General features: G+C 40.5%; 54 protein-coding genes and 1 pseudogene (2 of these 55 only partly in view). 40 read left to right on the top strand and 15 right to left on the bottom strand.

All coding sequences use genetic code 11. From position 1 onward, the window contains the following. Nucleotides 1-420, bottom strand: the 5' portion of a protein-coding gene (locus tag CXF88_RS06710) for a hypothetical protein (RefSeq protein ID WP_101086125.1). Its footprint begins 45 nt before the window's first position; the window shows 420 of its 465 coding nt (coding positions 1-420); its start codon is at nucleotides 418-420; its stop codon lies off the left edge, out of view. Between the two features lie 518 nt (nucleotides 421-938). On the opposite strand from CXF88_RS06710, the gene CXF88_RS06705 reads away from it, so the two are divergent. The 8 genes from CXF88_RS06705 (at nucleotide 939) to CXF88_RS06665 (ending at nucleotide 8,183) form a co-directional block, all read left to right on the top strand. After that, complete coding sequence (locus CXF88_RS06705) at nucleotides 939-1,898, top strand: LysR family transcriptional regulator (RefSeq protein ID WP_101086124.1); 960 nt, start codon at nucleotides 939-941, stop codon at nucleotides 1,896-1,898. A gap of 612 nt (nucleotides 1,899-2,510) precedes the next feature. Then, on the top strand, nucleotides 2,511-3,296 hold the full coding sequence (locus CXF88_RS06695) for an AzlC family ABC transporter permease (RefSeq protein ID WP_101086122.1): 786 nt from the start codon (nucleotides 2,511-2,513) through the stop codon (nucleotides 3,294-3,296). Next, entirely contained in the window at nucleotides 3,293-3,595 is a 303-nt protein-coding gene (locus CXF88_RS06690; RefSeq protein WP_059746143.1) for an AzlD domain-containing protein, read from the top strand. The genes CXF88_RS06695 and CXF88_RS06690 overlap by 4 nt, the downstream gene beginning before the upstream one ends. Nucleotides 3,596-3,692: 97 nt before the next feature. After that, nucleotides 3,693-5,108 carry a UDP-N-acetylmuramate:L-alanyl-gamma-D-glutamyl-meso-diaminopimelate ligase gene (mpl, locus tag CXF88_RS06685; protein ID WP_101086121.1) on the top strand — a complete coding sequence of 472 codons (1,416 nt, stop codon included), beginning with the start codon at nucleotides 3,693-3,695 and terminating at the stop codon, nucleotides 5,106-5,108. Between the two features lie 25 nt (nucleotides 5,109-5,133). Continuing rightward, a complete protein-coding gene (locus CXF88_RS06680) occupies nucleotides 5,134-5,793 on the top strand; it encodes a flavin prenyltransferase UbiX (protein ID WP_101086120.1) in 660 nt (219 codons plus the stop codon). A 7-nt stretch (nucleotides 5,794-5,800) separates the two neighbouring features. Further along, a complete protein-coding gene (gene hpt, locus CXF88_RS06675) occupies nucleotides 5,801-6,331 on the top strand; it encodes a hypoxanthine phosphoribosyltransferase (RefSeq protein ID WP_011638672.1) in 531 nt (176 codons plus the stop codon). Nucleotides 6,332-6,477: 146 nt separating this feature from the next. Beyond that, nucleotides 6,478-7,413, top strand: coding sequence for an ABC transporter ATP-binding protein (locus CXF88_RS06670; protein WP_101086323.1), 936 nt, complete (start codon nucleotides 6,478-6,480; stop codon nucleotides 7,411-7,413). Beyond that, the gene (locus tag CXF88_RS06665; protein ID WP_101086119.1) at nucleotides 7,413-8,183 is read left to right on the top strand and encodes an ABC transporter permease; all 771 of its coding nucleotides are present in this window, start codon (nucleotides 7,413-7,415) and stop codon (nucleotides 8,181-8,183) included. The genes CXF88_RS06670 and CXF88_RS06665 overlap by 1 nt, the downstream gene beginning before the upstream one ends. 154 nt (nucleotides 8,184-8,337) lie before the next feature. Here the strand turns inward: CXF88_RS06665 and CXF88_RS06660 are convergent. After that, nucleotides 8,338-8,610 (bottom strand): annotated as a pseudogene (locus tag CXF88_RS06660) (tyrosine-type recombinase/integrase); the annotation flags it as partial. Nucleotides 8,611-8,937: 327 nt separating this feature from the next. Between CXF88_RS06660 and CXF88_RS06655 the strand changes: the two are divergent. From CXF88_RS06655 to CXF88_RS06620, 8 genes are all read left to right on the top strand, one after another. Beyond that, nucleotides 8,938-9,948 (top strand): substrate-binding domain-containing protein, encoded by a 1,011-nt coding sequence (locus CXF88_RS06655; RefSeq protein ID WP_101086117.1) that lies wholly within the window; start codon nucleotides 8,938-8,940, stop codon nucleotides 9,946-9,948. A 451-nt stretch (nucleotides 9,949-10,399) separates the two neighbouring features. Next, nucleotides 10,400-11,101, top strand: coding sequence for a CPBP family glutamic-type intramembrane protease (locus tag CXF88_RS06645; RefSeq protein WP_157822779.1), 702 nt, complete (start codon nucleotides 10,400-10,402; stop codon nucleotides 11,099-11,101). A 544-nt stretch (nucleotides 11,102-11,645) separates the two neighbouring features. After that, nucleotides 11,646-11,810 carry a hypothetical protein gene (locus CXF88_RS21905; protein ID WP_157822778.1) on the top strand — a complete coding sequence of 55 codons (165 nt, stop codon included), beginning with the start codon at nucleotides 11,646-11,648 and terminating at the stop codon, nucleotides 11,808-11,810. Between the two features lie 87 nt (nucleotides 11,811-11,897). Continuing rightward, nucleotides 11,898-12,542, top strand: coding sequence for a DUF2306 domain-containing protein (locus CXF88_RS06640; RefSeq protein WP_101086115.1), 645 nt, complete (start codon nucleotides 11,898-11,900; stop codon nucleotides 12,540-12,542). A gap of 127 nt (nucleotides 12,543-12,669) precedes the next feature. Then, nucleotides 12,670-13,068 (top strand): hypothetical protein, encoded by a 399-nt coding sequence (locus CXF88_RS06635; RefSeq protein WP_101086114.1) that lies wholly within the window; start codon nucleotides 12,670-12,672, stop codon nucleotides 13,066-13,068. A 127-nt stretch (nucleotides 13,069-13,195) separates the two neighbouring features. Further along, nucleotides 13,196-14,515, top strand: a complete 1,320-nt coding sequence (locus tag CXF88_RS06630; protein ID WP_242445121.1) for a M24 family metallopeptidase — start codon at nucleotides 13,196-13,198, stop codon at nucleotides 14,513-14,515. A 200-nt stretch (nucleotides 14,516-14,715) separates the two neighbouring features. Continuing rightward, nucleotides 14,716-15,132, top strand: a complete 417-nt coding sequence (locus CXF88_RS06625; protein WP_101086113.1) for a hypothetical protein — start codon at nucleotides 14,716-14,718, stop codon at nucleotides 15,130-15,132. A gap of 179 nt (nucleotides 15,133-15,311) precedes the next feature. Further along, complete coding sequence (locus tag CXF88_RS06620) at nucleotides 15,312-16,076, top strand: lysozyme inhibitor LprI family protein (RefSeq protein WP_101086112.1); 765 nt, start codon at nucleotides 15,312-15,314, stop codon at nucleotides 16,074-16,076. Between the two features lie 93 nt (nucleotides 16,077-16,169). Here CXF88_RS06620 and CXF88_RS06615 read toward each other — a convergent pair whose 3' ends face one another. Continuing rightward, nucleotides 16,170-16,421 carry a hypothetical protein gene (locus tag CXF88_RS06615; protein WP_101086111.1) on the bottom strand — a complete coding sequence of 84 codons (252 nt, stop codon included), beginning with the start codon at nucleotides 16,419-16,421 and terminating at the stop codon, nucleotides 16,170-16,172. 413 nt (nucleotides 16,422-16,834) lie between these two features. Between CXF88_RS06615 and CXF88_RS06610 the strand changes: the two genes are divergently transcribed. Further along, complete coding sequence (locus tag CXF88_RS06610) at nucleotides 16,835-17,485, top strand: class I SAM-dependent methyltransferase (protein WP_242445107.1); 651 nt, start codon at nucleotides 16,835-16,837, stop codon at nucleotides 17,483-17,485. A gap of 163 nt (nucleotides 17,486-17,648) precedes the next feature. Here the strand turns inward: CXF88_RS06610 and CXF88_RS06605 are convergent, their stop codons facing one another. Next, nucleotides 17,649-18,026 carry a hypothetical protein gene (locus CXF88_RS06605; protein WP_101086110.1) on the bottom strand — a complete coding sequence of 126 codons (378 nt, stop codon included), beginning with the start codon at nucleotides 18,024-18,026 and terminating at the stop codon, nucleotides 17,649-17,651. Nucleotides 18,027-18,763: 737 nt separating this feature from the next. On the opposite strand from CXF88_RS06605, the gene CXF88_RS06600 reads away from it, so the two are divergent. The 6 genes from CXF88_RS06600 to CXF88_RS06570 all read left to right on the top strand — a co-directional run bounded on the left by CXF88_RS06600 (nucleotide 18,764) and on the right by CXF88_RS06570 (nucleotide 25,082). After that, nucleotides 18,764-19,312: a hypothetical protein gene (locus CXF88_RS06600; protein ID WP_174839625.1), complete on the top strand. Its 549-nt coding sequence runs from the start codon at nucleotides 18,764-18,766 to the stop codon at nucleotides 19,310-19,312. A gap of 574 nt (nucleotides 19,313-19,886) precedes the next feature. Continuing rightward, nucleotides 19,887-20,135 carry a hypothetical protein gene (locus CXF88_RS06595; RefSeq protein WP_101086109.1) on the top strand — a complete coding sequence of 83 codons (249 nt, stop codon included), beginning with the start codon at nucleotides 19,887-19,889 and terminating at the stop codon, nucleotides 20,133-20,135. 24 nt (nucleotides 20,136-20,159) lie between these two features. After that, a complete protein-coding gene (locus CXF88_RS06590; protein ID WP_101086108.1) occupies nucleotides 20,160-20,657 on the top strand; it encodes a hypothetical protein in 498 nt (165 codons plus the stop codon). Between the two features lie 457 nt (nucleotides 20,658-21,114). Next, nucleotides 21,115-22,665: a PAS domain-containing methyl-accepting chemotaxis protein gene (locus tag CXF88_RS06580; RefSeq protein ID WP_101086106.1), complete on the top strand. Its 1,551-nt coding sequence runs from the start codon at nucleotides 21,115-21,117 to the stop codon at nucleotides 22,663-22,665. Between the two features lie 836 nt (nucleotides 22,666-23,501). Further along, nucleotides 23,502-23,753, top strand: coding sequence for a superinfection immunity protein (locus CXF88_RS06575; RefSeq protein WP_101086105.1), 252 nt, complete (start codon nucleotides 23,502-23,504; stop codon nucleotides 23,751-23,753). Nucleotides 23,754-24,284: 531 nt separating this feature from the next. Then, on the top strand, nucleotides 24,285-25,082 hold the full coding sequence (locus CXF88_RS06570) for a hypothetical protein (RefSeq protein WP_101086104.1): 798 nt from the start codon (nucleotides 24,285-24,287) through the stop codon (nucleotides 25,080-25,082). A 196-nt stretch (nucleotides 25,083-25,278) separates the two neighbouring features. Here CXF88_RS06570 and CXF88_RS06565 read toward each other — a convergent pair whose 3' ends face one another. After that, nucleotides 25,279-26,175, bottom strand: coding sequence for a hypothetical protein (locus tag CXF88_RS06565; protein WP_101086103.1), 897 nt, complete (start codon nucleotides 26,173-26,175; stop codon nucleotides 25,279-25,281). A 221-nt stretch (nucleotides 26,176-26,396) separates the two neighbouring features. On the opposite strand from CXF88_RS06565, the gene CXF88_RS06560 reads away from it, so the two are divergent. Further along, on the top strand, nucleotides 26,397-27,263 hold the full coding sequence (locus CXF88_RS06560; RefSeq protein WP_101086102.1) for a pirin family protein: 867 nt from the start codon (nucleotides 26,397-26,399) through the stop codon (nucleotides 27,261-27,263). Nucleotides 27,264-27,588: 325 nt separating this feature from the next. Next, nucleotides 27,589-28,992 (top strand): ATP-dependent RNA helicase DbpA, encoded by a 1,404-nt coding sequence (gene dbpA, locus CXF88_RS06555; RefSeq protein WP_101086101.1) that lies wholly within the window; start codon nucleotides 27,589-27,591, stop codon nucleotides 28,990-28,992. Nucleotides 28,993-29,126: 134 nt separating this feature from the next. Here the strand turns inward: dbpA and CXF88_RS06550 are convergent, their stop codons facing one another. Continuing rightward, entirely contained in the window at nucleotides 29,127-30,560 is a 1,434-nt protein-coding gene (locus tag CXF88_RS06550; RefSeq protein ID WP_101086100.1) for a DEAD/DEAH box helicase, read from the bottom strand. Between the two features lie 336 nt (nucleotides 30,561-30,896). Between CXF88_RS06550 and CXF88_RS06545 the strand changes: the two genes are divergently transcribed. The 9 genes from CXF88_RS06545 to nqrF all read left to right on the top strand — a co-directional run bounded on the left by CXF88_RS06545 (nucleotide 30,897) and on the right by nqrF (nucleotide 42,010). Then, on the top strand, nucleotides 30,897-31,955 hold the full coding sequence (locus CXF88_RS06545; RefSeq protein ID WP_101086099.1) for a DUF3626 domain-containing protein: 1,059 nt from the start codon (nucleotides 30,897-30,899) through the stop codon (nucleotides 31,953-31,955). A gap of 321 nt (nucleotides 31,956-32,276) precedes the next feature. After that, on the top strand, nucleotides 32,277-34,067 hold the full coding sequence (gene cydD, locus CXF88_RS06540) for a cysteine/glutathione ABC transporter permease/ATP-binding protein CydD (protein WP_101086098.1): 1,791 nt from the start codon (nucleotides 32,277-32,279) through the stop codon (nucleotides 34,065-34,067). Nucleotides 34,068-34,102: 35 nt separating this feature from the next. Continuing rightward, a complete protein-coding gene (cydC, locus tag CXF88_RS06535) occupies nucleotides 34,103-35,800 on the top strand; it encodes a cysteine/glutathione ABC transporter ATP-binding protein/permease CydC (RefSeq protein WP_197708422.1) in 1,698 nt (565 codons plus the stop codon). Nucleotides 35,801-36,178: 378 nt separating this feature from the next. Then, nucleotides 36,179-37,558 (top strand): Na(+)-translocating NADH-quinone reductase subunit A, encoded by a 1,380-nt coding sequence (locus tag CXF88_RS06530; RefSeq protein ID WP_101086097.1) that lies wholly within the window; start codon nucleotides 36,179-36,181, stop codon nucleotides 37,556-37,558. Further along, nucleotides 37,558-38,772 carry an NADH:ubiquinone reductase (Na(+)-transporting) subunit B gene (locus CXF88_RS06525; protein ID WP_101086096.1) on the top strand — a complete coding sequence of 405 codons (1,215 nt, stop codon included), beginning with the start codon at nucleotides 37,558-37,560 and terminating at the stop codon, nucleotides 38,770-38,772. The genes CXF88_RS06530 and CXF88_RS06525 overlap by 1 nt, the downstream gene beginning before the upstream one ends. Then, nucleotides 38,762-39,529 carry a Na(+)-translocating NADH-quinone reductase subunit C gene (locus CXF88_RS06520; RefSeq protein WP_101086095.1) on the top strand — a complete coding sequence of 256 codons (768 nt, stop codon included), beginning with the start codon at nucleotides 38,762-38,764 and terminating at the stop codon, nucleotides 39,527-39,529. Before CXF88_RS06525 ends, CXF88_RS06520 begins: the two co-directional genes overlap by 11 nt. Continuing rightward, a complete protein-coding gene (locus tag CXF88_RS06515) occupies nucleotides 39,530-40,150 on the top strand; it encodes an NADH:ubiquinone reductase (Na(+)-transporting) subunit D (RefSeq protein WP_101086094.1) in 621 nt (206 codons plus the stop codon). A gap of 9 nt (nucleotides 40,151-40,159) precedes the next feature. Further along, nucleotides 40,160-40,768 (top strand): NADH:ubiquinone reductase (Na(+)-transporting) subunit E, encoded by a 609-nt coding sequence (nqrE, locus tag CXF88_RS06510; protein WP_101086093.1) that lies wholly within the window; start codon nucleotides 40,160-40,162, stop codon nucleotides 40,766-40,768. Between the two features lie 24 nt (nucleotides 40,769-40,792). Beyond that, a complete protein-coding gene (nqrF, locus tag CXF88_RS06505; protein WP_101086092.1) occupies nucleotides 40,793-42,010 on the top strand; it encodes an NADH:ubiquinone reductase (Na(+)-transporting) subunit F in 1,218 nt (405 codons plus the stop codon). 196 nt (nucleotides 42,011-42,206) lie between these two features. Here the strand turns inward: nqrF and CXF88_RS06500 are convergent, their stop codons facing one another. Further along, nucleotides 42,207-42,380: a helix-turn-helix domain-containing protein gene (locus CXF88_RS06500; protein WP_101086091.1), complete on the bottom strand. Its 174-nt coding sequence runs from the start codon at nucleotides 42,378-42,380 to the stop codon at nucleotides 42,207-42,209. 233 nt (nucleotides 42,381-42,613) lie between these two features. Further along, nucleotides 42,614-43,294: a hypothetical protein gene (locus tag CXF88_RS06495; protein WP_101086090.1), complete on the bottom strand. Its 681-nt coding sequence runs from the start codon at nucleotides 43,292-43,294 to the stop codon at nucleotides 42,614-42,616. A 223-nt stretch (nucleotides 43,295-43,517) separates the two neighbouring features. Between CXF88_RS06495 and CXF88_RS06490 the strand changes: the two genes are divergently transcribed. Continuing rightward, entirely contained in the window at nucleotides 43,518-44,189 is a 672-nt protein-coding gene (locus CXF88_RS06490; RefSeq protein WP_174839626.1) for a nitroreductase family protein, read from the top strand. A gap of 146 nt (nucleotides 44,190-44,335) precedes the next feature. Then, nucleotides 44,336-44,710, top strand: coding sequence for a hypothetical protein (locus CXF88_RS06485; protein WP_101086088.1), 375 nt, complete (start codon nucleotides 44,336-44,338; stop codon nucleotides 44,708-44,710). Between the two features lie 161 nt (nucleotides 44,711-44,871). Here CXF88_RS06485 and lpxL read toward each other — a convergent pair whose 3' ends face one another. Further along, on the bottom strand, nucleotides 44,872-45,798 hold the full coding sequence (gene lpxL, locus CXF88_RS06480) for an LpxL/LpxP family Kdo(2)-lipid IV(A) lauroyl/palmitoleoyl acyltransferase (RefSeq protein WP_101086087.1): 927 nt from the start codon (nucleotides 45,796-45,798) through the stop codon (nucleotides 44,872-44,874). Between the two features lie 105 nt (nucleotides 45,799-45,903). Here lpxL and hldE point away from each other — a divergent pair, with 105 nt between their 5' ends. From hldE to CXF88_RS06465, 3 genes are all read left to right on the top strand, one after another. Continuing rightward, nucleotides 45,904-47,334: a bifunctional D-glycero-beta-D-manno-heptose-7-phosphate kinase/D-glycero-beta-D-manno-heptose 1-phosphate adenylyltransferase HldE gene (hldE, locus tag CXF88_RS06475; RefSeq protein ID WP_101086086.1), complete on the top strand. Its 1,431-nt coding sequence runs from the start codon at nucleotides 45,904-45,906 to the stop codon at nucleotides 47,332-47,334. A 3-nt stretch (nucleotides 47,335-47,337) separates the two neighbouring features. Further along, nucleotides 47,338-48,324: a hypothetical protein gene (locus tag CXF88_RS06470; protein ID WP_242445106.1), complete on the top strand. Its 987-nt coding sequence runs from the start codon at nucleotides 47,338-47,340 to the stop codon at nucleotides 48,322-48,324. A gap of 227 nt (nucleotides 48,325-48,551) precedes the next feature. After that, the gene (locus CXF88_RS06465; RefSeq protein ID WP_101086085.1) at nucleotides 48,552-49,019 is read left to right on the top strand and encodes a TetR family transcriptional regulator; all 468 of its coding nucleotides are present in this window, start codon (nucleotides 48,552-48,554) and stop codon (nucleotides 49,017-49,019) included. 236 nt (nucleotides 49,020-49,255) lie between these two features. On the opposite strand, the gene CXF88_RS06460 is transcribed toward CXF88_RS06465, so the two are convergent. Then, the gene (locus CXF88_RS06460) at nucleotides 49,256-49,954 is read right to left on the bottom strand and encodes a DUF3581 domain-containing protein (protein WP_101086084.1); all 699 of its coding nucleotides are present in this window, start codon (nucleotides 49,952-49,954) and stop codon (nucleotides 49,256-49,258) included. Nucleotides 49,955-50,197: 243 nt separating this feature from the next. Beyond that, nucleotides 50,198-50,695: an Lrp/AsnC family transcriptional regulator gene (locus CXF88_RS06455; protein ID WP_182744229.1), complete on the bottom strand. Its 498-nt coding sequence runs from the start codon at nucleotides 50,693-50,695 to the stop codon at nucleotides 50,198-50,200. Between the two features lie 147 nt (nucleotides 50,696-50,842). On the opposite strand from CXF88_RS06455, the gene CXF88_RS06450 reads away from it, so the two are divergent. Beyond that, the gene (locus CXF88_RS06450) at nucleotides 50,843-51,370 is read left to right on the top strand and encodes a peptidylprolyl isomerase (protein ID WP_101086083.1); all 528 of its coding nucleotides are present in this window, start codon (nucleotides 50,843-50,845) and stop codon (nucleotides 51,368-51,370) included. Nucleotides 51,371-51,400: 30 nt separating this feature from the next. On the opposite strand, the gene CXF88_RS06445 is transcribed toward CXF88_RS06450, so the two are convergent. The 4 genes in view from CXF88_RS06445 to CXF88_RS06430 are tightly spaced (at most 57 nt apart) and all read right to left on the bottom strand, a layout consistent with a single transcriptional unit that may run on beyond the window. Continuing rightward, nucleotides 51,401-52,552, bottom strand: coding sequence for an MFS transporter (locus tag CXF88_RS06445; protein ID WP_101086082.1), 1,152 nt, complete (start codon nucleotides 52,550-52,552; stop codon nucleotides 51,401-51,403). Between the two features lie 40 nt (nucleotides 52,553-52,592). Then, complete coding sequence (locus CXF88_RS06440; RefSeq protein ID WP_101086081.1) at nucleotides 52,593-54,305, bottom strand: hydantoinase B/oxoprolinase family protein; 1,713 nt, start codon at nucleotides 54,303-54,305, stop codon at nucleotides 52,593-52,595. 17 nt (nucleotides 54,306-54,322) lie between these two features. After that, a complete protein-coding gene (locus CXF88_RS06435) occupies nucleotides 54,323-56,380 on the bottom strand; it encodes a hydantoinase/oxoprolinase family protein (RefSeq protein WP_101086316.1) in 2,058 nt (685 codons plus the stop codon). A 57-nt stretch (nucleotides 56,381-56,437) separates the two neighbouring features. Beyond that, nucleotides 56,438-57,671, bottom strand: the 3' portion of a protein-coding gene (locus CXF88_RS06430; protein ID WP_101086080.1) for a TonB-dependent receptor. The gene runs 926 nt beyond the window's last position; the window shows 1,234 of its 2,160 coding nt (coding positions 927-2,160); its start codon lies off the right edge, out of view — the gene reads right to left on this strand; the stop codon is at nucleotides 56,438-56,440.

The raw sequence follows: 57,671 nt of genomic DNA, 5'->3' as shown, positions 1-57,671 counted from the left end.
GCCTCGAACGATTTCAACTAATTTAACGTTGAATTTTTCAAACAAACTTTTTGCGTTAGCATCATCTTGTTGACTGAAATCAGAGATAACCAATTTCACTTCCGACGAGTCATGATCTATCACGACATAATCGAATCGTGTATGGTTTTCGGCTGCGGTTTGGGCATCCATTTCGAACACGGTATCGATTGGAACGTTGCAACAAACATCATATTTTCCGCCCACCATTGTTTTTAGTGATTTTAAAAAGTTAAAGCTCTGAGTATCAAAAAGCATTTTTTTGAACTTAATTGAGTGCTCTTCAGTGTCAGTTTTGAAGAACTTTATACAAGTCATAATGAAAATTACTAATATAAAGGGAACCACAATAAACAGCACAGAGTACACAAATGCATAACTTAAAAAGACTGAAGTAATCATATTATCCTCCAAGAAATCGTTTTTAATTTATTGTTTTATGAATTAAACATACGTCATTGACGTACGATTAATATTATCCTTATATTTTGGTTTTTAATTGATCGTAATCAATTAAATGATGTGCTTTTAATTTATTCGATCGTAGTTATGATTTAGGTCTTATTGTTTTTTTCTGCATTTTAAGCTGATATATATTTGAAATAAACAAAGTTGATTTGAAAGTTATTAAGTTTAAATTTGAATTTTTAAAATATTGATATGTTGAAATTTAATAAATCAATATGTGAATATCTGTTTTCTCGAAATTCTAATTGTTTAATTGGATATTACAGTACATGAAATTAGCTTTTACTAAACATTGCTCCAATCGATGGAAGCATTCTATGTGAAATATGTAGTGTTAGAAAATCATTTTTATGATCTGGAATAAGTAATCATTGAATACTTAAAATAACATTATGAACTCTTTTGAAAAGCGTTAGAATGCTAGGTTATATACCTAAAATGGAGTATCTAAGATGAAGCCAATTGACTTAGATAAATTAGATTTATTAACACTATCTATATTAGTGAGTCTTTATGAAAATAAATCAGCGACGCATGTTTCTAGAATATTAGATGTGCCAGCTTCGAAGATAAGTCGTTGTTTACACACAGCAAGACTAATATTTGGTGATGAGCTGTTTATTAGACGGAAATACGGATTAGTCCCAAATGATTATGCGGGAAAAATTTATCCCATTGCTAAAGAAATAGTGGACTGTGCTAAAAATTTCAATCGAGTTAATAGTGCTGAACAATCGCATAATCGATACTTTGAATTAGTCATTCCTGGAATGATTGCTTATGCCTATCCGCGAGCATTGATGAAATCCATTAAAGAACATAATAAAAATATCCATATTAATGTGAGTAGCTGGAATAGTCATTCTCTGGAAAGCGTGATTAGCGATCCACACAGTATTGTGATGTGTTGCTGCAAAGGCCCTGAAGAGATCCTCTGTTTTGACCAAAAATTACAGGTTGAAGTGCTTGCGACAATGAACCGACAATACTTACTCAGCTGCAGAAAGCACCCGATATTAAAGCAAGACATCTCTCTAGAAACCATTGCTAAATACCCATATATCAATACGCTTATTGGTATCCAGGCCCCCATACTCAACCCATTCCAGGAGTATTGTCAGGCTAAGGATTTATCTCTGAATACCGAAATGACCATTACCAGCGTGTCTTCTTTATTTGATTACCTCTCAGACTGTCAGTCATTGGCAATAACGCCCTACAAAGCAGTGTATGACATGTTAGATGATGACTCTGGTTTACATGCTTGCCAGTTATCTGAGTACGAATGCAATCGTCTATTTGAGGTTGTAGAGCCATTAAAATTGGTTTTAGTCACTCATCCTAGTGTTGACAATGAAGATGCAGCATGGTTAAAAAAGCAAATTCGTGAATTAACCCATGAGCTAATTTAATATAAAACGAGTTAATATGAAGGTTCGCATTATTGCCTAATGAGTGAAATTATAATGATTCCTGTATATTTAATAGAAATAGAAATAGAAATAGAAATAGAAAATAGGGGTAAGGGATAGGGAGTTTAGCTTACTGGTATTTATTTATTAACATTTAGTTATTAACATTTAGTTATTAACATTTAGTTATTAACATTTAGTTATTAACATTTAGTTATTAACATTTAGTTATTAACATTTAGTTATTAACATTTAGTTCTTAATATTTAGTTATTGCTTATTTTTAAAGATGTAAAATATCATTTTTGCATCTTGAAAGAGGGGTTTTGATATCTAATTTATTAAATTAGAATGTTGATTATACAATTTACAAGGTTAACGTTATCATTGTTTGTGCCTATTGATATTAAGTTAATGTATCATTTTGTTTTTTATATTTCACTAATAGATTTTATACATAATAATGAAGCCCCTCAAGATCTCAACCCACAGCATAGTTTGAAAATTCTCCATAATGATCAGTTTTCAGGGGCTTTATTCATTTATTCACGTTAAGCTAATCTTCTTGTCACTTAGCGCGTTAGCGTAATCAGTGCAGCATAAGGAGATGATGTGAGCGCAACCGAATCTATCAGTATCACTACCACTAAAACCAAATCATTTTTAGCTGGCGCGCTTGCCGTTATGCCGCTAACGATAGCGGTGATCCCTTGGGGGATTTTAGCGGGCTCGTTTGCCCTTGAAGTTGGCCTTACAGCCGTTGAAAGCCAAGCAATGTCGGCCATTATCTTTGCTGGCAGCGCCCAGTTAGTTGCGCTTGGCATGATAAAAGCCGGTATTGGTATCGGCAGTATTCTGATAACCACCTTACTAATTACTTCAAGGCATTTATTGTATGCCATGGCCATGCGTACTCATATTAGCCCGTTGCCGCTTAAATGGCGTTTAGGGCTAGGGTTTTTACTCACCGACGAACTCTTTGCTATCGCTAATCAAACTCAAAGTGGTGATAAACCAGGCCAACATCAGTTTGATCGCTGGTACGCTTTGGGCGGCGGGTTAACTTTTTATGTCGGCTGGAATATTGCTACCTTGCTCGGCATTGTCGCAGGGCAGTCTATCGACAACCTAGGCGAACTCGGGCTCGACTTTGCCATTGCAGCCACCTTTATTGCCATAGTGGTACCGACAGTAAAGAAGCCGTCAATATTAGTGTGCGTTTTAGTGTCGCTTACGTTAGCTGTGGTGTGCGCAGTATTCGCGATCCAAGCAGGGCTGTTAATTGCCGCTATATCGGGTATGGCTGCAGGCATGACCTACGCCAAACTGACTAATGAAGGAAGTGCAGTGGCAACCGATGTCGATTCAACTCCTAACGCTAAGGAAGATAACGCATGACCTGGCTGATTATTTTATCAATGGCAGCAGTGGTATTTGTTAGTCGGCACTTACTGCTAGAACCTAAATTGCCTATTCGGTTAAGTAAAAATACCTTAACGTTTTTAAGCTATTCAGCACCTGCGGTATTAACCGCCATATTAGCCCCTATCGTATTTGTGCCCGAAGGCCAGCTGGCTATTAGTGTGCATAATCCTTATTTAACCTGTGCGCTAGTGGCCACTGTGCTGGCTTACGTCACCCGTAATACCTTGCTCACAACCGTGCTCAGTATGGGGCTGTTTTTTATTTTGTATTAACAACATACCCTAGATTAATTTCAATCATTGTTAACTGACATTCTGTGGCGCAATAGATTAGAATAACCGCCATATTACGGACCAATTAGAGTTGAGTATGCACGTACACATTTTAGGTATTTGTGGCACTTTTATGGGCGGTTTAGCCCTACTTGCCCGCGCAATGGGCCACAAAGTTACCGGCAGCGATGCCAACGTTTACCCGCCGATGAGCACCCAGCTTGAGCAACAAGGTATTGAGCTAATCCAGGGGTTTGATCCGGCTCAATTAGGCAAAGAAGGCGACAACCAACCAGACTTAGTGGTTATTGGTAACGCCATGAGCCGCGGTAATCCGTGTGTAGAAGCAGTATTAAATCGCGGCATAAAATACACTTCTGGGCCGCAGTTTTTGGCTGAATATATTTTGCAAGACCGTTGGGTATTGGCGGTAGCGGGTACACACGGTAAAACTTCTACTTCAAGCATGCTTGCGTGGGTTTTAGAGTACTGCGGCTACGAGCCGGGTTTTTTAATTGGCGGCGTACCGCAAAATTTCGGTGTGTCAGCACGTTTAGGTAACTCAGTGTTTTTTGTTGTCGAAGCCGACGAATACGACAGTGCCTTTTTTGATAAACGCTCTAAGTTTGTTCATTACCATCCTCGCACTTTAGTGATCAATAACCTTGAATTTGATCATGCCGATATTTTTGCCGATTTAGCGGCGATCCAACGCCAGTTTAATCATGTTATTCGTACAGTGCCGGGCGAGGGTAAAGTGATTTGGCCTAGCGACGTTGAAGCCGTACAACAAGTGATTGATATGGGCTGTTGGAGCGAGCAAGAAATTTATTCTAAAGCCACAAGCTTAGCCAGCGATTCAGCTCAACAAGGTGAACCAAGTGCTTGGCAGTCGCGTACTATTGCCGACGATGGCCATGAATTTGAAGTGCTGTTTAAGGGCGAGTCGCAAGGAGTATTAAACTGGGCATTAATAGGTCAGCATAATATTGAAAATGCCATAATGGCAATAGCGGCTGCTCGTCATGTGGGCGTAGCGCCAGGTCATGCTATTGAGGCGTTGGCACAATTTAGTCCACCAAAGCGTCGTTTAGAGCTATTAGCCACAGTAAACGGTGTGGCGGTGTATGACGATTTTGCTCATCATCCAACCGCTATAGCCACTACATTACAAGGGTTACGGGCTAAAGTTGCATCTAGTGACAATCCTAATGGCAACATTATTGTGGTGCTAGAGCCGCGCTCAAACACCATGAAAAGTGGAGTACATAAAGATACTCTCGCCAACTCGATGGCATTAGCCGATGTAGGTTATCTATATCAAGCGGATAATATTGGTTGGGACATTCATGCCAGTATGGCTAACGCGCCAATTCCTGTGACTGTGTTTAACAACATTGAAGATATTATTAGCACTGTCGTCGCCACAGCAAACCAAGGTGATACCGTGGTCATCATGAGTAATGGTGGCTTTAATGGGATTCACCAGAAAATTATTAAGGCTTTAGCGTAAGGCTTTCGCCGACAGAGGGTACAACATGGCCTACGCCAAAAAAGCTAAAGCAATTAGTCTTGCCTGGACGGGGGCATCTGGCGCTCCTTATGGCATTAAGCTGCTGGAATGTTTGTTAGCGGCCGATTTCCAAGTTTTTTTAATGATATCCAGTGCAGCGCGGGTGGTATTAGCCACCGAACATGGCTTGCAACTGAGCGCAAATCCACAAAAAGCCAAAGAGCAATTAATTGAACAGCTGCATAATTCCGATGAGCCATTAAAAGGTGAGCTAGTCGTATTAGGCAAAGATGAATGGTTTTCGCCGCCAGCATCAGGCAGTGCTGCGCCTAAGCAAATGGTGGTTTGTCCGTGCTCAACTGGCACATTAGCCGCTATCGCGACAGGCATGAGTAATAATTTGCTCGAAAGAGCAGCAGACGTAGTATTAAAAGAGCGCGGGCAGTTAATCCTTGTTCCGCGTGAAACTCCGTTTAGTGCCATACACTTAGAACATATGTTAAGCCTTACGCGCAACGGTGCGACCATCATGCCAGCAGCCCCAGGCTTTTATCATAATCCCAAATCGGTTGAAGATCTGGTAAACTTCATGGTTTCCCGAATACTTGATCATTTGGGCATTGAACACGACTTAACGAGTCGCTGGGGATACGGACGTACTCAGTCACACGACATCGACAATTGAGAGATTTATGAAGCACACCATTGAAATGATGATTTCAGAACAAGAAATCAATAAAACCCTAGACCAGCTAGCAGAACGTATTAATGCTCATTACGCCGACAGTGAACGCTTATTAATGGTTGGCTTATTAAAAGGTTCTGTCGTGTTTATGGCCGATTTGTGTCGCCGTATCAAAGGCCATGTTGAAATCGATTTTATGTCAGTATCAAGCTATGGTAATACCATGAACAGCTCGCGTGATGTGAAAGTGCTTAAAGATGTACAGTCTGACATCGCCGGCCGTGACGTATTAATCGTTGAAGACTTAATCGACTCAGGTAACACCTTAAACAAAGTGCGCGAGATGTTATTACTCCGTGAGCCAAAAAGCTTAGCGCTTTGTACATTATTAGATAAACCAGAGCGCCGTGAAGTCGATGTTTATGTCGACTTTATTGGTATTACCATCCCAGACGAGTTTATTGTGGGTTACGGTATCGACTACGCAGAGCAGTATCGCAACTTGCCTTACATCGCTAAAGTGGTTCCATTAGATTAATGAGATTTGTATACACTCCCGCTACACAGGCGGGAGTTTTGTTTTGGGCGTCAGAATATTTCAGCGTCTTTCTCATCTACATTACGTCATAAGCAGCACGTAATAAAAAGTGTTTAATTCGCAATTCATGGATTAGAGGTATGACAATGAGTAACACCAACAATGCATTGGTGATCGAAAACCTTAAAAAAACCTATAAAGGTGGCGTAGAAGCCGTTAAGTCGATCAGTTTGACGGTAAAGCAAGGTGACTTTTTTGCCCTGCTTGGCCCTAATGGTGCGGGTAAATCTACCACCATCGGCATTATCAGCTCATTGGTACAGAAAACCGCAGGTACAGTGTCGGTATTTGGTTTTGATATTGATAAGCAGCTCGAACATGCCAAGTTATGCATCGGGTTAGTGCCGCAAGAATTTAACTTTAACCAGTTTGAAACCGTGCAACAAATAGTGGTTAACCAAGCAGGTTACTATGGGGTACCAAAAGCGGTTGCATTAGAGCGTGCTGAAAAGTACCTCACCCAACTTGATTTATGGCAAAAGCGTCACGCCCAAGCCCGCGAACTGTCTGGCGGTATGAAACGCCGTTTAATGATTGCCCGTGCGTTAATGCACGAACCTAAATTATTGATTTTAGATGAGCCAACAGCTGGGGTCGACATTGAACTGCGCCGTTCAATGTGGGAATTTTTAAAGCAAATCAACAAGCAAGGTGTGACCATTATTTTAACCACCCACTACCTTGAAGAAGCTGAGATGTTGTGTCGCACCATTGGTATTATCGATACCGGTTTGCTGGTGGAATGCACCACCATGAAGGCATTATTGAGTAAGCTAGATGTTGAAACCTTTATTTTCGATTTACGACACGATCTCGACGTAGCACCAATGCTCACCAATATGAATTGCCGCTTAACTGACGCACATACCTTAGAAGTCGATGTGGCCAAATCGAACAATATCAATGAATTATTTACTCAGTTAACAGCAGCCAATATCGAAGTATTGTCGATGCGCAACAAAGCTAACCGCTTAGAAGAATTATTTGTAGAGCTGGTAGAAAAAGCCAAGGAGTCAAAATAATGAACAGTCTGTATTTTGTGGCTTTTAAAAGTATTTTAACCAAAGAAATTAATCGCTTCACCCGTATTTGGATCCAAACACTGGTGCCGCCAGCCATTACCATGACGTTATACTTTTTAATTTTTGGTAATTTAGTTGGTAGCCGTATCGGAGAAATGGGCGGCGTTACCTACATGGAGTTTATCGCGCCAGGTTTAATCATGATGTCGGTGATAACCAGCTCATATTCTAATGTAGCCTCATCGTTTTACAGCGCCAAGTTTCAACGCAACATTGAAGAAATCATGGTGGCCCCAGTGCCACATTACGTGATGATAGCCGGTTACGTCGGTGGCGGCGTCGCCCGTGGTCTAAGTGTTGGTTTAATTGTTACCACAGTGGCGATGTTGTTTGTTGATATCTCGTTACATCATGTTGGCTTGGTCGTGCTAACCATGTTTTTAACCTCTGTGTTATTTTCACTTGGCGGGTTAATTAATGCGGTATTTGCCAAAAGCTTTGACGACATCAGTATTATTCCAACATTCATTCTCACACCATTAACCTACTTAGGTGGGGTATTTTACTCGTTATCGTTATTGCCACCTTTTTGGCAAGGTGTATCGGGCTTAAACCCAGTTGTGTATATGATCAACGTATTCCGCTATGGCTTTTTAGGTTTTGCTGACTTAAGTGTACCGTTATCGATTGCCATAATGGTTGGTTTTTGTGTCAGCTTATGGACACTGGCTTACTATTTAATATCGCGTGGAATTGGTTTGCGTAGCTAAGTCTTGCATAGCCTAGTCTTGCAATAGATAAACCGCTCACAAACCAGTTGTCACAATCTAAGTATAAAAGGGCTCGCAAGAGTCCTTTTTTGTGGGCGATATTTAACAGGGGTTTACTCAATAGGCTTGACCTCGGACTAAGTAATTATTACTGCTAATTATAATCCATTGGGCTTTGTACACCGGTTTGGTGTAAACCAGCTACATGAGTATAAATTTGGGTCGTTTTTACATCGGTATGGCCTAATAGCTCCTGTACCGTTCTAATGTCGTGCCCACGCCTAAGTAAGTTTGTCGCAAAAGAATGCCTAAAAGTATGGGCGGTAATGCGTTTAGTGATAGTCGCTTTCTGAACTGCTTTTTTTAATGCCTTTCTAAATGTTGTTGGATCAATGTGGTGTCGACACAGATACCCATTAATTGGATGTGACACACAGTGAATCGAAGGAAAAAGAACTCTCTCCAAAGCAATGAAAACGAGATATGTTACTTATTTAAATGATGGGTGGAATTTTTTTATGATGGGAGGGAAGTCATCGCTTCATTATTAAGACAGGCATTCAAAAATTAGAACCAATTGGTTACTGATATGGTGTTGCTATCCTGACGCATGGGGGAGTTCAAAACACAACAATATCGATTAGCCTACACTGATATGTTCGGTAATACCGTTTCAGCTCGTATCTTTAAATGAATTCCTTTGCTATATTTTATTGTAAGTAAAGTAGCGCTTTGATTTATTTCTGGAGGGGGTATGGCGAGATCACTTGTACTGTTTATTGTCTTTAGTCTAATACCCATATTTTCAGTCTATGGAAAAGAATTGAAACTTGCTGTGGTACCTAAATTTAATAGTGTTTTTTTTGAGCAAAGTAAAGCTGGTTGTATAGATGCCGCCGCTCAAATAAAAGGCGTGAAATGCATATGTCGAGGACCAGATATAAGTAATGTTAGGATGCAAAATCAGGTAATAAATCAATTGATTGATGAAGGTGTCGATGGTATCGCGGTAGCCGTTACACAGTCTAAATATCTCGTTAACAATAGCCTGAAGAGAGCTAAAGAAGCAGGCATACCGATTATTACCTATGACTCTGATTTTGATGCTTCAATCAACGAAGACCCTAATAATATACGTCTAGCCTATATAGGCACTGATAATTTTGAATTGGGTAAATCATTAGGTGAAGAGTTAAAAAAACTTCGGCCTAATGGGGGGACGCTAATAATGCAATCTGGGCGACCAGATTCTCCCAATCTGAATTTAAGACTTATGGGTGTTCGTTCCGCATTATCGGGGAAAAAATACGATACGCCTCCTGGCGAATTGCTTAATAACGACTCGGGCTGGACTGAAGTTAGAGAACCTTTTTTTAATTTTGATCAGCTGGATCAATCTGTTAATCAAATGGAGTCTGTAATGAAAGGTAAACCTGTAAAAGCAGACTCCTTTATTACTGTTGGTGGTTGGGCACAAAATGATCAAGCACTTTACCGTAAAATGATTGCCCCGTACCAGGCAAAAATTAATAACAACAAGGTCATCATTATTATTACTGATACATCCTCTGAACAATTAACTATGCTGGAAGATCAACTTGCTCATATCAATATTGGTCAAAACCCATATGAAATGGGAAGACAAGCCATTTTGACACTTTATAAGATTGTAACAGAACAAAAATATGAGAAAACAATTTACACTCCTATCACAGTTTGCACACCAGAGAATGTTGATACCTGTAACAAGAGTGCGGGATTGTAATCATATTTGATTTCGCCCGAATTAACATAACCAGCCAAAGTTGTCGGCTAAACAATTAGCAATTAACAATGAAAAAACGCTTTAATTACCCTTTTAAAAGGGTAATTAAAGATGGCCAGATCAGGCCAAAACAAACCATTGTTAGCTTAAATGACACGCCTTTTCCCTGTATATAGAAAGTTGCCACTGTTGCTCGCGTTTAGTACGTAATGCTTTTCTTTGCGGGATTGATAATTCGACAGGTGAGAGCGTTGAGCATCGCCGAGAATGGGGTTATTCACATATTTTTATACTGATTTTCTGCTTATTAAGCACGCTATTTGTTAGACCAAAATTTTGATAGCAAGATTAGTTGTAAATAATGTGTGTTGCTGATAATAATCGATCTCACATATGAAAGGTGGTTCAATTACACTCCAATCTTATAAAAAGCCTGAATGGAAGAATGAGTATGCCACACCAAGATCAGAGCCTTACCATTAAAATGGCGGCTCCTTTTTGTATATTATTAATAGTGATATTACTGACACAGGTTGTTGGTGTGTATGTCAGCAATAACTTTTTAGCTTCTGGAGGGGTTAAAGGTTATTGGATTATAAGTCGATTAATCTTTCCATTTGTTCTTATTTTATTGCTGGCCATACCGTTAAAACAATTGTACTTCTCTAAACCAACAATTAATCGTGAAAACCTGCTACTTATGGCTGTGTTTTTGGGTCTTTTGCTTTGTTTATTCGTTTATCTACAATTTTTTGCCGCAGATTATTTATCTCATTATCGTCATGGCAGTTCTTTAGAGGGGCTAAGAGAGGCAGGGAAGTTTCAACGTTTTTTAATTTTTACCGTATCGACTATCATTGGCTGGGAGGTGCTTCACCGAGGATTTTTATTGGGTGGTGGCCAATATTGTTTAACTCAGCATTACAAAATCAACCCGACGGCGGCGGCTGTGATAATGACCGTTATTGTCTGCATCTTTGAAGTATTATTCCACATAAAAAAACCGATTTACGAAGCTATAGGTATGATTTTTGCCTCGCCATTATTGTCTTATTTAACCATTAAGACGCGCAGTTTATGGCCTGCATTAACGTTTCATTTATTGATTGAGTTAGCATTTGGCTTTTCCGCTTTCTATTATTCGGTCTATTAATTAGTGCATTTATAAACTTGGCCAAAATCAATAGGCCACCCAAGAGTGTTGATGGACACTAGCTTACTATTTGATATCGGACAGAATTGGTTTGTGTAGCGAAGCTGTTTTTAGCTCGTAGCAAGTCAGTGATAGCAAGTGATAGTGAATAAAATGAATCTTTTGCGGCATTACCAAATTCTGTAGTGATTAATCACTATGCAAAAACACATCTTCTAAATATAACCTAGAAAAGTAAGCTTACATGCCATATACGCGCATCTAATTTGTTTTATATTATTGGTGAAGTTGATGGCGATTAATAATAAGGTCTGAATGAGTAATAAATCATAGCAATATTTATCTAAACTCCTGATTGTATCTTTTCTCACACCCCCAAATCGTGTTCAATAAATAATCAACAAAAACAGCAGTTTCATTTAAATCCCTCTCCAAAGTCGGTTGGTGTTATGGTATTGTTAAATTTTAGCGGTGGCATTCTACAGGCTCATCAGCATGCATATAAAATATATCTACACAATTCATAATATGGAGAATTTAAAACATGGAAAAAAGTATTAAAAGTAACACTTATGCCAACACAAGCCTTGTGCTAACGACGATAGGGACTGTGCTTTCTACCCAAAAGCCTGTTTACTACATAGATATTATTATACTTGTTGCCGCTATTGGATTTGGCATTATGGGAGCTTATAAGCACAAGTCATAGCGTTCGATGCTAGCGTATATGGGTCCTAGCCAGCACAGGGTTCACTTATGAGTGTCGCGTTAGATTTTTAAAAAGGATTCGTTTTATATGGAAGTATTTAAAAAATGTGGATACGGTATTTTCTATTTTTTAGCGCTTGGTGTTAGCATTTATGCCATTCTGTTTGTAACTGTTGATTGGGTTGGCTCAGAATATTTAAAAGAAAAATTTTCATTAACACCTTTGGCAATGTATCTGCACATGGTCGGAGGCTCAATAGCGTTAACTATTGGTGCATTCCAGTTAAACAGTCGCTTAAGAGCTAAAAGCATCAAACTTCACCGAGCTCTTGGTAAGGTCTATGTTACCGCTGTATTACTCTCCGGTTCTGCTGGTTTATACTTAGCTACCAATTCTATGGGGGGGATTGTTGCTCATTTCGGTTTTGGTACTATGGCTGTTTTATGGCTTTTTACTGTAAGTATGGCATTTGTGCAAATCAAGAAAGGTAACGTGAATGCACATCGCTATTGGATGATAATAAACTACTCTTTAACTTGTTCAGCCATTACCCTTAGATTGTATCTACCATCATTCCCGTGGTTATTTAATGTAGACTTTATAACGTCTTACATTGCAATCTCTTGGGTTGCCTGGGTTCCAAATGTATTAGTAGCACAATTATATTTACTAAAAACCAAACGTGTTAATTATGCCGTTCAACGTCCTATTGATAATACATTAAGTACATAGAGCAAAGTGTAAACAGCTCTTAAACGCCACCAATAAGCGAGAAATGGATTGATTAATTTGGTTAATCCGCTTGGTTAACCACTCGCGCCCCTTGGGGCACTTATTGCAAGTCGGACGTTAGAAACTTATGACGCAAAATAGTGCTATTAAAATTGCCTTTTGGCGAGGCGTGCTAATTGCTCCGCTTGCGGTACTGCCTGCAACACTTATTTGGGCTTTAATTGCCTTGGTTAATCAATTTACTGTTCAAAACTTAATTGATGCGATTTTTAATGTAATATTTATCAGTTTGTGGGGCATTTGCGTTGCTTATGTTATTACCGCGACATATGGCAGCTTAGTTTGGTATGCGCTTTGGCGTTATAACGTGCTGTCGTTGGGCTCATTATTATTAGCTGTTGTTATTCCTTGTGCGATAACGGCGATCATTACGACCGATATTTTGTTTTCGTTAATGGTCACATATTATTCATTAGCCGTGGTATTTTCGTTTTGGTTTGTTGGTATTCGAAATATTAAAGAGTGATAACGGCATCGTATTTTTTCAGTTGTGGGACGATGTGAAATTAATATCAAAATCGTACATCTGTTTTACGCCTTATGGCAGATAAAAGGAGTTTATTTTGCGCTTGATTCATTGGATTTACTTAACAATTGTTATAGTTGCAACTTTTTCGGCAAGTTCATCTGCCACAGTTGCAGTTGAGATATTGCCTATGCGCGACAGAGCTGAGTTTATTGACAGCATACTGGCTAAGCGGGTCGAGCTATTATTACCCAAGTTGATGAATGAACATAAGCTCGATATGTGGGTAATCATTAGTCGTGAATACAATGAAGACCCTGTTATTAAAACGCTATTACCTGCTACATGGATATCTGCTCGCCGCACAACAATACTGGTATTTGCTCGTAAAGGTGACGGCAGTGTTGATGCTTATGCAATCGCGCCTTATAACGTTGGTAATGTTTTCGAAAAAGCGTGGGATAAATCAAAACAACCCAATCAATGGTTGGCTCTTAATGAGTTAATTGAAAGCTATCAACCCAATACCATAGGTGTTAATCAATCGAAACATTGGGCTCACGCCGATGGACTAGTCGCAACAGATAAAGAAAATCTGTTAGCGCATTTACCCGAAAAATATAAAACAAAAATAGTTTCAGCTGAACCCGTCGCCGTAGGATGGTTGGAGCAACGAATACCTGAAGAAATTGCCGTTTATAAAGATATCGTAAAATTGGCTCATGCAATCATTGCTGAAGCATTCTCTAACCAAGTCATTATCCCTGGGGAAACAACGACTGATGATGTGGTTTGGTGGCTACGAGAGCGTATCGTTGAGCTCAAGTTACAAACTTGGTTTCATCCAAGTGTATCAATTCAGCGTAGTGATGATGTTGCCTTAGCGCGCGAGTCGAGTGTTACCCATGACAATGATAAGCAAATTATTTTACCGGGCGATCTACTGCATGTTGATTTTGGCATAACCTATTTACGTTTAAATACGGATACGCAGCAGCATGCTTATGTACTCAAGCCAGGCGAAAGCGAAGCACCACAATATTTACAACAGGCGCTGTTATCAGGCAATAAACTACAAGATGTATTTACCGGACAATTTGCTGAAGGTCTTACTGGTAACCAAGTATTAAAACGCTCTCGTGAACGTGCAATTTCACAAGGATTAACGCCCACAATTTATACTCACCCGCTGGGTTATCATGGCCATGCCGCAGGTACGACACTGGGAATGTGGGATTCGCAAGACGGGGTTCCTGGTGATGGTGACTACCCATTACACCTCAATACGGCCTATTCAATTGAGCTTAACAATGCCGTTTATATTGAGCCGTGGAAAAAAGAAATCAGAATTATGCTAGAAGAAGATGCCATTTTTGACGGACCGGGAGTGTGGTATTTAAATGGCAGACAAACAGCTTTTTTACTGATTAAATCTCAGTCTCGCTAAGCTTTATAGATTAAAACTTGTTTGGGAAAAATAGTTATTCTTTTATACCACAATGGTGCGCGAGTGTTGGGGGGCAAAGCCTCCTGTTAGGTGTATTCAACGAACCAAGTTACTCATTCTTTAGGTTCTATTTCGTTCCACATTTTAGTACGTTATGATTCATCGCTTAAAACAGCGTAAAGCAAACAAGGAAGTTGTATATGTCAGGAAGCAAAGTCTACTCACCCGTTCAAGCTAGTCTAGGCGCATTTTTAGGAGGGCCAATAGCTTCAGTTTTTTTCATAAAACAGAACTTTGTCGTCTTGAATGATGATGAAGCCGTTAAAAAAACGAATCGCTATGGTGCTTTGGTTATTACTTTTTTCATCTCAATTTTGCCTTTTTTGCCAGAAAACTTTCCAAATATGATCATTCCTATAATCACGATTATTTCTACGAGACTGTTAGTTGAAAAGTTTCAATTTACAAAAGAAGTCATCTCCAATAACGATGATTTAGACTTTCATTCTAACTGGCGAGTACTTTTTGTCAGCTTGATAAGTCTGGTTGTTTTTATGATTATTGGCGTTAGCCTGCTGTTGGCGTTAGATTTTTTTGGTGTTGAAAGTCTGCTGTAAACTTCACGACTTCACGTCTTTACTATGGGTAATTTTTTGAAAATGAAGTCAGCTTTCAAAGATAGTGATGTCAGGTTTTATTTTTTTAATAAAAACGAAAAATTGAGCAAATGAACTTAATCTACGCTATTTCGAACTAGCATGATTTAATTTTGGTCAAACATTAACAAGGAACTCAGTTGAGAAAAATCATTTATATCTTAGGATTGATATCCGTATTTTCAGTGCAAGGTGCCAGTTTTGATTGCTCGCTGGCCAGAAGCGCGATAGAAAAGAACATATGTGCTAACCCTGATATTTCAAAGGCAGATGAGGCGTTAGCAACGCTTTATAGCAATATTAAAAGCCAAGCTAAATATGTTAATGATTTAATTAATGGTCAGCGTGCTTGGTTAACACAACGAAATGCATGTGAGACTGATGTTTGTATTTTAGATAAATACCAATCTAGAGCGTTGGCGTTAAATGCTTGGCCTGAAACAGAGGCTAAAAAAGATAAAGCGCTAGAAAACTGTACCGATCGTCCCGAGTGTTGGCCAGAAGGCAGCGCTATGCATACTGGTTTGACATTAGTTAACAGTTTGAACAAGGCATCTGCTCAATTGAAAATAAAGCATGATGAGCTCATCGCTCTGTTGTCTGATGCCCCTAATTATGATGGTGAAAAACAGCCTGACTCTCGTGTTATCTCGGCTTTAACCGCACAGCAACTGTCCTGGAGTACTTATAGATCTGACGAATGTGAATTAATTGGTTCGCTGACCGGAGCGGGTGGCTCATGGCCATCGACTTATGCTAATCGTTGTGAGGTCAATTTGACTGAAGAACGTTTGCGCCGCGTTAATTCATCTATTAAGTGTATTAACAAAATACCTTTAGAAGATCGTTGGATGGAACAGTCTCGTTGTTTACAGCAACTTGCACCGTTAGCCAATAAAGTGTAGATAATTAACGTAAACTAGGGCTGCTAAGTACCTATTAAACAAGTTATTAGCTTCCTTAGTTATTTGGCCTGCATTTCTCGTTATAGGATGTCATTATTTAAAGGTAACTTTGCCTCCCACCATTTTAAAGGCTGGTGCGCCTCTCACTAAGGTATCTCTGGCAAATATCTGGCTGCATTCAGGGCATGTGCAAGGAACCTTGGTGTTGTCTTCGACAATACGCTCCTTAAAGCATTTGATTAAGGCGCCTTTACCTCCCTTACGATACTTAAACAATGGTGCTTTACACTTAGCGCAGAAAACATCGACGGTGCGCGAAGGACCTTTCTTGTTGGGTTGGGCCATGTATCGTTTACTCTAAAGTCTGTAAAGTGCTTTAGCCTATTGTAATGAAAAGTGCCGGGTTAGGCTAAAGTTAGCGATGCCTTTTATCATCCGGCCCTCTTGCTATTGGTATACGCTGTTATCCGTTAATGTTACTGACCAAGAAAGAGCTTAAGACTCTTTTAATGCTTATCTTTATGACTGGCTGTTTAATATTAATCAGCCTATTGGCACTCAAAAGTGCTTGGAGTGCCAACCATATGAAGATCGTGATTAAGGTTAAATTGACGAAACTGCTAATATAGATACATATAGAGTCATATAAAACAGCAAATAGACGATGGCTGTTAGATTAGGCTGTAATCATAATCGTAAATTAACACCCAATGCTTGCAGATGTTAGCCATGGTTTATATTGAGCTTTCGGAATGCAAATGTTAATTATTACAGAGGATTTACCTTTGAGTTTTTATGAAAACAACATTCTTCCACACATTATAAATTGTGCTTGTTCTTCAAGTGTCATCATGGAGCTTAGGCAGAAAGTTGTGCCTTTAGCTTATGGCAATGTTTTAGAGATTGGTATGGGCTCTGCTGTTAATATGGTTTTGTATAATCCTATGAACGTTAATATGATATGGGGCCTTGAACCTTCTCCTGGGATGCGTAAAAAAGCGCGGAAAAATTTAGCGAAATCGCCTATTCAGGTTGAATGGCTAAGTCTCCCTAGTGAACAGATTCCTTTAGATGATCAATGTGTTGACTCAGTTGTGTTAACTTATACTCTTTGCACTATTGCTGATTGGCGTGCCGCTATGCAGCAAATACATAGAGTGTTGAAGCCTGATGGTAAAATATTTTTCTGTGAGCATGGAGAAGCACCTGACGATTCAATTAAAAAATGGCAACATCGTTTAAATCGCTTATGGGGTAACGCTTTTGGTGGCTGTAATTTGAATAGACCTATGATTGACAATATACAAAGCAGCGGCTTTAGTATCGATTGGTTTGAAAGTGATTATATAAAGGGAGTGCCAAAGTTTGCATCGTATATTAGCTGTGGTGTGGCGACTAAAAAGACCTAACAAGAGAGTGGGGATATAAGGTGGTTTAAACTGGTCACTTTAATTTCAGTACTTAGTTTTGTTATCCTAGTCGAGGTGATGAGCATAATGATCTAGATTAAGATAATAGGCGGGAACTGGGCAGTGCTATTTTGGTCTAGAATTTAGTCGTTTTTATTTCGTGTCATTGAGGTGAATTAGTCGTTTTAATCGTTAATCTCTCTTGATTAGATAACCGAATTTGAATCCCATCGACTGTGGTAATCCGCTGAGCTTCAATATCTTTTTTACGCACCTTGTAACTGTTTGTCATCGCTTCAATAGGTGATGTAATTGTAACTTCAACGACGGTATTATCGTCATACCAACTCCAGCCCCAATAGCCTGCAGAGGCTAACATCGACACCGCAATCATAGTGTAAATAATTACTCGACTAAGAAGGGGTGATTTTTGTGCATCTGCCATATCTGCGATGCGATTAACTTTATGCCCTCGTCCACGGCGCAAGTAGACAATAGCGCCAAGGATTACCAATATTGTCACTAGAATTTTTGTTAGCACGTCATCTTCCACCAATTAATAATTAACCACAATTATACAGTTTATTGAATAATTTAACGTTATCTAGCACACATCAATCGTGCTAATTAATATTGATTACTCAGTTGTAAATATAGCCGCATAGGGACACTTCCGACGAGGATAATATCGTGATCGTTTATTAAGCTGTGATGACCACTCTAAATGACAATAGCTTAAGTCTTCAATTCTTACTATGCCTCACAGCCTAGGATGAAAGCTGCAATGGTAACAAATAACCCGTCAAAAAATGGGTTTAATTTACTTGCCTGACGAGGAACATCGATGCATTAAAGTGAGTTGATTCACCAGCAAGACTCATACAATACTCCTTAAAAAGAGTTGTAATGTCACAACAACATTAGCGAGTTAGATAGGTTATCTAATGGTACGAAAAAACATTCCCGCTCTTGTCTTGGTAACTGCAAGTAATGAGTTAATTAAAAGAGTCGACCAAATCAACTCATTATTAAGCGGATGATTGATACCGCTAATAATGAGAACTTGGCAATATTTTTATATACGGATTAATTCATCTATTTTCCTGTTGTAAGGAGGATTGATTTAACCAATGTATGCTGGTAAGTTATTAAAAATATTAATAATTAAACACGTGTTACTATTGCGCAGTTAAATGTGTTCCGGGTATTTACCGAAACTCTGACTCTTTTCACAAATACGCTGTCATAGATAAACTTATTAACTCAACGGAGTGATAGATGAAGTTGTTCAAATTGGCTTTAATTTTTGTAGCGGCCATATATTTATCTGGATGCGCATCTGGTGCAAAAATGAAAAATATGACGTTTCAGGGTGAACAAAAATCCTACTTTGATGTATTAAATGACAACATAGAGTTATCAAATGTCTCTGGTGGTCAAAAAACAAATCCACTGTGGACATCAGAAATTAGCAGTGAAGCCTTTTCTGGTGCTGTCAGGGGAAGCCTGCAAGCACAGGGATTATTGTCTGATGATGGTCGATATAAACTGGTTGTGAATATGCTTAAAGTGGATCAACCTATTTTTGGGTTAGATTTTGAAGTTACTACTCATGTTCAATATTTACTGACCGATTCGGCAACCCAATCCATTGTGTTTGACGAAACCATCATTGCACCGCACACAGCAACATTTAAGGATGCCTTTGTTGCGGTAAAAAGGCTTAGATTAGCCAATGAAGGTGCTGGAAGAAAAAACATTGAAGCACTACTTGATAAATTATCTGCGTTACAGATAGATAAGAATGAGGTATCACTAGTAGAGTAAAAAATGCATGGCCTCAAGCTTATTGCTTAGTCTGCTGTAAATTTTAGCTGACTTATTCGGTAGGCTTTTGTTTACTAGGCTCGCAGTTATTTTTTAAAGTGTTAGATTGATATAAGCATCCCCCAAATCACCTAGCCAGAAATTAGTCGAGTAATAGCTATCTAATTTCTAGTTTGGTTATATTTTGTTATTACCAGTTGGATACAATCCCCCATATTATTCTGAAACAACTATTGATGGTTATTTTTATTTTCATGAGTAACTTTTACATAGTAAAAAGTAATAATTTGTAAAAACTACAAAATAATTATATTAAAATATTTCATTTTTTATCATAAAATATAAATGTTATATTTATCAGTTGTTTGTTTTTTTGTTGCTTCGGTTTAAATGTGGCATGCCTTTCGCTTTATTAAAATAGAGTCGCTAATATTTAGGCATGTTTTTTTATTAATGTTATATAAATTGACCCAATCTATTTATCGTAATAGTGTGTTAATTGGACAGTTTTTATTGCCCCTATTTATTTCAGCGTAATATCACTCTATAAATTTTGTATTTAAGGAGATTAGAAATGGCTACAACAAAGGCAAAAAATCAAGATCCACAACAGAAAATTGAAGATGCTTATCACTTAGCTGAAGAAGCGACTTCAGAGGCTGTTCATTCCTTGAAAGATAAAGCGAAAGAATCATTGGGTGAAGGCACTGAAAAAGTTAAATCGGCAACAGCTCAAACTGAAAATCTTATTAAGGAACACCCTTTATTAAGTGTCGGGTGTGCTTTTTTAGCGGGATGGGCGATTTCGAAACTTATAAAATAGCAAAGCGGCCGGAGGGGTTTTATTATGGAAAACACTGAGAAAGTGCACAGTAAAGATAAAATCTCCGATGGCTCGCAGACCGATCCTCACGTTAACTCAGATGAGGTGGACGTAAACTCCGATGACGTAAACGTTGAAGAAATTAAAGATATTTTTAATAAGGCATCGAAATTAGCTCAAGAGGTTGGACAGTGGTCAGAGTCTACAGTCCAACTTTTCTTTATGGAAATATTACGAAATGTTGCCGCAGCAAAACAGTTTCTTGTTTGCCAGCTTTTATTTATTCCATTGTTAGTTCTCTTTATCTTCAGTTTATGTGTTTGCTCCGGGATTGTGATCTACAGCCTCACTGACAGCATATTTATTGGCTTAGGGGTATTTCTACTCACAATGATGTTGGTTTTAGTTGGCTTGCTGTATTGGCAAAAACGGCTTATTCGTTTTTTTGGCTTCAAAGACACTGTCTCCCAATTAAAGGAGGGTATCGATGTCATCTCTAAAGCATCTAAATCATTCGATTAAGTTAACACGTATGCAGGGGAAAGACTCTGTTAGGCAGTGCGAGTTAACGCTTAATTTATTACTCCATTCTGTTAAAAAGCAGACTCGAAAGCATCCTTTTGGGGTCACAGTTGGTGTCACCATCGCCACGATTGTCTTTGCTCGGTATAGGAAAAGTATTAAATCTCTTTATCCTATTGCTTCTCTAAGCTTTAATTATGCGAAACAACATCGCAATTCAAAACCTCAAGAATAAAAACCAATCAATCATGATGATTGCCATTTTCTTGCCCATTATATGATCGAGTCAATACTTTGAACTGTTGTGAGTCTGGATAACTTTCAGTGTGACCCATCGCAAATATTTCAAAGATGTTAATTATTTACTGATTAAAGTCGTGAGTCATCACATACAAATAATGCTGATTGTTTAATAATCAGCTTAATTATTTAACTCAATGACGTTTAATATATCAACATGACCACAAAAGATATCATCGATGAAGAAGTCACTTATCCGTCGGATTATATGATCCTTTCAACAACCGATTTAGACAGTGTTATTACTCATGTTAACGATGACTTTATGACGGTCAGTGGTTATAAAGAAGATGAGCTAATTAATAAACCCCACAATATAGTACGCCACCCAGATATGCCTAAAGCTGCATTTAGTGACCTATGGGACACCATAAAGCAAGGGAAAAGCTGGATGGGATTGGTGAAGAATCGCTGCAAGAATGGTCAGTATTATTGGGTTAACGCTTATGTGACCCCGATTAAACGTAACGGTATTATTTGCGAGTATCAGTCGGTAAGAACTCAGCCTGAAGCAGAGCTGACTGAACGTGCTCAAGCCTGTTACGATGCAATTAATGCTGGTAAAGCTGCTAAGCCTAAGCTTGGTGCCAATATTATTACCAAACTTTTTTTGGCTTGGTTGCTATCTGTTGGGTTGTTGATGTCCTTGCCTTACTCAAGTGGTTTTTTCACCGTCGTCGCATTTATTGTTGCCATTATCTGTTTTTGTCGGCCGCTTTATGTTCTTAAACAGCGTTTTAGTAACATATTGATATTAAGTGAAACAATACATAATAATCCACTAAATCAATTTGTTTATACAGGTTATACCGATGAGCTTTCTCACATCGAATTAAGTCTACGGATGCAAAAAGCTGAAACGCTGGCGGTGGTTGGACGTATAAAAGAAAGTGGTGAGGAATTACAGCAAGGTTTAGAAGAGCATCAACAACAAAATCAAGCCAATCAAAATCAGTTGGTTACGCAATCACAAAACCTTGAGCAAGTTGTCACAGCCATCGGCCAAATGAGCTCGTCTGTTACTGATATAGCTAAAAATACGACAAATTCAACCACAGAAATTCATCACTTAGTTGAACAAATAGAGTCAACTAAGGTGGCATTAGCCAGCAGTCAAATCGCGACTACGGAAATTAATAACTTATTGGAAGAATCTCGTATTGCTATTTCTTCGCTGAATAAGCAATGTCAAAATGTAAACCAAGTTGTCGAGGTGATCGAGAGTATTGCACAGCAAACAAACTTGCTTTCGCTCAATGCCGCCATTGAAGCCGCTAGGGCTGGAGAGGCTGGTAGAGGGTTTGCTGTGGTCGCGGATGAAGTGCGTAACTTGGCCAGTCGCTCGGCAACTTCTGCTCATGAAATACACGCTATTATAAATTCACTTAGTCGCACAACTGCAGAAGCCGTTGCACAGATGGAACAAAGCCATTTGTTAATAGATAAGAGTATTGATTCTAGTCAAATACTCGAGAAAAGCCTGGTCTCGGTTAGTGAAGTGATGAGTATTATCGAAAGTAATGGCGAGCAGATTTCAGTGGCGGCAGAAGAGCAAGCTGCTGTTGTTAATCAAATTTATAACAACGCGATGATACTACAAGATGGCATTAATCAATTTGAACAAAATTGTCATAATGCAGCAATACATAGCCAAGAAATTAGTGGTCAGGGTATACGTCAAACAGAGTTGGTAAATCAATTTAATTAGATTGTAATATCACAAATTGTGAGGTGATGACTTCGGTATAATTGAGGTAATTTTACTTTGTTGACTCTGCTGAGCATCTTGCTGCCAAAACAAATTAACCAACTTACCAACTTACCAACTTACCAACTTACCAACTAACTAACCAACTAACCCAGGGTGAGGTTGTGAACGTTTTTTATACAGATTAAGTATGTTTTTAGAACTATATTTGTTCAGTACGTTATCACTTCATGAATGATTGGAAGTGATTCAGTATCGAAATTATTTATAGTGTTCAAAAAACGCACACTCATGCGGTTACCCTGCCAACTAACCAACTAAACAACCCACCCACTAACCAATCAATCAACAACATCAATACACTGTACATCGCGAATGTGCATATCAATGGCTTAAATAAGTGCTGTTTATCAACTGTGTTAGCTTGTGTGCTACAGCCTTCTTTGTATGCCGTTATCGTATTCTTTTGCCGAGTATCGCTTTGGGTGTATGGTTTTTTCTTTGATGGTTAATAAAGATTAAAGCTAGATATTATATTTAAATCAGCTGGTTAAGTGGTTTGTAATGGTCGGTGTCCGAATAAGCAATGAGTACTAAACAGGCGTAGTGGACGTAAGCCATAGTTTAATTAATACAAGTGACATCGGCATGAGAAGTGTCTACTAGACTAGCGGCCAGCACAAAAACGGCAATAATAGTGTCAATAATGTTTCAACTAAAAATGATGATTTGTGTAAATAAGGCATTTTTTATAATACGATGACTTTTAGCTTGTTATTTAGGCTTTATGTTTTAGTATAATCCGTTGCACTTATCAATTAGGGAGAACGTAATAAATGGAATTTATAAATGAAATAGTCGCAAATGAGAATTATACTTTTTTAGTGGTGTTAGTTATTGGGGGGCTGACTCTTTGGTTTCTTCCTGCTATTTTGGCATTATTTTTTAATCGAAAACACTTTAAATATATTCTGTTAGCGTGTATCCCTGCAGGGTTTTCTTTTATTGCGTGGGGCGGCGTTATAGTGTGGGCTACCACGGGTAAAGTTATTGGTAAATACGCTAATAAAGTTAACGCTGAAAGTTAACTTCTATCAATAATATACACTCACCATAAACCATAAAAATCATTATATGCACTTATTTTTCGCTCACTTTGTGATGCTTTTAAGTGCCGGTTTTTGGCGTCAGTTTTCGGTATAAAATGCAAAAGGATATTACATGAAATACTTATCAATTGTCATCATCGCACTCTTACTTGGTTGTTCTTAAAAAGATTTTAGTGCTCAGGTTAACGATTAGTTCATCGAGAAAGTTATTGGTGGCGAATACTCACGTAATGGCGCTCAATGCAAAACCATAAAAAATCAATGTCCTGAAGGACAATACGAAGAGTGGATTCAAAAGAGCGGTGAAAAAGCGTGTGCGTGCAATAGCTTGTAGCATTCAATTGCTTTGAGTAAGGGGTAAAAACTAAAAAACTTGATAATAGTTAGCATAATACTGGCGATTTTTATCGATAGTTAAGCTGGTTATTAACTGTGTTGGAAATCCTTTGTTTCATGTTAATTATCAACGGATAACGTTAGTTATATCTGGATATACAGGGAAGTAATACGATGAAAAAAATGATAACGGTTGTGACATTATTGGTGTTAGGTGTGTGTTTGAATGTTCAAGCGAATGACAGATATAAGCCTACATCTAATTTGTCATTGTTACGTTCATTAGACCGTGGCTATATGATTATTGGCACTACACATACAAACGATGTTAATGATCTTCAACTTGTCGATATAGAACGCCTTTTTAACGAGCTTAATCCCACTTTAGTGTTGTTAGAAGGTGGTTATTGGCCTGATAAAATGTCTAAAGCTGAAGCGATTAAGTGCTGTGGTGAAATGGGGTTTTTACAGTTTTTAGCTAAGCAGCATCATGTCAAAGTAACAACTTGGGAAGGCGATAGCCTAAGTGAAGCTAAATTTGTGTTAGAGAAGTTTGATGATGAAAGCCTAAAGGTATTTTATTTATTAAGACAAGCACCACAGTTGCTCAGTAATGTTAGTCTTGCCGACGCGAAAAGTAAGATGTCTAATCTGCTCGGACAATCTGGTTTTCCTGCAACAGAATATCACCTAAATGTTAAGCCAGATTCAATTGCTGAGTTAGACATTATGTTATCAACCATGGTGGGGAAATCTGCATCGTGGGTTGAGTTTTCATCGGCAACTATTTTTGACCAACAACTCAGCACCTCTGAATTTACGACGCTTAAAGCGATTAAAGATCGTGTAAATGAGTTTAGGGATAATAGCGCCATTAACAAGGTGAAAGCCGCGATCGATAATAATGAACGAGTCATGTTTGTGGCTGGTGGGCTTCATTTTATGCCTGTCATGAATGCACTCATGCAATAGCTTAGTGCTCATAGCTGTTTATTCATTTATATTTTATTGATAAAGATAGATTGGCCATGTGTGGCATCTTAGGTCCTAGTCAGGAATCATCATAAGGAAAGGGCTTTGGGTATCTTATTTGCGGTATTAGCGGCTTATTTATCATTGACTAGGATAGTGATGCCAGATGTTGATATGACCATGCCAATCCAGTAACTCATTTTACGGCGTTGACTCTTTTGCGAATCGCTTCTGTTAATTGTTTTTTGACTTGGTCTTCGCCACAAAATGTTGCAAATCCTAGTCCCCATCCATGAGGATTCACTTGAGTTGCCAATTCAACCACCCGGTAACAATAATCGCCCTGTTTTACGATTCTGTTAGGGTCTAGCCTATGGTTAAAGGTATGCGGTTGGCTGATATCAATTTCTGCTGCTAACTCTATAAAATCAAGGTTAGGGTCCATTTCACTCATAGTGCCAGTGGGTTTGTTTTGTAATGCAGTTTGAGAACCTACGAGTGTGTCTAATGCTGCAATATTATTTTGCTGTATAAAATGGCTAGTGGCTTGTTGTATTGACGCTAATGATGGCGCGGACTTGTTGATGTCAGTGGTCATTTTTGGTTTTATTTGGCTCGGAAGTACATTATTTTTTTTGGTTATTACATGTGGTTGTATGTTGTTGGGCTTATTGTTTGATGGCATCACGTTATCGAGGGTGTTGTTGTCTTCATCTAAGGAGATTGGTGTCTCTTTCGCGTTTATAGACGTCGATTGGCTAACATCAACATTCGTATCAATAATGGGCGGAAAATTCTTTATGAGTCGGGCACTTTCTAGGTCATGAAGCTTGGGTGATAAACTTGTTTGGGTTATTGATTGGTATTGCGCCGAAGTCATGAGATAGCTTTTTATTGCGGTGGGCGAAGGCTTAACCACTAAAGCTGACACTCGTTGCGTCGTGTCTTGGTACCAAAACGCAATCAACACATAAATCAATAAAACATGGATGATGAATGCCGTGAGTACAGGCTTAAGCCAATATGCTTCTTTAGAGGAGTGTGTTGAAGATCGAGAGTGATGTGGCTCCCAGCCAACCGTTATTACTTCCATTTATATCAATCACTTTATCGCAGTATTATCAGTCCTTTTTTGATTGTTAACAGAAGGTAAAGTTCATAAATTGATGTGGATAAATTTATCTTGCTTGAGCAAAAGACATCATCCTTGTTAATTGGTCTATTTTATCGAAAGAAAATCACACTATTATGCAATATTTATTCAGTTAACAGCCTGCTATTATTAAATAGTTATTTTTCATCACCGAGGTTTTCATGAAAGTATTACAGCGTTTTAGCGCTTTGCCCGCAATGGACGGTGATGGTGTAAACATTAATCGTATTGCCGACTTTGATAAGCTTCGTTTTGATCCATATTTAATGATCGATGAGATTAAGTCTGATGATGAACAAGATTTTATTGGTGGTTTTCCGCCGCATCCACATAGAGGTGTAGAAACCTTTACTTATATTCGTAAAGGCGGCTTTGAACATCGCGATCAAATGGGCAATGTTAAACCTATTCGTGCCGGAGATGTGCAGTGGATGAGTACTGGCAGTGGCGTGCTGCATTCTGAAATGCCATTAGCAGATGCCAAAGAAGGGCTGCATGGGTTTCAAATTTGGATCAATATGCCAGCAAAACACAAAATGCGTCCGCCTATTTATCAAGACAGCAGCAAACAGACTAATCCCCGTATAAATAACGAACACGGCGCAACGCTTGTTGCCTTGGCGGGGAGTTGGGGTTTTAATCATGAGCCACATAAGATTACTTCAACTCTTCAGGGGTTAGCTGGCCATGGGGCAATTGCTGATTTAACGTTAACTGAATATGGTCACTGCACGCTGAATCTTGCAGAGCACCAAACGGTGTGCGCTTATGTGTATCAAGGCGAGCTTAACTATATTGATGCACAAGGTTTGCGAGAAACTGCAGGAGCAGGGCAGTTTTTAGTTTTAAATGCGCTTGAAGTCTGTCATTTTCAAACCGAGGCCACAGGTGCTGGGTTGTTAATATTAGCGGGCAAGCCGATTAACGAAAAAATTGTCCACATGGGGCCGTTTGTGATGAATACCCAGGCTGAGATAGAGCAAGCTGTTCGTGATTATCAGCAAGGCCACTTTGGCCAAATTACCTAGCATTACCCTCAAAATAAGCTGAATTATTGATAAATATTTGTCAGCGAACTGCGAATAAAATTGCTACAATAGCTGACATCTGGCTTAGGTTTGTTTTAAGACCTTTGCTCACACCAATCTTATTTATTATCTGTTCCTTCTGGCAAGATAAATCGTTCGCAAATAGCGGTAAGCATTTTTCATATAACATCATTGTATATGCTAATTTTGTTCCGCTGTTTAATGATAGTTTTGCGCGTTATTGGCTCATTTATGTAATGGTATTGGTATATTTTTTTGCAGCTTTTGCCTGCTTTTTACCTTTCGATATCAGAGGATATTTGCCTTGAGTCAGTCTACAGAACAAGTCGTTAACACGGCTTTTGCATCACTTAAATTAAAACCTGAATTGCTTGAAAACCTCCAAACTATGGGTTTTGAATCGATGACTCAGATCCAAGCTGAGAGCTTACCGCCTATTTTGGCCGGTGAAGATGTTATCGGCCAAGCGATGACTGGTTCAGGTAAAACAGCTGCCTTTGGTTTAGGATTGCTTAATAAACTGGATGTAAAACGTTTTCGCATCCAAACCATGGTGCTTTGTCCAACGCGTGAGTTAGCCGACCAAGTAGCGAAAGACATTCGTACCTTGGCCCGTGGTATCCATAACGTTAAAGTACTAACGCTATGTGGCGGCGTACCTATGGGGCCACAAGTTGGCTCATTGGAACACGGAGCACACATTATTGTCGGTACACCGGGTCGTATTGTTGATCATTTAGATCGCAACCGTTTAGATTTAAGTAACATGAACATGCTGATTTTAGATGAAGCCGATCGCATGTTAGAAATGGGCTTCCAACAGCACATTGACCAAATCATTGCCGCGGCCCCTCGTGAACGTCAAACATTGCTGTTTAGTGCCACGTTCCCAGATCAAATCCAAGCGATTGCCGATCAAATTCTGTATAAACCGGTAATGGTTAAAGTTGAAGCTAAACACGATAACCTCACTATCGATCAGCACTTTTATCGTATTGAAGATAACCAGGGCCGTCTTGAGGCATTGCGTTTATTGTTATTAGATAAGCAGCCTGGAAGCGCAGTCGTGTTTTGTAATACCAAGCGTGAAACCCAACAAGTGGCTGACTCATTACATGAGTTTGGCTTTAGCGTACTAGCATTACATGGCGATTTAGAGCAGCGCGATCGCGATCAAATGTTATTGCAGTTTGCTAACCGTAGTGCGCGTATTTTAGTTGCTACCGACGTAGCTGCACGTGGTTTAGATATTGATGAGTTAGACGCAGTATTTAACTATCATATTGCTTACGATACTGAAGTGCATATTCACCGTATCGGGCGTACTGGCCGTGCTGGCAGTTCTGGAGCCGCATATACTTTCTTTGGTGAAGAAGACGGTTACAAAATGGCGATGATTGAAGAAGCCATGAACAAAGATGTCGTCAGTGAGCCTTTACCGCCAATGAGTGCGCTCAACAAGCAACCACTAGCTGCTGAAATGATCACGATTCAGATTGAGGCGGGTAAAAAGCAAAAAATCCGTCCTGGTGACATTGTTGGTGCATTAACGGGTGGCAATGGTTTAGATTTTAACGATATTGGCAAAATTAAAGTGACTGATTTTCGCGCTTACTTTGCCGTAAAAAGCAATGTGTCTAAACAAGCGATGAATATCATCAGTAAAGGTAAGTTAAAAGGCCGTAGCTATCGTGCGTGGTTCATGTAACTGAGCCTTTTGCAGCCTGTAGGGTTGCAGTTGATTGATTTGCAGTTGATTGATAGTTAGTCGATTGGGTTATGCCTGAATAATAAAAAAGCCGGTGAACAATGTTCACCGGCTTTTTTATGCTCTATCGCAAGTTAGCTTTTAACTTTAGCGTTGGCATAAGGATTATTGCTATTGGCTGACACTACTGGTGCAGTACCACTGCGACGTGGTGGACGATTACGCTGTGGTGGTTTATTACCATTCGCTCTAGCTTCCGCTTTAGGATCTGCAGGCTTATCGTGACTGCGTGATGGTTGGCGAGAGTCAGGTTTACGCGCTGGTTTATCACCTTGAGCGCCATCATTTGCATGCTGTTGAGCATGTTTACTGCGATTCGGGTTTGGCTTTTTAGCGCTATTACCGCCAGATCTGCTACTCGCTTCAGGGATAGTGAATGGTGCTTCAAAACCAGCGAGTTGCTTACGCTCAATAACACGATTGATTAAACGCTCGATATCATGCAGTAATTTAACTTCTTCAAGACCCACTAATGATACAGCTTGACCTGTTGAACCTGCACGACCGGTACGGCCAATACGATGCACATAATCTTCAGGTACGTTAGGTAAGTCAAAGTTAACCACGAATGGCAGTTGATCGATGTCGATGCCACGCGCGGCAATATCTGTTGCGACCATAACTTGTACGGCACCGGCTTTAAAATCTGCCAATGCTTTAGTGCGTGCTGTTTGGCTTTTATTGCCATGAATGGCAGCGGCTTTGATGCCAGCAGCTTCTAGGCTTTTCGCTAAACGGTTAGCACCATGTTTGGTACGAGAAAACACTAACACCTGTTTCCAATCATTGGTTTTAATCAGTTCGATTAGCGCCATTGATTTACGGGTTTTATCCACTGGATACACACATTGGGTCACAGTGTTTGCTGTTGCGTTACGCGGCGTAACTGAAATCTCTACCGGATTGTTAACCAGGCCTTTAGCAAGTTCACGAATTTCATTCGAGAATGTTGCTGAAAACATCAAGTTTTGACGCTTAGCGGGTAATAATGCTAATACTTTTTTAATGTCGCGAATAAAGCCCATGTCTAGCATGCGGTCTGCTTCGTCTAACACTAGAATTTCTAATTTGTTAAAGCTAATGGCTTTTTGCTGACATAAGTCGAGTAAACGGCCTGGCGTTGCGACCAGAATGTCGACACCATTTCTGAGCGCAGCTAATTGTGGCACGATGGACACGCCACCAAAGACTACGGCTGATTTTAACGGTAAGTTGATGCCGTAAGTAGCGACGCTTTCTTGTACTTGCGCGGCAAGTTCGCGTGTTGGTGTTAATACTAGCGCACGGACTTGACCACGTTGCGCTCGTTCACCTTTAGATAATAATTCTAAAATTGGTAAGGTAAAACCAGCTGTTTTTCCTGTCCCTGTTTGTGCTGCTGCCATTACATCTTGACCGGCTAAAACAGCTGGAATTGCTTGTGCTTGAATTGGAGAGGGGGTGTCATAACCTTGTTTTTCAACCGCTTTTAAAATAGCAGCATTCAGACCAAGTGAGGAAAAACTCATAGAAAAATCTCTTTGGGCAACGCATTGTTGCTTTGAATAAAAGGTAGCCAGTAACGGCGGCCGTGAAGCTTACCTGAAAACCTCTTTGAGTGCTATCAAATCCCTGTGTGGGCAACGATATATACTCTGAAATTACAATTAATAATGGACTATTTAATGGTGAAAATGCCTCGCTTATGATTGCCAAATACAGCGATTTAATGAAATCGTGTTAATCTTAAGACCAGAATCAGTGCTAAAAGTCGACTTATTGCATACAATAAAATGGTAACTCGTTTTCTATCCAAATATTCAGCGACTTAGCTGAGGTTACTTAACTTAAGGTGTCTCTAACTGATGAAATTAACGGCACAAATACATATTGAGAAAATGGCGTATGAGCTGCGAGATCATGCTCATGCCGTGATCAAAAATGTGCTGTTAATGTCTAATATTTCAACCTTATCTCTTCAACTTGCTATGCGCGAGCTCGCTCAACATAGCCGAGTTGCGTTGCATTTTCATCCCGATCAAATTGATAATCGAGGCCTCACTGTTGTTGATGGTTTATTGCGTGATGGGGTGTATAAAAGCCAGTTTGAAACCCATGTCTCTAATGGTCATTTATCACCAGAATTAGGCGGTTCTCGCGACCATTGGGAAAACCAATTATTTGGTCATAGCTATTCTGGGATTAAGCATCGGCCTAAATATGGTGCGTTAGATTTTGGTTTGTGCCCATTAGGCCCGGCGCCTCGCTTTGGCAGTTGTTATTTAGTGACTCATCCTCAAATATTGTCTCGATGTACCTTTAGTTACATGGACTCTTATCGGTTGCCCAAAGAAAAGGGCACTATAAAGTGTTTTGATGCGATTTTAGCGGCATTACTCAGTGAGAGTTTTGAGCGTCAATATGCTTTGGGTATTTCTGGGCTTAAACCGAGTAAGTTGATTGAACATTTTAGTCAGCATTTAACCGATGATATCAGTAGCCGTTTCGATGTGGCCCCTAGCGGTAATTTAGATCATTATATTGAAGCCCAAATTCACGGCGATGTGTCGCTGGATCAAGATATTGCCATATTAGTGGCCGATCCGTCATATGTAGGCACTGCCATTGGCGATTCATTAGTCGCCTTGTGTCATGAGTATGGAATTGAGTTGCATTGGCATCAAGGGCGGCAGATTAATGTGGCACAAATACCCGATGATTTTCGTGGTGCTGCGATGCCTATTTTGGCGCAAAGCCTTGCTGAAAATGAGTTGATTAATGCTGAGATTATTGGCCGTGCGGCGTATCAATTGCAAAAACAACCGGCTTCATGGAGTGAGCGTGGTGCACATTCTAAAAAACGACAAGACTTAAAGTTACTCTGGCACGTATTGGTAAAATACGGGGAGAGTACTGGTCAATAAATGTTATTACCAACAATAAATTGTTTTACTCGCATTGCTTCCCCTTTGGTTCTTTTTGCAAATTAGCTTGGTTTTGTCGCTCAACGTGTTTGTGTTTAACACTGTGATGTTGTTTGTGATTAACCATTCTATTTGTAAAAAGATGCACTTTATTGAATTTGATAAATTTCAAGCTGATAGTGGTTAAATTTAATCTTTAAATAAGGCTTTATTAGCAAAATGTGAATCAGATAACATTTACACTGTTTTAGGTGTTAACTCGATGCCAGTACTGCGATACTGCGTGATTAAAGTGGTCATCGATAACTCTGCCGGAGCTTCATGGACAAGTCGTTAGAAAAGTCATTAGCCAAATGGCTTAAAAGCCAACAATCTTCTTGTGGTATTTTCCTCAAACTATCGGTGCTATGTGGTGTGCTAAATGGCATTGCCATGGTGGCACAGGCCTATTTTATTGCTCAGATTTTACAGGGTGTCATTATTGATAACCTTGTTCCCGCCACATTAAACATTCAATTTTTTGCCCTTATTGGTTTGCTATTCACCCGAGCATTGTTAGCGCAGGTGCGTGAACGGATAAGCTTTGAGGCGGGCAAACGTTTACGCACCGACATACGCCAAGCGGTGCTCAATAAATTAGTCGCATTAGGGCCGGTATTTATTAAAGGCAAACCTGCTGGGTCATGGGCAACCTTAGTATTTGAGCAAGTTGAAGATTTACATGACTATTATGCTAAATACCTACCGCAGATGATGCTGGCAGGGTTTATTCCTTTGCTTATATTAGCCTGTGTGTTTCCGCTTAATTGGGCCGCTGGGATTATTTTGATGGCCACGGCACCATTGATTCCGCTATTTATGATTTTAGTGGGTATGGGCGCCGCAGATGCTAATCGTAAAAATATGCAGGCGTTATCACGTTTAAGCGGTCACTTTATGGATCGCCTAAAAGGCCTACAAACGTTAAAGCTGTTTAATCGCGGTGAAGCCGAGTTAGTTAACATTGAACATGCTTCGGAAGATTTTCGTGCCCGGACGATGTCGGTATTACGCTTAGCCTTTCTTAGCTCCGCGGTATTAGAGTTCTTTGCCGCGGTATCGATTGCCGTGTTGGCGGTGTACTTTGGCTTTAGTTACTTAGGCCATTTAGATTTTGGTCACTATGGCGTACAGGTAAGTTTGTTTACTGGCATGTTTGTGTTGATTTTAGCGCCAGAATTTTATCAACCCCTGCGAGACTTAGGCACTCATTATCACGCCAAAGCTCAAGCGATAGGCGCTGCAGAAGCGTTGGTTGAGCTACTTGATTATCACGTTAATACCCCTGCTAAAATCCATTCAGCATCACCAGATATGGCGTTCACAGCCGACAGCATAGACATTCAAGCGATTGGGATTGAAGTGTTTAGTTTAGATGGTCAGCGTTTAGCTGGGCCAATATCATTTACATTACCCGCAGGTGAACACTGGGCTATTGTGGGCCCAAGTGGTGCGGGTAAAACCAGCTTGCTTAATGCGTTGCTGGGTTTTTTGCCTTATCAGGGATCGTTACTGATTAATGGTCAGGAATTGTCACAACTTAATGTGGCCCAATGGCGGCAACATTTGGCTTGGTTAGGGCAAGATCCGCAATTGTTTCATGGCACGGTGAGAGAAAATGTTGCATTGGCCAATCCGCAATTAAACGATGAGCAGATTATGACGTTGCTAGAACAAGCTGATATCAGTGAGTTTGTAAAGCAGCAACCATTAGGCCTCGATTTAGTCATAAGCGACCAAAGTGCAGGAGTGTCAGTGGGCCAGGCCCAGCGTTTTGCATTAGCACGTGCGTTGGCACAACCCGCTAAATTGTTTTTATTAGATGAACCCACTGCCAGCTTAGATGCCCAAAGCGAGCAGTCAGTGCTGGCCTCGTTGCACCGCGCGATGCAGTCGACAACAGCATTAACCGTTACCCACAAATTAGATGATTTACACAACATGAATTACGTATTGGTGATGGACAACGGAATGGTAGTGCAGCAAGGCCATGTAAATGATTTACAGCAGGCTGATGGATTATTAGCACAAATGCTCAATCAGCAACAGAATCAACAACCGGAGGTGTGCTGATGTCGCAACCCGTTGATGCCGCGCCGCGTAACATTATTCAGGTGTTAAGGCCGTTTATTGCTTTGTTCCGCCGCCAGTGGCTGATGATGTTAGTCGGCTTATTGCTTACGTTTACCACGTTACTCACCGGTATTGGTCTGTTGTCTTTATCTGGTTGGTTCTTATCAGCCAGTGCGGTAGCAGGCTTAGCAGTGTTGACGGCCCAAACATTCAACTTTTTTACCCCGGCAGGAGGCGTTCGATTTTTCTCCATCGCCAGAACAGCAAGTCGTTACGGCGAGCGTTTAGCAACGCATGAGGCGACCTTTAAATTGCTGACTCAACTGCGTGTTTGGGCATGGAATAAGTTGCTGCCGTTGAGTGCCGCTAACTTACAAGGTCTGCGCAGAGGCGACTTACTCAATCGTTTAGTTGCCGACATTGATACGTTAGATCATCTCTACTTACGCCTACTCACGCCAATGACCGCATCTTTGATGATGATTGGGGTATTGTTGGTGTTTCTCGGGTGGTTTGATAACCATTTAGCCTTGAGTTTATGTGCTTTGTTATTAGCGGCTTGGTTTATCTTACCGCTGGTATTTTATTACTTAGGTAAGGCACCTGGGCAAGCATTGATGCAAGCGCAAAGGCAATATCGAGTCGAGTTGTTTGATGTTATTCAGGGGCAAGCTGAATTAAGTTTATTTGGCGCCAATAAGCGTTATTTAGCCCAACTTGATAAATCACAGCAGGCTTTATTTAGTCAGCAAACTACCATGGCTAATATTACTGGGTTGAGCCAAGCATTATTGATATTAATCAATGGCATTGCAGTAGTGTTTATGTTGTATTTAGCGGGTCAAAGCGTCGGAGATGCCACGCCTCCGGGGCCGTTAATGGCCTTAATGGTGTTTGCCACCATGGCCAGCCTTGAAATGATGATGCCAATAGCCGGTGCATTTCAACATTTATCTAGCACAGTACTTGCCGCCCGAAGGGTGACCGAAATAACCGAACAAACACCGAGTGTTAAATTTAATGCTAACAGTCACTTGCAAGCAAAACACGGCGCCTTGCAGCTCAGTGGTGTTCACTTTGGTTATCACAGCCATTCACCAGTGTTACAAGGTGTAGATTTGACTCTTAAAGCCGGTGAAAAAGTGGCTATTTTAGGTCCCACAGGTTGTGGTAAATCCAGCTTGTTGGGGCTGATTACTCGTGATTGGGCGCCGCAACAAGGGTCTATTTCGCTTGATGGCGAGCCCATAAGTGCCTACAGCGATGCCAATCTTCGTGCTGCGATGACCGTGGTGAGTCAGCGAGTTTATCTGTTTTCTGGCACCTTACGTGACAATTTAGCCTTGGCGTTGCCCTTTGTGCAAAGCGAAACCCAAAAAGCTCATGATCCTCGTTTTATAGAGGTATTACAGCGCGTTGGTTTACAAACCTTGTTGCAGGGCGATAAACCATTAGATTGCTGGATAGGTGAGGGCGGCCGACAATTATCGGGTGGTGAGCAGCGCAGAATCGGAGTCGCTAGGGCATTATTGCGTGACGCTCCTTTGTTACTGCTTGATGAACCTACGGAAGGATTAGATAAACGTACCGAGCGTGAAATCCTTAACGTGTTGCTCGATTTTGCGGAGCATAAAACCCTGTTAATGATTAGTCATCGTTTGACTGCGTTAGAACAAATGGATTGCGTGTACCTTTTTCAACAAGGTCGACTAATTCAACAGATAGCTGATTAAAATAAGCCATTAGCGGATTAAAATAAGCCATTAGCGGATTAAACTCTTAGCCTAGCGCGATAGAACATACGTTATGGCTGTTTTTGGTGCGGAGTAATCAAGCCTAATTTGTAGATATTAATCAATCTAGTCGTGGGTTTTTTATGGATTATTGGTTATAACATGTACCGCTAATACTGCCGGAATGTAACAACCCTTTTGACACATAAATTACATAAATAGTTTTATCTCGAGACCATAAATTGACCTGCTTCACAAATCTGGCATTCGGTTATGTTCCAAAATTACAGTCCTCGCTCGGAGTGTGATCTTAGTTACTATATTAGTAGTTGCAAACATATAACATAAGCTATCGAATATTTTTAGATGGTGAATGTGATGGCTGGTGTTACCAATCCAGTAATAACTATTAAGCGCGGACTTGATATCCCGATTGCTGGAGAACCACTGCAGCAAATAGATGGCGCACCTAAAACGACTCAAGTGGCGTTAATTGGTGAAGAATACGTTGGCTTAAAGCCTACAATGTCGGTTGAAGTGGGTGATCATGTCGCCAAAGGCCAAGTGCTGTTTGAGGACAAGAAAACCCCTGGCGTGTTATTTACTGCGCCAGCCAGCGGAGTTGTTTGCGCGATTAATCGCGGAGAACGTAGGGTACTGCAGTCGGTAGTGATTGATTGTGATGCCACGCAAGAGCCTGCCATTATTCTCCAATCAGTGGATATTCATGCGTTATCACATCAAGCCGTTAAAGACGGTTTAGTCCGCAGTGGCTTATGGACAGCGCTGCGTACGCGTCCTTTTTCTCGAGTGCCCCAATTAGATGTCAGTCCTGCAGGGATATTTGTTACGGCTATTGACACAAATCCTCTCGCGCCCGATCCGCGTGTCATTATTGCCACTCAACCACAGGCTTTCCAAGCCGGATTATTTGCCCTTACGTTTTTGACCACCGAAAAAGTGTATTTATGCCAAGACGATGGCGTTTCGTTATTGGCAGATGCCAGCAGCGAGTACGACTTATCGCAAGTCAGTGTGCAACGCTTTAACGGCGTGCACCCAGCAGGATTAGTCGGCACTCACATTCATTACCTGTTACCAGCCAGTATTGAACGCCAGGTGTGGCATGTCGGTTACCAAGACGTGATTGCCTTCGGCAAACTGTTTTTAACCGGTGAACTGTATACTGATCGCATCGTCGCGCTAGGAGGGCCTAATGTATTAAAGCCTCGTTTAGTGCGTACCCAGTTAGGCGCAAAGTTAAGCGAATGGGTAAATGGTGAAATTGACCAGCGACAGTCGCGCATTGTGTCTGGGTCATTATTGTCAGGCCATACCGCTGCTGATGTGTACGATTACCTAGGTCGATTCCATAATCAAATTAGCGTATTGACTGAAAATGAACGTCAAGAGTTGTTGCCTTGGGTGCGTCATGACAGCAGTAAATTTTCACTTACCGGCATCATGATGTCAGGTTTTAGTCGCACCAAAAAACTGTTCGATTTCACCACTACTGCTGGTGGTTCTCCACGAGCCATGATGGCGTTTGGCCAACTGGCCCGCGTTATGCCGCTTGATATTTTACCCATCTTGTTAGTACGTGATTTAGTGGTGCGTGATACCGATGAGGCACAACTGCTCGGCGCATTAGAGCTAGATGAAGAAGATTTAGCGTTGTGCACTTTTGTGTGCCCAGGAAAGTATGACTTTGGTAAAGAACTTCGTGCTTGCCTAGATATTATCGAGAGGGAAGGTTAATGAGTCAGCAACAGAAAAAGCCTAGCAAACAAGACAGCTATTACGCTCATGGCAACTCGATGCGCAGCTATTTACGTTCGTTGTGGATAGCCAATGGTCGTAGCACCAAAGGTGATGTGCATATTCGTGATGCGATTGATGTTAAGCGCACCATGCATATTGTGGGCATGTGCTTATTTCCTGCAATGTTATTGGGCATGTACAACATTGGCCTGCAGGCTCAAATAGCCATTATTGCCGGGGCAACACAGCCGGATGTATGGCAACTTGCCTTTTATGACTTACTGTTTGGCCCACTTACGCAAAGCGCAGGTTTAATCAGTTTGTTCGCCTATGGTGCCAGTTTTTACGTGCCATTTTACTTAACTGCGTTGGTGGTCAGTTTGGTGTGGGAAGTGGTGTTTGCCAAAGTGCGCCACCAAGAACTGCACGAAGGCTTCTTTATCACCGCGTTATTATTCTCACTCATATTACCTATCTCTACGCCGTTATGGATTGTAGCTTTGGGCCTTAGCTTTGGTGTGGTCGTGGCCAAAGAGATGTTTGGTGGTATGGGTTACAACTTTTTAAACCCTGCACTGGCGGGTTATGCGTTTATTTATTTTGCATACCCAACAGAAGTGGTGTCATTAAGCCAGTTTGTGGCGGTTGATGGCTTTTCTGGTGCAACGACGTTAACCCTTACCGTGGCTAAAAAATTAAGCTTTATTGATGTGAGTTGGTTCAGCGTATTAAGCGACAGCACTTGGTGGGATGCCTTTTTAGGTTTTACCCCAGGTGCAGTGGGTGAAACCAGTACCTTAGCCATCCTTATCGGTGGTGGTATTTTACTGCTTACCCGCGTAGCTGATTGGCGTGTGGTAGCCGGCGTGATGCTAGGAATGATCATAACCGTTTTGTTGTTTAACTACTTTGGTTCTAGCAGAAATCCTATGTCGGCAATGCCGTGGACATGGCATTTAGTCACTGGTGGTTTTGCACTGGGGATGATGTTTATGGCCACCGATCCGGTAACGGCGTCATATACCCGCAAGGCTAAATTTGCCTTTGGTTTTATGATTGGTTTTATGACCATTATTATTCGTTTACTGAATGCCAAAATGCCAGAGGGCATTATGTTGGCTATTTTGTTTGCTAATTTATGGGCACCGTTATTCGACTACTTAGTCGCACGCGCCAATATTAAACGGAGACTAAAACGTCATGGCCTTTAAGAAAGATAGCGTCGCTGGAACAATGATTTTTATCATCATTTTAAGCCTAGTTTGCTCATTTATGATCACCGGTACCGTTGAGATTTTAAAAGAGCGTAAGTTGGCTAAAAAGCGCGAAGAAGTGCAGCAGTTTGTGTTAAAGGCTGCGGACATCGACATCAGCCAAGGTGACTTTAGTGAGTTATTTGCTCAACGAGTGAAGCCTAAGATGGTTAACTTGGCGACAGGCAAGGTGACTGAAAAAGCCAATCTACTTGATTTTGATGAGCGAATGGCATCGATCAACCCTGAAACCTCGACCAAACCGAAAAAAGATATCGCTAAAATTAAAACCATGGCGACCGACATTCGTATTTTTGAGGTGTATGACACCAATGGCCAACTTGCCAGCATTGTTATGCCGATCTATGGCAAAGGTTTATGGTCGATTATTTACGGTTACATGGCGATAAAACCAGACTTAAACACTATCGAAAATATCGTGTTTTATGAACATGGCGAAACCCCAGGTATTGCGGACTTTATTACTGACCCACAATGGTTAGCCTTGTGGCAAGGCAAAACGTTATTTGATGCCAAAGGTAATATTGCCATTAAAGTGGTTAAGGGCGGCGCCAAAGATGGTGACATTCACGGTATTGATGGCGTAAGTGGGGCGACTCGTTCCGGTGTCGGTATTCAGCGCTTAGTCGAGTTTTGGTTTGGCGTAGAAGGATACCAAACCTATCTACACACGTTAGCTGCGGAGGGTAAGTAAATGAGTCGTGCTATTTCAACTCGTGAGATCCTAACATCGCCAATTATGGCTAATAACCCTGTGGCAATACAGGTATTAGGTGTGTGTTCGGCTTTAGCGGTCAGTAATTCGATGCAAACTGCATTCGTCATGACACTTGCTGTGACCTTTGTGTTGGTATTTTCTAACTTGATTATCTCAAGTATCCGCAATTTTATTCCTAATAGTGTGCGGATTATTGCGCAAATGACGGTGATTGCCTCGTTGGTGATTATTGTCGATATGGTGCTACAAGACGTGGCGTATGAATTGTCAAAACAGTTGTCTGTTTTTGTTAGTTTGATCATCACTAACTGTATCATTATGGGCCGAGCAGAAGCCTTTGCGATGAAACATCCGCCTCATTTAGCCGTATTTGATGCCTTAGGCAATGCCTTGGGTTATGGCTTAATTTTAATGGGCGTAGCGTTTATTCGTGAGCTACTGGGGCGTGGCAGTTTGTTTGGTCACAACATATTTACCACTGTTGAAAATGGCGGTTGGTATCTTGCAAATGAAATGTTCACTTTACCACCCAGTGCGTTCTTTTTAATTGGCGTGATGATTTGGGTTATTAAAATCATTCAGCGTAAGCGCGGATAAGGAAACAGCATGGAACACTATATTAATTTATTTATCCAAGCAGCGTTTATCGACAACATGGCGCTGTCATTTTTCTTGGGTATGTGCACCTTTTTAGCCGTGTCGAAAAAGGTCTCTACTGCATTTGGTTTAGGCATTGCGGTGATTGTGGTCATGATGCTGGCTGTGCCATTAAACCAAATTATCTACGTTAATATCTTAGCGCCAGGCGCATTAGCTTGGGCTGGGTTTCCTGAGTTGAATTTAAGCTATTTACAGTTGATTACCTTTATTGGGGTCATTGCTGCATTAGTGCAAATCTTAGAAATGTTTTTAGACCGTTATATTCCGACCTTATATCAGTCATTAGGGATCTTCTTACCGCTATTAACGGTGAATTGTGCCATTTTTGCTGGGGTTATCTTTATGGCTAACCGTGACTATAACTTTACTGAGTCAGTGGTCTTTGCTGCGGGTTCTGGTGTGGGGTGGGCGATGGCCATTGTGTTATTAGCGGGATTGCGTGAGCGGATGAAGTTTCATGCTATTCCTGATGGGTTACAAGGTATTGGGATTACCTTTATTACCACCGGCTTAATGGCTCTGGGCTTTATGTCATTTGCGGGCATTACGTTGTAACGCATTGAAGAGAAGGGTTATTTAATGGAAATGGCAATAGGTATTGGCATGTTTACCATAGTGGTAAGTTTGCTAGTGGTGGTGATTTTAGCTGCCAAACGTAAGTTAGTGAACACCAATGATATCACTATTAGTATTAATGGTGACGCCAGCAAAAGCGTGCAAACTCCTGCTGGTGATAAGTTATTGGGCGCACTGTCTGGACAACATATTTTTATACCATCAGCGTGTGGCGGTGGTGGAACATGTGGCCAATGTCGCGTAAAAGTGAAAGCCGGTGGCGGTGATATTTTAGCGACCGAACTTGATCATATTTCGAAAAAAGAAGCCAAAGAAGGCTGTCGTTTAGCGTGCCAAGTGACGGTGCGAACTGACATGGAACTTGAGATTGATGAAGAAATTTTTGGGGTTAAAAAATGGCAATGTGAGGTTGTTTCAAATAATAACCAAGCGACGTTTATTAAAGAGCTGTTATTAAAAATCCCCGACGGTGAAGATGTATTATTTAAAGCCGGTGGTTACATTCAAATTGAAGCGCCTGCGCATGAAGTACGTTATGCCGATTTTGATATTCCTGAAGAGTATCGTGGTGACTGGGTTAAATACGGTTTGTTCGATTTAGTGTCTACCGTTGATGAAGACGTATTACGTGCTTATTCAATGGCAAACTACCCTGATGAAAAGGGGACGATTATGCTAAATGTACGTATTGCAACGCCGCCTAAAGCCGGTTTACCACCAGGCAAAATGTCGTCATATATTTTTAATTTAAAAGCCGGTGATAAGGTAACAATTTCTGGTCCCTTTGGTGAGTTTTTTGTCAAAGAAACCGATGCTGAAATGGTGTTTGTTGGTGGTGGTGCGGGTATGGCACCGATGCGATCGCACATATTTAACCAATTAAAAAGTGTTAAAACCAAACGTAAAATGAGCTTTTGGTATGGTGCTCGCTCAACTCGTGAAGTGTTCTATCAGCAAGATTTTGATCAACTAGCCGCCGAAAATGACAACTTTGTTTGGCATGTTGCTTTGTCTGATCCATTATCTGAAGATAATTGGACGGGTTATACCGGCTTTATTCATAACGTGCTGTATGAGAATTACTTGAAACAACATAAAGCGCCAGAAGACTGTGAGTTTTATATGTGTGGTCCTCCAATCATGAACGCGTCAGTGATAGCCATGCTAGAAAGCTTAGGTGTCGAGTCTGAAAACATCTTGCTAGATGATTTTGGTGACTAATGCTGTGTTGAGCGTTGGGTTTATGTTTGCTAGCCCATGTGCGGTCATTCATATTTACTCGTCCAAGCGTAGCTTAGAAGCTGTAAATAAGAATATGAACTGAGCGTATCAATAAAAAATCCCCATACTGTCATTGACGGTTTGGGGATTTTTTAGCAAATAGGGTTTCACTCGACATTAACGTTCAGAGTCGATATTAACGTTCAGAAAATGCCAGATAACGCATTACTTCGGCTTTGTTGAAACTTAGCACATTACCGTTTTGTTCAGTGAACAGTAAATTTTCGCGAGCATAACGCTTAATCGTAGTAGGGCTTTTGTCGAGTATTTCACAGACTTCATTTAAAGATAAATCGTTATCATCACTCATTCTCGTTCTCCTTACGTTATGGTTATAGTTACTCGTGTTGCCTTGTTAGTATTAAACATCACATGTGCATTAACTTGTCATATTCGCGTGTTTTTGTCGAGCTTAGTATCAAACCAATCACATTATTCTGCGTTGAAGCCTTTTGACGTAAAATGACTATGCCTTCAAGTCTTCGACTTGATTAACGTCATTTGAATTCCCACAGCATGAGCAGATAACTAATACGATTGGTATTAATAATGACAGCGATGCATCATGGCATTAGTGATAATTTGATGCGTGGGAGCGACCTGAGGCTTCAAAGCCACTTGGTACATCGACTCCGCTACCGTGTGCGCATTAATGGGCTGATATTTACGCAGCGGACCGATAAATAGAAACGATAAACCACCAAAAAGGCTTTGGCCAATATCTTCCATAAAACGACCATTATCTCGTGGTCCTAATAATAAGCTCGGTTGAAAAATATTGAGTACCGGTAAAGATAGTGCCTTAAGGGCCTGCTCTACTTCGCCTTTGACTCGATTATAAAACACGGTTGATTTAGCATCCGCGCCCAATGCGGTCACCACCATAAATTTAAGTGAAGGATTTTCTTGAACTTGGATAAGTTTAGCGAAAGCCAATACGGCTAATTTATCGACTTGATTAAAAGCTTCTTCGCTGCCCGCTTGTTTGATTGTGGTGCCTAAACAGCAAAACGCATGATCAACTTTTTCTGCCAATGCCAGCTCATGTACTTCGTCCAGTTGGCAGCAAATAAATTGCACTTTTTCAGCCCCAAATTGATGTTCGACCAAATTGGGTGCCGAACGGCCAATAACCAATACTTTACTATAATGTTCACTTTCAATGATGCGAGTAAGTAAGGTATTCCCCACTAAACCCGTCGCACCTATTATTGCTGCAATCATATAATCCTTTAGAAAGCTAAACCGACTCGCTAGACTCTAATCTGTCGCCTTAATGGTTTCAATAAGAATATTTTAATAGCAATTATTATCCTGTTTGTTAGCTTAGGACTACTACAAAAACTACCGGTTATTGAAAATGAGTGTTCACTTTATAAAAATATAACCATCATAAGAATAACAATCATAAGAATAGCAATCATAAGAACAACAATTAGGATGGATTATGAGCCAAGCGCATTTACCACTAACAGATTTTATTGAATATTCTCCAGATGAAATGCTCAAGCGGGCACAAGATAATTACCAGCAAGTTAAGCGACGTCATTCAATACGGGCATTCTCTGATCGCGCGGTACCCCAAGCCATTATTGAGCAGTGCATATTAGCGGCGGGCACGGCGCCCAATGGTGCTAACCATCAACCATGGCATTTTGTGGCGATAAATAGCCCACAGATAAAAGCGCAAATTCGTCAACAAGCTGAGGCGTTAGAGCAAGCATTTTATGCAGGTCGCGCCGGTGAAGAATGGTTAGATGCATTAAAACCTTTAGGCACTAATGCTGATAAACCGTATTTAGAACACGCGCCATGGCTGATTGCAGTGTTTAGCAAAAAACGTACTGAAGAATCGGGTGAACAGAAAAGTAATTATTATGTGCATGAGTCTGTGGGGATTGCGACCGGTTTTTTAATTCAAGCATTGCATCATGCAGGTCTTGGCACATTAACGCATACGCCAAAACCGATGAGTTTTTTAAGTAAAGTGTGTGGGCGCGACAATGATAATGAGCGTCCGTATATGCTTATTATAGCGGGATACCCGGCCGATGGAGCGACCATTCCACAGCATGCTATTGAGAAAAAGTCGCTTGCGGAGATTTGTGATTTTATTTAATGCTGTTCACTGTTAGTCTAGCTGTATTTACAAAACGACAGCTTGTAAAACGGCTGCTTGTAAAATGACTGCTTGTAAAATGATTGTTGGTAAGAATATTATTGATCTCAATGATCGTCGTTAGATACGTATTAAAAGGAGTTAATATGAAATTGTTAAGTTCGTTGTTGGTTTGCTCTCTAGGCGGGATTGTCTCCATGCTAGCAGAAGCTGATGATGCTCAATTAGGCCACTTAGTCGAATTATCGATAACACACAATGATAACGCTATTGGGTTAAGTTGCTTGCCAAGAACTGAAGCCGCTGGCGAAACCGCTGATTGGGTGATTGAGTGTAACCGTTTGGCTTATCAATATTTAATCAGCCAAACGGGCGAAGGTATTGAGTTTAATCGCCAAGTTAATGAAAAGCCTTTTGGGATGGCAGCCGATTTTATGGCGAAAACCTTGATGGCGGACCCATCAGGATTTAAGGCGGTCAATATTTCGCAAGAGTTTGAATTTACTCATAAGAAAACTTAATAGCCTCTTTTTTTGTCTCGATTTTTACATTTTTCTGAATACATAACTAACCCGCTATGGCTTTAATACTGCTATAGCGGGTTAATTATGTATTGCTCATCAGTAGCTATTAGTTGGTAGCAACAGTCATCATTTATATACCCCGACGCGTTTAACTTAAATCAGTCATATAACGATGGCGTGTCTTCAGTGGGACGGGTTTTAAAACGACGATGAAGCCACATGTATTGAGCTTTGTTGCGGCTAATCAGTTGTTCTACAATCTGGTTACCACGAATGGCGTCGTCTGTTTCATTGTCGCCAGGAAAATGCTCTAAAGGCGGCATTATTTCAAGGGTGTAGCCTTTGTCATCGCTATTACGTTCAACAAAAAAAGGCACTACATTGGCTTTACCTAATCTTGCCAGTGAGGTTGCGCCAGTAATGGTGGCAGCGTCTGGCACGCCAAAAAAGGGAATAAACACCGCGCTTGAACGGCCAAAATCTTGATCGGCGGTATACCAAATGACATCAGGACTGCGCAGACTGCGGATCATCTGGCGCACATCACGCTTAGGCACTAAGCCTTTGTTTGAACGTAAGCGACCTTTGACTTGTAAGTATTCCATCACCGGATTGTTATGGGGACGATATACGCCAATTCCCGGGGCAAACTGGCCAAATATACGCGCGCCCATTTCAAGTGGTAAACAATGTACCGCAAATAAAATCACCCCTTTGCCATTGTCTAAACTCTGACTAACATGCTCAGTACCTTTAATGGTCATGTGCTGTTGCACGCGCTCGTTTGACCACCACCATGCGTTAATGGTGTCAAATACCGCTTTACCGGTTTCTTCAAAAGTACGCTCAAGCAGTTGTTGCTTGTCTGCATCACTCATATCAGGAAAGCATAAATTGATATTACGCTTAGCGGTATGGGTTCTTCCGCTCGCAACTTTCATGACTAATCGACCAATGCCACGGCCAATTTTCATTTGCCAAGACAGAGGTAATAGCAAGGTTAAACGCATCAAACCGACGCCAAACCATATAGGCCAATGTTTAGGATGATATAAATCAGAAGAAAATTCGGCTTTCTCGACCACGGACAACTCGTCTAGTTCACAAAAAATTATTTGTTATTCTACCTCATATTTAGATGAAAATTAGGTACAATCACGGTTAAATTTTTACAAGACAGCGAATACACTATGAAGGTTTCTCTCCCAGCTTTTGAAAATGCGCGCGTTTTAGTGATTGGCGATGTGATGTTAGATCGCTATTGGGTAGGCCCTACGGGACGCATTTCACCCGAAGCCCCTGTACCTGTTGTTAAAATTAATCAAATTGAAGATAGACCCGGCGGCGCCGCCAACGTGGCATTAAACATTGCAACATTAGGTGGACATGTCCAGTTAGCGGGCATAGTAGGCCAAGATGAAACCGCACAAGCATTAACCCAAGGGGTAAAAGTGTTTGGCGTTGAGCCGCAATGGTTAACGGTAGCAGACAAGCCGACAATTACTAAATTACGAGTATTGTCGCGTAATCAACAGTTAATCCGCTTAGATTTTGAAGAGCAATTTGATAAAGCGACTAGCCAAGCATTATTCGCGCAAAGCGAAGCCATTTTAGACAATGTCGATGTATTGGTATTGTCTGATTATGCCAAAGGCGCCATTGATGAACCTAAGGACTTTATTGCTAAAGCACGAGCCAAAGGGGTAAAGGTATTAGTTGATCCGAAAGGGCATGATTTTGCTCGTTACCACGGAGCTTCATTAATCACGCCAAACATGAGTGAATTTGAAGCGGTTGTCGGTACGGTAACCAGCGAAGATGATTTAATCGAAAAAGCACAGAAACTGATTAAGTTGCACGACTTTGACGCCATTTTAGTGACCCGTTCAGAAAAGGGCATGACGTTAGTGTCGCAAAGCCAACCCGAACTGCACATTCCAACGGTTGCACGTGAAGTTCATGATGTTACGGGAGCAGGTGATACGGTGATTTCTGCTTTGGCGACCTCAATTGCTGCCGGTGCTTCGTTAGCGCAAGCTTGTGCGATAGCCAATACCGCCGCGGGCGTGGTTGTAGGTAAACTTGGCACTTCAACGGTTAGCCGCATTGAGCTGATTCAAGCATTAGCCCTTAACCATGGCGAGTCTGGTTTTGGCGTAATGACCGAAGATCAATTAGCTTATGCAATGGATCAGGCCCGTTTACGCGGTGAGCGCATTGTCATGACCAACGGTTGTTTTGATATTTTACATGCTGGCCATGTGAGCTATTTACAGCAAGCTAAAGCCTTAGGTGATCGTCTTATTGTTGCTGTAAATGATGATAGCTCGGTGACGCGCTTAAAAGGCCCTGGACGTCCGGTTAATCCTGTCGACCGTCGTATGGCAGTTTTAGCGGGTCTAGCATCGGTAGACTGGGTAGTCCCTTTCACTGAAGACACCCCACAACGTATTATTACGCGATTATTGCCAGATTCTTTAGTCAAAGGCGGCGATTACAAAGTGGAAGATATTGCTGGTGGTGCTGAAGTGATGGCTGCAGGTGGCAAGGTTGAAGTGCTTGGATTTGAAGATGGTGTATCCACTACCGCTATTATTCAAAATATTATGTCACAAAAATAGTTGATGCTTAGATACTGGCAACGGTCATTACTCAAGTTATTAAGCTGTAGCGTTGCTTGCGCGCCGTTATTGGTTGGTCACTTTGTTAATGCCGGCCAGCTTATTACGCCTCAATCTATGACCACAAATCAACTAAAAACCACAACAGTTATGGCTGAAAATGGTTTGGCGAGTGATGACATTCGCCAAGCTTATTTTATCCCAATAGCAACCAAACAAGCGCTAGTATGTTCTTTATCTTCACTGGTAAGGTGTATTGCGCTACTCCCTGCTTCATTACAACAACAAACCGCTTTTTCTGTTGCCAATATTCGCCGCGCCGTTGGGCGTAAAAGTGCGATGGTGCTGGTTGCTGAACATCACATAATAGCAGGGGTTATTGTTGTCAATCCTGCTAACAATATGGCTGAGCAGAGTGGCGCAATTGGTTTAAAAACTTATCAGTTACCATTAGCCAACCAAATACAATTAACCTTGTGGCATGAAATAGGCCATTTATATAACATTGCACTACAAGGCAGTATTTTACCCTCATCTTTAACTGAGTATCAGCATGAGTGGCTAGCGGATTTGTATCTGTTATGGCGTATTGCGCAGCATTATCAGCAGCTCGATTTAGCGTGGCAACAATTTCATCGCCGAAACCTGGCCCTTATCAACGACAGTGGTAATTTGTCGCATTGGAGCGCGCCTCAACTTCAAATTGTGCTCAATCATTATAATGCCCAACAATTGCAGCATTTTACTCACTATGAGGATTTTTTATCCGCAGTTTATCCATTAATGCCGACATGGTCGCCGCGTGACATGGGAGAATTTTCTAGCTTAGTGCAGCGTACTTTTAGTGCGGTTCAATCTTTGCCAGGGTACATGTTTTGGCGTCAATCGGAGCTAATTCAAGTGTTGTCGCCGACCTTAGAAAGGTTAATGGGTAAGGCTGAGACACAACGTTGGCTGAAGAATCAATTCTTAACCGAAAATAATATGTAAATTTTTGTAACCTGTTTTTATCACCTTCTGCAACTCATTAAATTGTGATTTTTTATAACCTTTGATTTTAAAGGGTAAATAAATAGTTATCGCGATAATGTTCTGTTTTGTCCTGTCTTTCTGGATATTGTACGGTTAAAAATGTTGTAAATTTGCTAATTCTTAGCAGAATTTTCTAGTTTGGTCTGGTAAGCTCTGGCACCAAAATAATTAGAGAGACCAAGTTTATGGCCAAGCGTTCACGAGTTGAAACTGAGTTAACCGTTAACCAAATTTTAGATGAAGCCTTTAAACAAATCCTCACGATTGGTTTTGAGGCGATGTCTTATACCACGCTGTCTACCGCCACAGGAGTCAGCCGAACGGGTATCAGTCATCACTTTCCGCGTAAAACAGAATTTTTAGTGCGTTTAGATCAGCGTATCGGACAGTTTTTTATTGAAGGATTAGATTTTTCTTCGATATCGGCACTAGAGCAATCATGGGCTGAAGTTATGAAACAACCTGAACGTAAAGCAGTATTACAACTGTTTTTTAGTTTATGTGGCAGTAGTGACGAAAGCATGAAAATACTCAAATCGCTTAATATTGTCATCGAGGCTGCTGTTAGTCATTTTGCTGATGCTGGGCGTAAATGTGTTGAGCAACTTATCGGTAATAGTGCCTTGGCATTATTACAAGATGTGCCAAAGTAACTGATCAAAATTCACGAGTTTGTTACACGTACCAATTTGTTGTAAGCACCAAAAATTTTGGCTATTTAAGTTTTACCCTGTAAGTAACAAATCGGTATTAAAATTGACATTATGATCAATACGATATCGAAGAGACTATTCCATATTGGTATCTGAGCATTCAATAAATTGAATTACGCAGGTATCGTTATGGAATGGTATTTCGTGAACGATGAACATCGCTCACGTATCTTGGTTTACGCCAGCTTTCTACTTTCATATCTGTCGCACATTTGCTGCGCTTGCTCGTCATCAAAAGCACGTAAGCCGCTTAATACTAATGTTTTGACTCCGCTACCAATCACTTTTCCTTCGCTTTGCAGTTCAAAGGTGAGGGTGACATCGCCACGCTTACCATCAATCGCTAAGTCTTGTTTGATAAGGTGCAAATTGATGGTGCTGAAATCAAAATGGTCTAAATGAAATGACATGCTTTCATAAATCACTAATGGGCGATCAGGGTTAATCATGACCTTGTATTGCTTCATCATCGGCACAAGTACGTGGATAAAGTTCAATCCTGAAAAAGCAACATAACTTTTAATAAATGCCGCTGTTTGAATATCACATTGGCACACTTCACCTTGACGCTCAATATGCAGATATTCTTTGCCTTTGGTGTCGCTAATGCTGAATTTATTGGCCACATTTTTATCGATGTGCAGCTCAACGTTATCACCGACCATGCCGGCAAACTTAAACTGCATGTTTTGGCTTAAGCCGTATTGGGTCAGCACTAGTGCAAATAATAAATCGCCAGGGACACAAAAGCGTTTAGCGCCCACATCGTGTATAGGGTTGAAATCTCCAGCGATTTTTTTGGCGAAGTCACTGGCTTGTTGAGCCGAAATAAACACGCTTTGATCTTGCTTAGTAAAATAAGGTGATAAAAACATAAAGAATAATTCTTATTAGTCAGTTGTCTGCTATCGCACAGCAGCGGTTTATTACTGATTATGCAGCAATAAACATGCTTTTGGACAACAATATATTAATAAAATAGTTAATTGAGCCAGAGTGTACTTTAAAACATCAATTAAACTCACCCGATGACTAGGCTGTACATCTTTCGCTTCAATTAAAACGTATTTGACTTGAACGAAAATTAATCAGTAAAGAACAACAGACCTAGACTCTAATTACACACCTTTCCATTGCAAATTATTCAAGGGGTATCCACCAAACCACTTTGGCTCATCGAGTACGAAATGAGAGGTGATATTTTCGATGCCTAAATCTGCTTGTAAAAGCTCATCACAAAAGTCATTAAATTCTTCAATAGAAGTGCAAATGACAAAAGCGATATAATCAATTCCACCATTCACTCTTAAGCAGTCGACTATTTGAGGGTATTTTTTTGCAGAACGCTCGAAAATAGAGCAGTTTTGGTAGGTGTTACTCTTTAGCTTAATATTGATATAGGCTTTTACATTAACGCAGAGTTTATTGATATCTAACGCCATAACATACTGTAATATATAGCCACAATCTTCCATCGCTTTTACTCGTTGCAGGCATGCGCTGGGTGACAAACCTACCCGTTCAGATAATTCGTTATTACTAATTCGAGAGTTATTCTGTAGTTCAATAAGAATATTTCGATTTATTTTATCCAGTTTGACAGGTTTTTTTATCATTCATCTTGTCCTTTTATGCCTTGCAAAAGAATAACCTGATTTGTAGGCATTATTCACCAAATAACTCAAAATAGTTAACATGTTTCCGATTAAAATTTTTAATAAATATATGATAATTATTAAATTATAATTTTCTGGAGAGTATAGATGATACATAACCCAAAAGTAAAAATACACACTGACATTGGCGACCTCATCGTTACTCTATACGCTGATAAAGCACCCGTAACAGTCAGTAACTTCTTAAATTATGTCCAACAAAAACGATTCAATAACTCGACGATATTTCGAATTGTCACTGAAAGTAATGCTGAGCAGCCTGAAGATGCCAATACAAAAATTCAAGTGATCCAAGCAGGATTACCGCCCGAACATCCCTTACTTTTACCGCCGATAATCCATGAGTCAACAAAAGATTCTGGGCTTTCACATACTCACGGCACCATCTCGATGGCGAGATTTGAACCGGGTAGTGCTGATGGTAGCTTCTTTTTCAGTGTTGGCGATCAATTAGAACTTGATTATGGTGGTAAACGTTATAGTGACGGCCTTGGTTTCGCTGCTTTTGGCCGAATTACTGACGGGATAGACGCGTTAACAAGTATTTTTGAACAGGCAGAGCCACAAGAATATCTTAAGAACGAAATTACTATAAAATCAATAGCCTTGATTTGATTTCAAGGCTATTTCGTTTATGGGATAGCCTTATTTTGATTGGTAAGCTAGAGGGATCATTAATATAAAACACGCAACAAAACAGATAGATCCCATTACATTTACCCCTAAGTAGCTAAAGTCTAACATAATTTTACTTGCCACAATCGGACCAACAATGTAACCAACACCAACCCAAGTTTGGGCTGCAGTAATATATTTTCCTGAGTGGTCGGCATCTGAAATAATCGCAAAAGTTCTTGCGCCAACAATACTCCAAAAGAAGCTGAATATACTTAACAAAGCTAAATATTTAAATTCACTGACGTCAAAAGACACAGCAATCAAACAAGCACTCATCAACACAATAGAGAGTAGTAACAACAAGGTGCTCTTGCCTTTAATATTTAACCAAGCAAAAAATAGCGCCCCCAATAAGCCCGCTATCATAGCAAGGGCGAGTGCTTGAGAAACATAGTCTAAAGATAATCCTGCATCCGTACCTACAAAGGAAATGTAACTCCACGTACCGCCTATACCGATGTAAAAACAAAATAAACCAGCAAGTGCGATAAGAAAGTATCGCGTGGGAATTGTGTTTATAGCGCCATCATTTGTAAGCTTACTTTTGTAGCTTTGACTGTTTTTGGGTAAATTGTTGATGACAAATAATGGTGTTAAATAAAATATTGCCATGGCGACAAATACCCCCTGTAGCCCAGCAAATTGATAAATAGGTGCAACAGCTACCAGCCCGAGTGCTTGCACGGCAACGACTACCGCGGTATAAAATCCAAACCAACGATTTGGGTTAGTCGTCATACCGATTGAAGTGATGCCAACGGCCACGAGTAAACCTTCACCAATGCCTGCAATAACTCGAATGAGGCACAACACCAAAAAATCACCGGTATAGGCTGATGCCAAATTTGCACAGCAACTCAGTAATACTCCGGCAATGACGATATTCCTGAAATTAAGCTTTGAAACAAATGTTGAAAATACGAGGGTAGCCACCACGATACCCATCGCATCGGTAGCGGCTAAATACCCCACTTGCACATTTGTCAGCTTCATTGTTAATGCAATAACTTCTAAATATACAGGTAAAAATAATAATACTAAGTAACCAATTGGAGCGGTTAATAAGCCTGCTAAACCAAATGCAAAATTTTTGGTTTTATGAATTGGTAATGTAGACATATAATCCTTTTGTTTTTAGAAGTCTTAATATTCAATAAAGTTACTGATTATATTGGTATATTTCTATAGCTTCCTGTTCGGAAATAAATCCATTTACAATATCTTTAGTGATAGATTGTGCTGAACGTTTTAATGGGTCTCCCCAACCGCCACCATTGCCAGTGACTAAGCGTATTAAGTCACCTTTCTCTAAAGGATATCGGCTTTTTCGACTGAATCTAGCTTTTTCATTGCCATCACAATCAATAATCGCGATATAGTTACAAGAACCGTTCTGGCCACCATTGGTTCCCCATGTTGGTGTGATCCCTCGACCAAAAAAGCTCGAAATATCAGCTCCATCACCTAATACGCGATACTCGAGAATAACCCCTTTACCACCGCGAAATTCACCACAACCAGCACTATCTGGATTAAATTCATAGCGCTCAACGCGAACACCATAACGCTCTTCAGTGATCTCTATGGGTATATTGCTCGTTTCGCCATTGCCAACACAGAACTGACCAGACTCACCATCTTTGATGATATTTGCTCCCCAACCACCGACTAATGGTTCAACCAACAAAAATGGTTCTTTTGTCAGAGGATTAATTCCCGATAAGCTTATTGTGCACACAGAGCCAAATTGACCTGCAGTTAATACATCTGGAATGGCAGAGGAGAGTGCTTTACGGATCACATCCGCCGCACAAACCATTGACTCAAAATAGGATGAAACAGGAGCAGGGCGCTGGGCTGTTAATATTGTGCCCTCTGGACACTCTACTCTAAGACGTCTAAAGCAACCGTCAGTAGCCGCTGCATTGGGCTTTACAACGCCCATAAATACTTCTCTCGCTGCCGAAACAAGCACACCCATAGTGCAATTAATTGGCCCAAGTGCTTGTTTTGACGAACCTGTAAAATCACAAATAAACTCTTCATCAGTGATGGTGACTTTGACTTTAATGACAAAGGGGCCGTGTCCCATACCATCTTCGTCGATAATGTCTTCAGCATAAAAGTCGCCTTTGGGTAACGTTTTAAACTTTTCAAACACCATGGTATCGCCGTGATCTAATAGTTTATCAATTGCTGTTAATGTTGTTTCTTGTCCATATTTTTCTATCAAAGATAAAAAGCGCTGCTCACCTACTTTTAATGATGCCGCACAGGCTTTTAAATCACCCAAGGTCATTTCCGGTAAGCGCACATTTGCTTCAATCAAATCTAACAGCGATTGATTTGCAATGCCTTTTTCATACACTTTGATACCCGGGAACTGAAGGCCTTCTTGGTAAATAGAGCTTGCATCAGCACTGTAGCTTCCAGGGTCTTTGCCGCCAACTTCAGTCCAATGCGCTTTATTTGCCGTCCATGCAACCAATGTATGCTGATAAAATATAGGACGGATCATACACACATCGGATAAATGAGTGCCTCCGCCTGAGTAAGGGTCATTTAAGATGAATACATCATCGGCATAAATATTATTGGCATCAAACTTTTCAATGATGCGCTGCACTGCAGCGTCGAGTGTTCCTATAAAACCCGGAATACCGTTACCTTGTGATATTAATCGCCCTTGGGCATCTGTTACCCCAATTCCATAATCTAATGATTCATAAATAATGGGGCTTTTACTGCTGCGCTTCAACGCTAAAAACATTTCTTCGCCAATCGCGATTAAGGCATTTTTAATGATTTCTATAGTAAAAATATCAACAGATTTAGGCTGCTGAGGTTCCTTGTTGGCTTGAATTATTGTCATGTTTAAAGTCCTTTAACTTAATACGTTAAGTGGATATGTATGCCACCAAAAGCATCTATTTCTACTTTGTTGTCGGGCAGAATGACTGTCGTAGTCGTTGGTTCTTCAATAATGGCTGGCCCTGAGAATTTCATACCGTGAGTCAATAATTCACGATTATAAAGAGGGGTGTTGTGGGTTCCCAATTCATCGAAATCGACATCGCGTTGGCCAATAATCGCAGTAGAGGCATCTGCACTTTCGCTTTTTGCTACTGGGGTAATTTCAGCTTTATCTAATAGACCAAATGCAACCAAATGAATGTTGACAATTTCTATCGCTGAATCTTCAAGATTGAAGGTATATTCTTGCTCGTGAGCTTGATGGAAACGTTGGGATAAAGTATCAATAAATTCTTTATTTTCGAGCGTTAACCCTGGAACAGGTATTTTTACGGTATGTTCTTGGCCATGATAACGAGCATCAACATAAAGCTCTAACATCACTTTATCTTCACTAAAACCATCTTCTTTGTAGTCTGCTAATGCATTGGTTATCACGCCATCAAAAGCTTTACCAATGTCTGTTTTGCTATCATGGGTAATACTGATTTTATGGGTGTGAATGTAATCTCGACGTAAATCAAGCATCAGCATTCCCCATGCTGAAAACACCCCAGCAAAGGGCGGAATAATGACCTTTCGAACATTAAGTTCTTTTGCTAGCGCAGTGGCGTGTAAAGCCCCGCCGCCGCCGAATGCCATCAGTGAAAAGTCGCGTGGATCAAAACCTCTGTTTACCGAAATAAGCTTAAGAGCATTAACCATGTTTGAATTTGCAATTTTCAATACTCCATGTGCAATTTCCATGGCGGTGACACCAAGCGTATCACCGAGCTTTTTGAAGGCGTTATGCACAGCTTGTTGAGCAGGTTTGATTTCTCCACCCGCAAAGTTGTCGGGATTAATTCGTCCCGTATAAAGATTGGCATCTGTTGTCGTAGGTTCTGTACCATTACGACCATAAGCCACAGGTCCAGGCGTTGAACCGGCACTTTTTGGCCCGACATGTAAACTACCTGCAGCATCTATCCAGGCAATACTGCCCCCACCATTACCTATTTCAACGATATCAATGACGGGGGTTTTTATGGGATAACCTGCTGTGCTCTGTGTTTTCTCGAGCATATATTCGGTGGTGATCCGCGTCTCACCTTGGTTAATGAGTGAGCATTTTGCTGTTGTACCTCCAATATCTAAAGCTAGCAGGTTTTCGTCACCGATAACTTTACCGTATGCTACAGCGCCTAAAATCCCGCCTACAGGGCCTGACTCTACAAGTGTAATAGGATTTTTACAGGCGGCCTTTAAGGTTGCAATACCGCCATTTGACTGCATGATGTAAGGTGCATTTTTTAATCCCTTTTCGGCGAGTTTTTCATTCAGTTTATTTAAGTATTGCTGAGCGGGTGGGAGCACATATGCTGATAATACTGTGGTGTTCGTTCGCTCATATTCTCTCCACTCCGATGAAATTTCATAAGAGGCAATAACATCCACTTCAGGCCAGTATTTTTGGATCGCTATTACGGCTGCTTTTTCATGCTCATTATTCAAATAAGAATGTAAAAAACACACCGCAATAGCCTGAATATCTAGGGATTTAAAGTACGTTAAGATCTCTGGTAATAATGAGAGATCAAGCGGCGTTATTTCTCGGCCTAAATGGTCTAAGCGTCCGGGGAGTTCTCTGCGTAAATGGCGCTCAACAAAAGGCGTTGGTTTTTGATAGCAATTGTTAAAAATATCAGGGGTGTTACCCCGGGCTATTTCTAACACATCGCGAAATCCTTGAGTGGTAATTAACGCTGTTTTCACGCCTTTACGCTCGGTAATCGCGTTGATAACCACGGTTGAACCGTGTGCAAAAAAGTCGACATCGGCTAACGATATATTTGCTTTATCAACAGTATTGATCACCCCTTGCTCAAAATTAGGTGGGGTAGTATCACTTTTAACCGCTTTTACTGTGCCTTGTTCAATGTAAACAAGATCAGTAAACGTACCACCGACATCAGTCGCAACTCTAATCGTCATAATAATCTCTTTAAATAAATCAGAAAGGGTCGCCATATACATGGGCGACCCTAAAACCTAGAATGAATACTTAGCTTGAACCCCAACTTGTCGAGGGCTGTTTTGCATGCGAATTAATGGGTTATATAGGAATACTGTTTCTGGAGATTGCTCATCTAAGATATTGTTGGCAAACAATGAAACTGACCACGACTCATTATTGATGGTGAAATTAGCGTTGAGGTAGGTGTGAGAGTCTGTTTCTCCGGTATCATCATTGTAGATATCAAAGCTTCTTGGCCCGACAGTGTTAAATGCTAAGCGTGAGCTTAGTAACCAGTCTTTATGTAATTCAGTGTAATGAGTAATAGAGCCATTAAAGTTAAACTTAGAGACGTAAGGCATTGTACCACCTTCAGTTTCTTGTAAATCACGCCCTGATAAGATGTCAGTTCCTTTATTTTCAGTTATTTCGTTATCAATATAACCAGCCCCAAAAGACACTTTAATGTCTTCAGTCACATTGGCAGATAACTCTAGTTCTAATCCATTAATGATCACTTCATCGATATTTAAGTTTTCTAGGGTGAAAGTAGACGGGTTTAAACGCGTAAACTGAGCATCTTGCTGAACAATTCTAAAGGCCGCTAGATTTAACCAAATGGTGTCATCAAGCCAAGTTGTTTTAGAGCCAATTTCAATTGTGTCGGACACTTCTTTATCATATTGACGATTGACGGTAGGTGAGTATTCATTAAAACCACCACTTCTGAAGCCTTTTGAATAGGTGGTGTAAAGTAAAACATCGGGCGTATATTGCCAAGCAAGTGAGGCTTTAGGTTGGAGTTGGCTATAGGTTTGTTCGGCTTTTGATGCCGCTTTATCGCGTTCATCATATGCTTCGCGTGTTTCTGAGTCATACCTTAATGCAAATGTTAACTCTAAATCATCGGTAATATCATAATTACCTTGCCCAAAAAAGGCATAGGCGTAACTGTCTAGGACTGTTTTTTCACCTTCTAATACCAGAGAAGGATCTGAAGCCATTAGTGCTTTTACATCATTGTAGGTCACAAGTTCTGTTGGTGTGACATCAATAACCTGGTCATATGAAACATACCTGTCTTTTGTTTCTGCAAAACTGCCTAAGGCCCAACTAAATCCATCGTTGCTCTCTGAGACAAATCTCACTTCGAGATTCTCTGAACTTTCTTTTATCGGGTTGATTTGTGTTATTGGGAAATAAAAGTTTTCCTCGCTTGCGTCGGAGTGAGTAAAATCACCATCAGCAAAAAACTCAATATCTGAATCA

Origin of the sequence: Shewanella sp. ALD9 (genome assembly GCF_002836315.1) — a bacterium.
In the GTDB taxonomy this organism is placed as follows: domain Bacteria; phylum Pseudomonadota; class Gammaproteobacteria; order Enterobacterales; family Shewanellaceae; genus Shewanella.
This window is presented reverse-complemented; position numbering and strand designations above follow the sequence as displayed.

What these genes read in the sequence shown, in the direction of transcription:
- CXF88_RS06665 (WP_101086119.1), top strand. Translation starts at nt 7,413, where the DNA reads ATGAACAGTCTGTATTTTGTGGCTTTTAAAAGTATTTTAACCAAAGAA.
- CXF88_RS06515 (WP_101086094.1), top strand. Translation starts at nt 39,530, where the DNA reads ATGAGTCGTGCTATTTCAACTCGTGAGATCCTAACATCGCCAATTATG.
- CXF88_RS21905 (WP_157822778.1), top strand. Translation starts at nt 11,646, where the DNA reads ATGGAAAAAAGTATTAAAAGTAACACTTATGCCAACACAAGCCTTGTG.
- mpl (WP_101086121.1), top strand. Translation starts at nt 3,693, where the DNA reads ATGCACGTACACATTTTAGGTATTTGTGGCACTTTTATGGGCGGTTTA.
- CXF88_RS06670 (WP_101086323.1), top strand. Translation starts at nt 6,478, where the DNA reads ATGAGTAACACCAACAATGCATTGGTGATCGAAAACCTTAAAAAAACC.
- CXF88_RS06625 (WP_101086113.1), top strand. Translation starts at nt 14,716, where the DNA reads ATGTCAGGAAGCAAAGTCTACTCACCCGTTCAAGCTAGTCTAGGCGCA.
- CXF88_RS06490 (WP_174839626.1), top strand. Translation starts at nt 43,518, where the DNA reads ATGAGCCAAGCGCATTTACCACTAACAGATTTTATTGAATATTCTCCA.
- CXF88_RS06455 (WP_182744229.1), bottom strand. Translation starts at nt 50,695, where the DNA reads ATGATAAAAAAACCTGTCAAACTGGATAAAATAAATCGAAATATTCTT.
- CXF88_RS06445 (WP_101086082.1), bottom strand. Translation starts at nt 52,552, where the DNA reads ATGTCTACATTACCAATTCATAAAACCAAAAATTTTGCATTTGGTTTA.
- CXF88_RS06690 (WP_059746143.1), top strand. Translation starts at nt 3,293, where the DNA reads ATGACCTGGCTGATTATTTTATCAATGGCAGCAGTGGTATTTGTTAGT.
- CXF88_RS06520 (WP_101086095.1), top strand. Translation starts at nt 38,762, where the DNA reads ATGGCCTTTAAGAAAGATAGCGTCGCTGGAACAATGATTTTTATCATC.
- CXF88_RS06550 (WP_101086100.1), bottom strand. Translation starts at nt 30,560, where the DNA reads ATGAGTTTTTCCTCACTTGGTCTGAATGCTGCTATTTTAAAAGCGGTT.
- CXF88_RS06565 (WP_101086103.1), bottom strand. Translation starts at nt 26,175, where the DNA reads ATGGAAGTAATAACGGTTGGCTGGGAGCCACATCACTCTCGATCTTCA.
- CXF88_RS06655 (WP_101086117.1), top strand. Translation starts at nt 8,938, where the DNA reads ATGGCGAGATCACTTGTACTGTTTATTGTCTTTAGTCTAATACCCATA.
- CXF88_RS06495 (WP_101086090.1), bottom strand. Translation starts at nt 43,294, where the DNA reads ATGATTGCAGCAATAATAGGTGCGACGGGTTTAGTGGGGAATACCTTA.
- cydD (WP_101086098.1), top strand. Translation starts at nt 32,277, where the DNA reads ATGGACAAGTCGTTAGAAAAGTCATTAGCCAAATGGCTTAAAAGCCAA.
- CXF88_RS06525 (WP_101086096.1), top strand. Translation starts at nt 37,558, where the DNA reads ATGAGTCAGCAACAGAAAAAGCCTAGCAAACAAGACAGCTATTACGCT.
- CXF88_RS06500 (WP_101086091.1), bottom strand. Translation starts at nt 42,380, where the DNA reads ATGAGTGATGATAACGATTTATCTTTAAATGAAGTCTGTGAAATACTC.
- CXF88_RS06560 (WP_101086102.1), top strand. Translation starts at nt 26,397, where the DNA reads ATGAAAGTATTACAGCGTTTTAGCGCTTTGCCCGCAATGGACGGTGAT.
- CXF88_RS06680 (WP_101086120.1), top strand. Translation starts at nt 5,134, where the DNA reads ATGGCCTACGCCAAAAAAGCTAAAGCAATTAGTCTTGCCTGGACGGGG.
- CXF88_RS06615 (WP_101086111.1), bottom strand. Translation starts at nt 16,421, where the DNA reads ATGGCCCAACCCAACAAGAAAGGTCCTTCGCGCACCGTCGATGTTTTC.
- CXF88_RS06645 (WP_157822779.1), top strand. Translation starts at nt 10,400, where the DNA reads ATGCCACACCAAGATCAGAGCCTTACCATTAAAATGGCGGCTCCTTTT.
- CXF88_RS06635 (WP_101086114.1), top strand. Translation starts at nt 12,670, where the DNA reads ATGACGCAAAATAGTGCTATTAAAATTGCCTTTTGGCGAGGCGTGCTA.
- CXF88_RS06570 (WP_101086104.1), top strand. Translation starts at nt 24,285, where the DNA reads ATGAAAAAAATGATAACGGTTGTGACATTATTGGTGTTAGGTGTGTGT.
- CXF88_RS06640 (WP_101086115.1), top strand. Translation starts at nt 11,898, where the DNA reads ATGGAAGTATTTAAAAAATGTGGATACGGTATTTTCTATTTTTTAGCG.
- CXF88_RS06470 (WP_242445106.1), top strand. Translation starts at nt 47,338, where the DNA reads ATGCTTAGATACTGGCAACGGTCATTACTCAAGTTATTAAGCTGTAGC.
- CXF88_RS06590 (WP_101086108.1), top strand. Translation starts at nt 20,160, where the DNA reads ATGGAAAACACTGAGAAAGTGCACAGTAAAGATAAAATCTCCGATGGC.
- CXF88_RS06575 (WP_101086105.1), top strand. Translation starts at nt 23,502, where the DNA reads ATGGAATTTATAAATGAAATAGTCGCAAATGAGAATTATACTTTTTTA.
- CXF88_RS06580 (WP_101086106.1), top strand. Translation starts at nt 21,115, where the DNA reads ATGACCACAAAAGATATCATCGATGAAGAAGTCACTTATCCGTCGGAT.
- hldE (WP_101086086.1), top strand. Translation starts at nt 45,904, where the DNA reads ATGAAGGTTTCTCTCCCAGCTTTTGAAAATGCGCGCGTTTTAGTGATT.
- nqrE (WP_101086093.1), top strand. Translation starts at nt 40,160, where the DNA reads ATGGAACACTATATTAATTTATTTATCCAAGCAGCGTTTATCGACAAC.
- CXF88_RS06465 (WP_101086085.1), top strand. Translation starts at nt 48,552, where the DNA reads ATGGCCAAGCGTTCACGAGTTGAAACTGAGTTAACCGTTAACCAAATT.
- hpt (WP_011638672.1), top strand. Translation starts at nt 5,801, where the DNA reads ATGAAGCACACCATTGAAATGATGATTTCAGAACAAGAAATCAATAAA.
- nqrF (WP_101086092.1), top strand. Translation starts at nt 40,793, where the DNA reads ATGGAAATGGCAATAGGTATTGGCATGTTTACCATAGTGGTAAGTTTG.
- CXF88_RS06440 (WP_101086081.1), bottom strand. Translation starts at nt 54,305, where the DNA reads ATGACAATAATTCAAGCCAACAAGGAACCTCAGCAGCCTAAATCTGTT.
- CXF88_RS06485 (WP_101086088.1), top strand. Translation starts at nt 44,336, where the DNA reads ATGAAATTGTTAAGTTCGTTGTTGGTTTGCTCTCTAGGCGGGATTGTC.
- CXF88_RS06435 (WP_101086316.1), bottom strand. Translation starts at nt 56,380, where the DNA reads ATGACGATTAGAGTTGCGACTGATGTCGGTGGTACGTTTACTGATCTT.
- CXF88_RS06705 (WP_101086124.1), top strand. Translation starts at nt 939, where the DNA reads ATGAAGCCAATTGACTTAGATAAATTAGATTTATTAACACTATCTATA.
- CXF88_RS06545 (WP_101086099.1), top strand. Translation starts at nt 30,897, where the DNA reads ATGAAATTAACGGCACAAATACATATTGAGAAAATGGCGTATGAGCTG.
- CXF88_RS06530 (WP_101086097.1), top strand. Translation starts at nt 36,179, where the DNA reads ATGGCTGGTGTTACCAATCCAGTAATAACTATTAAGCGCGGACTTGAT.
- CXF88_RS06460 (WP_101086084.1), bottom strand. Translation starts at nt 49,954, where the DNA reads ATGTTTTTATCACCTTATTTTACTAAGCAAGATCAAAGCGTGTTTATT.
- CXF88_RS06595 (WP_101086109.1), top strand. Translation starts at nt 19,887, where the DNA reads ATGGCTACAACAAAGGCAAAAAATCAAGATCCACAACAGAAAATTGAA.
- CXF88_RS06600 (WP_174839625.1), top strand. Translation starts at nt 18,764, where the DNA reads ATGAAGTTGTTCAAATTGGCTTTAATTTTTGTAGCGGCCATATATTTA.
- CXF88_RS06450 (WP_101086083.1), top strand. Translation starts at nt 50,843, where the DNA reads ATGATACATAACCCAAAAGTAAAAATACACACTGACATTGGCGACCTC.
- CXF88_RS06610 (WP_242445107.1), top strand. Translation starts at nt 16,835, where the DNA reads ATGTTAATTATTACAGAGGATTTACCTTTGAGTTTTTATGAAAACAAC.